Here is a 57,671-nt window from a genome sequence, read left to right on the forward strand (position 1 = left end):
AAGTGACAATGTAACACAGTTTGGGTATTAATTCTAAAATAAATTCTAAGGTTAGCTTTATTTTTTAAACCGGAATTACATTGTCTCTCCGTTTCTCGGATATAAAAGTTGTTTGAATTTTATCCAACCACAAAAGTCACAAAAGGTTTTATTTTAGAACACTTGAGCTCACTTAAGTAAGTTTAAAATGATACTGCAGAAAAGTTCACACGAGATGAAAATCAAAGATTTTCACAAAACTTAGGTGTACTTATTATGCACAAGACCTAGTTCTGAAAAAACTTAAGTGTTTAAAACTTTTGTGCCTTTTGTGGTTAAAGCAATGAATATAAAAGTTTAAATAGCCTCATACTGTAACATTTAATTTAATAAATAGCTACAGGATTCACATTCACCTGAGTAGAACCTACATATAAAGGCTGTCCCAGCACAAATAGAAATTCCCAGACTTTTTGTTTCACCAATGGACGGCTGTCTATCAGCTCCAGGTTATAAATTCCTTTTTTAGCCAGCATAAACTGGTTGATGGGAAATTCTTCCTTACTTTTCGGGTTAGGATATACTTCGGAAGCCCAGGTGTCGCCGCCAAAAGCTACGATTCCCTGATCGGCAAGCCATTTTGCAGCATCCATACCGATTCCGGGTTCTGTTTCCAGGAATTGCTGATTGTTTTTACCGATCAATTCAAGCCAACCGGTATTGAAAAGAACGATATCACCTTTTCTCAGGGTAAGGCCTTGTTTCTTTAAAACAGATCTGATGTCCTCTACAGTAAATTCTGTTCCTCCGGGTACAATAGATTTTCCGTAATGAGCCGTCATATCAAGCACGACACCGCGGGTAACGAAAGGAGGTACTTTTTCAACACCCAGTTTTTTTACGCCTTCTACGGTTACGAAATCTGTTGCCTTGTTTCCGTTATAGTAAGTGTTGTCAATACCAATGTGTCCGATACCGTTCAGTTGTGTTCCAACTCCGGTCCATCCGTTCACCAGTTCGTCATTAAAGGTAAATTTATTAGGACCAATGCTTTTTCCACCCTGTTCTCCGGGCTGGATATTGTATAAATTAAAACTTCTGTGTCTGAATGCCGGAAGATTTTTATCAATAGGAACGGCAAGCGCTAAGGTTTTACCTTGTTTTACAAGTCCCAGAGCCTGTTTGACAACTTCAGGAGTCAACAAATTGGCTGCTCCGATCTCATCTTTCGCACCGTAAGCCGAAGGATACCATGATTGATCTTCCGGATTGACAAGTGTCTGTGCCTTTAAACTAATGTTGTTGATAGTCAATAGAGTGGCTAACCCGAACATTTTGATCAGATTATTTTTCATTTTTATAAGGATTGAGGTTAAAAGAAAGGAGGCTGGAAGAGGGAAGTTATTGTCGTCGGATAATCAATGCAATTTAACTTCAATCGTCATTCCGACTTAGGAGGAATCTCTTTTGTTATATGCAGAATAGTGCAATAGAAACCTAATATAGCTTCCAACTTCCATCCTCCATCTTCCTGCCTTTACATTAAATTTCGCTTAAAGCAGAATTGATGAAGCTCAATTCTTCCTGTGAAAGGTCAATAGACATTGCCTTTGCGTTTTCGATGGCTTGGTGTGCATTTCTTGCTCCTGCCAATACTACTGTAATTGCAGGTTGCAGTGTCGTCCATCTTAATACCAGCTGAGAAAGGCTTGCACCTTTTTCCTGAGCAATAGGCTCAATTTTTTCTAAGAAAGTTTTTACCTTATTCAGATCAAACTGAGAGAAATATCCGTTTCTGTGGTCGTTATCTTTCAATTGGGTTTCCCTGAAATATTTACCGGTTAAAAGACCTCTTTCCATCGGACTGTACACGATAATTCCAGAATTGTTTTCCAAAGAATACGGAACAAGATCATTTTCGATTGCACGGTTCAGCATGCTGTAAGAAACCTGGTTGCTGGCAAGCTTTAAAGTTCTGTTAGCTTCTTCCATCTGAGCCACACTGTAGTTGCTTACTCCTGCGGCACGAATTTTCCCCTGCTGGATCAATAGTTCCATAGCTTCCATGGTTTCGCAGATAGGCGTAGTGCTGTCCGGCCAGTGAAGCTGTAAAAGGTCGATATAATCTGTACCTAATCTTTTTAAACTCTCTTCAACTTCTTTGATGATGTTTTCTTTTGAAGCCAGCTTATAAACCGGAAGAGTTTTTCCTTCGTCTTCTGCATCAAAGAAAAATTCTCCTTTTCCGTTATTGCTTCCGTCCCATACCAATCCGAATTTTGTCAAAAGCTGGATTTTTGAACGGTCTTTTCCTTTGATCGCTTCACCGATCATTTCTTCACTCAGTCCGAAACCATAGAATGGAGCTGTGTCGATAGAACTTACACCATGATCTAATGATGCGTGAATAGAATTGATAGAATCCTGTTTTTCATTACCACCCCACATATTTCCGCCGATAGCAAAAGCACCATGTGTGATGGTTGATAATTCCAAATCGGTGTTTCCTAATTTTCTATATTCCATTTTGTTTGTTTAAAAATTGTTGTTGTGTTAAACCACCCCGTCAAACCTTTTATTTGCTAAAATGTCATTCTGAATGAAATGAAATGTAATGAAGAATCTCAGATGATTGATTGTTAAAAAGATTCTTCCTTCGTCAGAAATCAAAGATTCGACGTAGTCAATGACAAAGTCCAAATAATTGGATTTTTGAGACAATCTCAATCAGTTTATCGATTATTTTGTTGTGGTTAAAAATTGTCTGTTATTTATTTAATTCTTTTACGATAGCTTCTCCAACGCTTTTTGCAGACTGTGGATTCTGTCCTGTGATCACTCTCTGATCGGTTACCACATGATTCTGCCAAAGTCCTGATTTTTCAAATTTTGCTCCTCTTTCTTTCAGTTTATCTTCCAGTAAGAAAGGAACAATGTTGGTTAATTTTACTTCAGATTCCTCTTCATTGGTAAAAGCATTGATTTTCTTACCGTCTACAAGATATTTCCCGTTATTCAATTTGATATTTACCAAACCTGCAGGGCCATGACATACAGCGGCTACAATTCCTCCGTTTTCATAAATCTTGGAAGCGATATCTGACAGTTCTTTATTGTCTGCAAAATCCCACATTGCTCCGTGTCCTCCTGCATAAAAGATGGTTGAGTATTCTTTTGGATTCACCTGCGATGGTGTCATGGAATGGTCAATCTTATTTTTATATTCCTTGTTCTCCCAGAATTCTTTGTTGACAGGATCTTTCAAATCGAAGCCGTCTACCGGAGGAGTTCCGCCTTTCGGACTTACAAAATCTATTTCATATCCTGCCTTGTGAAGAACTTCCCACGGATGAGAAACTTCACCCAGATAATATCCTGTATCTTCACCTGTACTGCCTTTTTTGTCATGACTGGTAACGACGAATAATATTTTCTTTTTCATATTCTTTGATTTTTTGGTTTGTGCCTGTACGAATCCTATCGTAAAGACCGCAAGCATTAAAAACGCTAATTTTTTCATTGTTAAATAAGATTGGTGGTATAAATCTGTGGTTTTTCCTGAAGTTTCTCCTCAACCAAAGCTCCGAAAGCCTGGATATAAGGCTGCTGATTGTGCTGATCCAGTCCTTCTTTACTTTTCCAGATTTCATAGAAAACAAATTCATTTTTGTCTTCAATTCCCTGGTGAAGGCTGTAAAGCTCGCAAGCTTCTTCCTTTCTTGTTTCTTTTACCATATTCTGAAGAACTTCCAGTACTTCTGCCTGATGTTCCTCCTTGGATTTTATAATGGCTGTAAGATGAATTTTCATAATTAAATAAAATTTTCAATAGAGTTATAGATAGGTTTCCAATCCAGTTCTGCTTTGGCTTTATCTGAACTGCATCTGCTGTTGGATGCAAAACCGAAATAACCTCCTGCAGGACCAAATCTGTCAACCGCATCCTGTATGCTTAATGATTTAGCTGATTGTAAGTTATATTTTTTACTGATATTTTCTGCAATGTTTTTCAGAGAGGATGAACCGTTTTCTGCATAATAGATAGAGCCTCCTTTTGCTTTTTCCAATGCGAGTACATACAGATCTGCGAGATCTTCAATATGTAAATTGGACCAGATATTTTCACCTTCACCAAAATAAACACCATGCCCTTTCTCCTTAGAAAAGTTGATAAGAGCCGGAACCTGAATGCTATCCTTTTTTATTCCAAGGCCTTCTCCGTAAACCATGGTAGGAACAATAACAATACTTCGTATGCCTTTGCTGGCAGATTGCAGGACGTAATTGTTGATCAATACCCTTGATGCCATTTCCAGTCTTGGCTGCAAAGGGAAATCTTCTCTGAAGATAAAGTCACTTTTTTGACCATTCTCCTTTCCTCCAAAAATGGCAGACCCTGAAGTGAATATAAACGTTTTCTGACTTCCTTCCAGTGCTTTGATAAAGTTATCCGCTGCATACGCATCATCTGCTGAATCTGCGTTATGGATCACAGCATCAATATCAGAAACCGCTGTTCTGATAAGATCTTCATCATGAATATTTCCCACAATGGTTTTGATTCCTAATGACTCCAGTTCCTGTACATGGGTTTCATTACGAACCAGTCCTGTCACTTCATAATTCCTGTCAAGGAGTTTTTTTGCGATAGTTCCGCCTATATAGCCGGTAATACCTGTGATCAGTATTTTTTTCATGATACCAGTTCAGATCTTAATTCTTTTTCAAAAACATTTCTCACATGTTCTCTGTAAAGCTTCATATCGCGTTCAATATTGGCGTTTTTCTCCACATCGTGGAAGTGGAAGCTTTCCATTTTTTCCATAGAAACAAAGGCATTCATTCTGTGGAACCCAAATAAAGGACCTTCGTCCACGCTTTTTTCATTAAAGAATTCTCCGGGAAGTGTGAAAGCAGTTGCAGGAGCATTCCAGCTTGTTGTTAACATATATTTTCTCCCGCCAAGCATTCCTCCTGTACCATAGTTGATTTCCGGATTCTCAGCTTTTCTTCCGTCACTCATATAAATTCCTTTTGCATGACCGGCAGTGAAGACTTCGTCAATATATTTTTTCAATCCGTTCGGAAGCTGGAACCACCAGATAGGAGTGTGGTAAATGATGTAATCTGCCCAGACAAACTTCTGCACTTCTTCATGTTTGTCATAATTTTCACTTACATTGGTTATCTTTACTTCTACATTTTCAAATTCTTTAAGAACGGCTAATGTATTGTCTGCGATAGTCTGATTATATTTTCCTCCGGAATGTCCGAAATTCTGTCCTCCGTTGATGATTAGTACTTTTTTCATTTTTTTATGATTATTTAAATTTTACTCTGCAAAGTTATAACGGATTCATGTATAATAAAAATAATATAAATTATAGAATGTTATTATTTTTGTGATAGTTTGTTTTTTTTCGGATTATGAGGTTCGGGTTGCGGGTTATGGGTTATGGGTTATGGGTTATGGGTTGTGGGTTTCGAGGTTATTTTAACCAGCAGCTAATCTTTCACTATTGACTTTGCGCAGCAAAAATTGACGATTGACAATTTCCCATTTCATGGTAAAATATCATATCATCTCTGAACCGGAATTATTTTCCGACAGGTAAATTTGTTAACAAATTGAAGGACAATGATACAGATAGCTGTTTTTAGTGATGTGCATGGAAATCTTCCTGCACTGGAAGTGGTGTTGAAGGATATTGAGCAGAGGGGAATAAGCCAGAAGTTCTGCCTGGGAGATCTGGTAGATTTTGCACCCTGGGGAAATGAAGTAATAGAAAAAATAAGAAGTCTGAACATTCCTTGTTTAATGGGAAATCATGATGAAAGAATTGCCTTTGATATTCCTGTTGTTCCTTTATCCAAACATTCAGAAGAAGAAACGAATGCCAGATTCATTGCGATAGATCATTCTAAAAAACATATTACAGAATCAAACAAAAAATTTCTTTCCGGGTTGCCTTTTCACTTAAAGTTAAATTACAAAACAGGTAAAAAGCACTGGAACATCCAGCTGGTTCATTCCAGTCTTCAAAGCAATGATATTTATTTGTATGAATCAGAAAATGATGAGGTTTTCACATCAATGCTGAAGAACGCGAATGCTCATCTCATAGTGATGGGGCACACTCATTTATCATTTAAAAAACAGTTCGGAGATAATACATGGGCCGTAAATTGCGGTTCTGTAGGCCGCTCCAAAGAAGAAAACAGACTGGCTTCTTATCTGTTATTGACTTTGGATGAAGAAAAAATCACCCCTGAAATTATACAGTTACCTTATCCGATTGATGAAACTGTCCGCCAGATACATGAAAGCGGGATTCCGGATTATTATGCTTCGTTTCTGAAGAATGAAAACGTATTAATATTATAATTATTTTGTAACTTTGCATTATAATATTAATAATTAAGTCATGGTTAATTTAGAATGGTATCGTACTTTTAAGGCGATCTATAAAACCGGGACATTGACGGGTGCAGCGGATGCCTTATTCATATCACAGCCGGGAGTAAGCCTTCACTTAAGTTCACTGGAAGCTTATGTAGGATACAAGCTGTTTGACAGGACCGGTAGAAAAATGATCCCGACAGAGCGTGGTAAAGTATTGTTTAATGCAGTTGCTGAACCGCTCACTAAGCTGGAAGATGTAGAAAAGAATTTTCAGAAATCCACAGAGAAACATACACCTACCATCAGTGTAGGGATGTGTTTTGAAACTTTTCAGACTACTCTGGAGCAATATGTTTCTTCATTACCTTTTAATCTGATCATCAGTTTTGGAGAGTATCCTGAAATGCTGGATCAGTTGGATAAAGGAATTCTCGATCTTATCATTACTCCTAAAAAAGGGTCTTCACCCAATATCGAGCATGAAGCCTTCTCTTCGGAACAAATTATTCTGGTTGGGGGGAAAGATGTTGATAAAGCAGCTTTCAATAAGGTGTTGAAAACAAAAGATGCAGAGCAGATTGAAGAGTGGCTGAAGAATGAAAAATGGTACGGAACCACCGGAGATATGGAACACCTTTTCCAGTTCTGGACCTTAAACTTTGGTCATAAACCGAATTTCCGTCCCAATTATATCGTTCCCAACCTGAATTCAATTATCCGCTGTCTGAAGGGAGGAACAGGACTCGCCGTTGTACCAGATTTTTTATGCAGAAATGATATTGAAAGCGGTGAAGTACAGCTGATCTGGGAAGGAAAAAAGAAACTGGAAAACACACTGTATTTCGGATGTCGTAAGAAAACCAATTACCAGACTGAAATAGAGCATATTAAAGGTTTATTCCGCCAGGTGATGGCTTAAGACAACCATATCGCGCATCTGTAAACCGTTTTCATAGATTGGATCAGGATAATTTTTAATAAAAAAGTCTTTCAGCATTCCACTTCTGATGAATCCGTTTTTCTCATAAAATCTGATTTGTTGGAATCCCGTATCCGAGGTTCCGACAGTCAGTATTTTATAGTGGTTTTCTTTGGCAATTTCTTTAGCCTTGTTCATCAGGATACTTCCGATTCCTTTGCTTCTGTAGCTTTCAATGACAGCAACATTTTTTATTTCCAGTTCGGTATCACTTTTTCTGTACAATGCCATCACCGCAATGCTTTCAGTGCCGTCATGCAGAAGATAGATGTCAGAATTGAAAATATATTGATTAATCGCTTCCTTGGTTTCATCCGCCAATAACAGGAGATGGTAGGGAATTTCCGAATCGGAATTTAATTGATGAAAAGTGAAATCTTCCATTACAGACTCATATGAATAAGTGGATAATCTTTTCCTGAACCATCTTTTTCAGACCTTCCGACTTTTTTGAAACCCATTTTTTCATAAAAACCGATGGCCTGAGGGTTTTGTTCATTGACATCTACTTTCGTCAGTCCGGTTTTTTCTTTCATAAACTGATAGAGTTTTTTTCCATAACCTTTTCCACGCGTGTCATTATGAATAAAAAGCATTTCCAGATTACCTTCTGCTACGGAAGCAAATCCTTTAGTTTCATGATCTTCAGTAATTAAATAGACTTCCAGATGAGGAAGATAGTCTCTTGGAATGACTTCTTTAAAATAATTGAAATCCTCTTCAGCAAGAAAATCGTGAGTTGCTTTTACTGCTGATTCCCATATTTCCATAATTCTCGGATAATCCTCTGCTGTAGCCAATCTGATATGTTGTGCCATGATTTTAAATTTTAAGCAAAAATAGGGAAAATAGAGGGGAGATGCCAGGAGAAGGGTGGATTTTGAGGCTAGAGGCTGGAAGATGGGTGATGGAAGTTAGAAGTGTGCACGATCGGTTTTATCGACCACTTATTCCCCTTCTCTGAAGGGGTGGATTTTTGCAAAGCAAAAAGACGGGGTAGTTAAAAATTCGGTATATAATGTTTTGGTTAACGCAAAGACGCAAGAAATCTTTCTAAAGACGTAATAGATAAGACGCAAAGATTTTATCTTCGATAAAATTGATTAATCAAAATAAACAACTTTACACCTTTACATTTTCTAACCTATTCTGGGGCTAATAAAATACCTTTCTTAGAAGAAAAACAGTAAAAATGGTAGGCAGAATTTTCAATTTTTTATTGCAAATTTGTTTATCACTTTATATTAATCATTAAAATAAAGATTTATGCAAAAGAAAACCTATACAGGACAACCTGTGGTAACATTAAATAACGGAGTGGATATTCCGGCCTTAGGATTTGGAGTATGGCAGATGGAAGATCTGAAAGAATGTGAAAATGCAGTAATCAAAGCTATTCAGACGGGATATAGAATGATCGATACCGCTGCTATTTATCAGAATGAAACTGCAGTAGGTACGGCCGTAAAAAATAGTGGCGTAAACAGAGACGAACTGTTTATCACCTCCAAAGTATGGGTTCAGGATCATGGATACGAAAAGGCGAAAAGCGCTTTTCAGAGAACATTGGACAGATTACAGATGGATTATCTTGATATGTATCTTATCCACTGGCCGTATGGAGATTTTCTGGGAACATGGAAAGCTTTGGAAGAGCTTTATCAGGAGGGGAAGATCAAAGCAATTGGAGTATGTAATTTTACCGTCGAAAAACTTGAAGAATTAAAAGCAAATTCAACTGTTTTACCGGTTATCAATCAGATTGAGCTGCATCCTGTATTTCAGCAGAAAGAACTGCAGGTGTATGACAGAGAAAATAATATCATAACACAGCCATGGAGCCCGCTGGGAAATGGTAACGCTAATCTTTTAAGCAATCCTGAACTGAAAGCTATTGCCGAAAAATATGGTAAAACAGTAGCTCAGGTAATCTTGAGATGGCACCTTCAGGAAGGTTTCGTTGTGATTCCAAAATCTGTGACACCGTCAAGAATTGAAGAAAACTTTAACGTATTTGATTTTGAGCTGACAGAAGATGAAATGAATGTTGTCCGTTCTTTAGATACTGGAAAAAGATTGTTCTTTGATCCTAAAGATCCTGAATGGGAACAAAAAATGCTAAATTCTGTAGCAGATATTTAATAAAAATAAAGAATCAAAATATTCCCGCAGTTTTCACTAGTTCAGATTACGATCTGTGGCATCCGTGTGATCTGTGGGAATTGTATTTTCATTCAGGGTGAGGAATATCATATCCTGTTGAAAATGAGGTGCTCTTATTTTTTGTACCTTTTAATTAAAATAATTTTTTATGTTCTGGCCCGATACAATCAGTAAAAAACTAGGAATACAATATCCTCTTATTCAGGCTCCGATGTTTGGGGTAAGTACTGTACAAATGGCTGTTGCCGCTGCAAAAGCAGGCTGTCTGGGATCACTGGCACTGGCTGATCTTTCGGCAGATCATTCTGTGGAATTGATCAGGGAAACAAAAAAACTGACTGATAAGCCGTTTGCTGCCAATATATTTGTCCATCACATTCCTGAAGTGACGGACGATTTAAAAGAAAAATATAGCAAAACCAAGCAGTTTATTGAAGAACTGGCCAAAAACAATAGTATTGAAGTACACCTTCCGGATCTTGAAGAAATCAGTGTCAACAGTTATCATGATCAAGTGGATGCTATTATTGAAGAAAACTGTAAAATATTAAGTTTTACTTTTGGAAATCTGGATGATCAGAGTATTCAGAAATTACATGAAAACGGAGTGACTCTTATTGGTACCTGTACTTCTGTGAATGAAGCTTTGCAGCTTGAAAAATCCGGTATTGATATTATTTGTGTGCAGGGAATAGAAGCTGGTGGCCACAGAGGTAGTTTTGAAGCTGAAAATATTCCTCAGATCGGAGGATTATCTTTATTGTCACAGATCTACGATCACGTAGATGTTCCTTTGATCTATGCGGGAGGAATTTATGGAGCAAAAACATTACAAGCCGTTAAAGACTTAGGTGCCCAGGGTTTTCAGGTGGGTAATCTTTTGCTGGCATCTCAGGAAAGCGCTTTATTGCCTTTTGAAAAAGAAAGATTGAAAAGGGTAAGAGAAGAAGAAATTGTTTTAACGAAGAGTTTCTCCGGGCGGTACGCAAGAGGAGTGAAAAACAAATTTATAGAAACGGTTGAAAATTCAGAATATATTTTACCATATCCTTATCAGAACAAACTGACCAATGCCTTACGAAAAGCAGCTAAAGCTCTGCAAAATCCAGAGTTTGCAGGAATCTGGGTGGGACAGTCCATTCACCGGTACAGCGAACAGTCTACAGAGGAAATTTTAAAGAAACTGATCAAAGAATGTGAAATGTAGATCCATATGTTTTCCATTTGCTGGTAATTTTCTATTTTCGTGAAATATAAAAACTAAAACCAGCCAATATATCCATGAAATATTCAGAAGGAATTCAGAGATCACTTCCATTCGGATATCTTTTTCTCGTCATAATGGGAATACTAAAAGAAAGTGTATTCTACTATCAGATCAATATCAATATTCTCAAGTATTCAACAATCATGGACATTCTGATAAGTCCGATTGCTACTTTAACAGCTCATCCTATTATATTGATTGCCCTGATTGGGGTTGTTGTATTTTCATTTGCTTTTCCCTCTTTTTTATCGAAACAAGCTAATAAAAATAAACGTTGGGCATTACAAATGGCATCTCTCAAAGAACATGAAAACATGAGTAAAGAAGCTATTGAGAATCATTTTACCAACATGTTTGTGAGATTTCTTGCCATGATGTTATTGTCTTTCTTTGTAGGAATAGGATGGGGGGAAGGTCTTGGGCTCACCAGGAAGAACAAGGAGAATAAGCTTAAATATGACTATAAATTAAACTATGATGGTGAAAGCTATGAACAGGTACATCTGATAGGATCCAACAGTATGTATTATATTTATCTGGCCAAAGGAAATAAAACGATAAAAATAGCACCGGTAGGGTCCATAAAAAGTATTGAACTTACCAATAATAAAAAGTTGATTGATTAAAACTAAACTACCATAAAAAAAGCTTCAGAAATATAATCTGAAGCTTTTGTATTTATTTTGTTAGATCGAGGCCTCCAAAATTTCCGGAACTCATCATGAGATAAACACCATCTGTTTTATCCAATGTATTCCAGTAGGCATGAAGATCTTCAGCATTGGTGAAAACCCTTAATTTTTCATTTCTGAATTTTTCTTTGATAAATTCAGGAGAGATAGGTTCCATTCTCTTGATCTTCAAGGCATCTTCTGAGTAGAAAACTACAGCCTCCTCCAGGCCGTCCATTGCATGATCATATTGCTCAAGGAAAGCCGGATTCAGACTGGAATACGTATGAAGTTCCAGGAATCCGTATTTCTTATTATTTTTAAATTGCTCTGCAAAAGCTTTTACTGCAGCCTTTACCTTACTTGGTGCATGGGCAAAATCTTTGTAAAGAATTCCCTTATCTTCTCTTTCCACTTTTTCAAGACGTTTGGATGCTCCTTTGAAACTCATGATCGCCTCATAGAAATCTTCATCCATAATTCCCAACTGCTGGCAGATATGTCTTGCTCCTTCAAGGTTCAGCAGGTTGTGTGCTCCAAAAACAGAAAGAGGAACATCTCCCATTTCAGTTTTTAAATATACTTTACCATTATTGATTTCGTATTCAGGAGTTTTGTAAGGGATTTTTCTGAAATAATTTTCAGCATTTTCCACTACTTTCACTACTTCCGGATCTTCTTCATTATACACAAGAACTCCGCCTGCCGTAATGCTTGCTACAAACTTTCTGAACTGCTCAATATAATCATCAAATGTTTTGAATACATTGATATGATCCCATGCAATACCGCTCATTAAAGCAATATTCGGCTGATACAGTAAAAATTTCGAACGAAGATCAATAGGAGAGGAAAGATATTCGTCACCTTCCAGTACCATGAAATCATTATCCTGAGTCAGTTTTACCATACAGTCGAAACCTTCAAGCTGTGCACCTACCATGAAGTCCACATCTTTCTGATGGAAATTCAAAACGTGAAGAATCATTGACGTAATGGTTGTTTTACCATGTGATCCTGCAATAACAACTCTTGTTTTGTTTTTAGACTGTTCGTACAGGAATTCAGGGTAAGAATATATTTTCAGGCCCAGTTCTTTTGCTCTTGCCAGCTCAGGATTATCCTGGTGGGCATGCATCCCGAGAATAACAGCATCAATATCCGGAGTAATCTTTTCCGGGAACCAGCCCATTTCCTGAGGCAGAATTCCTTTCTTTTCCAAACGGGTTTTTGAAGGCTCAAAAATAGCATCATCAGAACCTGTTACCTGATATCCTTTGTCTTTTAATGCGATGGCGAGATTATGCATGGCGCTTCCGCCAATGGCAATGAAGTGGGTTTTCAATTGTATTTACTGTTTTTTAACATTAATATTAATGATTTGCTGGAAAGCTTCAAGAATATTGTTCCAGTTGGTCTGATAATTCGGAATGATCATACTCGCATCCGATTTACTACCTTCATTGGGACCTTTCTTGACATTGATGGACGTTGAAATATTGTCGTACAATTTTTTACGGTCTTCCTGTATTCTTCTGAAATTATTCTGAGAAAGAACCTGATCCAGTTTCTTTAAATCTTCATCTGAAATTTTAAAATCCTGTTTATATTTTTTTCCCTGGCCTTCAAAAGAGTAGTGTACATTATTCCCTTTGATCAGAAGATTTTCATATACAGGAGCAAAGCCTCCGCTTTTCGAATAACTGATATCAAAATCCGAATATACTTTCTGGCTGTTGCATGAAACTAATACTATGATTGCGAATAATATTCCAAGTATTTTTTTCATAATTTTTCTATTTACTTTAATTATTTGAGTCCTTTTGTTCTAATTTTTTAGCTTTAAGTTCTTCATCATAACTGTGTAATAGATTGAAATCTTCTGTCTGCTCAATGGCAGTCATAATTTTCAATAAAATTTCCGGTGCTTTTTCATTATCATAATCAATATCCAAAGGAGCTTTGAATTCCATCGTAGGTTTTACACCGGTTACCTTTACGCGGAGTCCTTTTTTATCAAAAGCTCTTCTGAATCCGTTTATTTTGATTGGAATTACAATAGGACGCTGGTTTTTTACCAGTTTGGCAGTTCCTCTTCGTCCCTGTGCAAATGCCGATGTAGTTCCTTGAGGGAAAGTAGCTACCCAGCCATTGTCCAATGCTTTCATAATATTATCTACCTCGCTCATGTCTACCATTCTGTTGACATTTTTCCCTTCAGATCTCCATGTTCTTTTTACCGTTACAGCTCCTGCAATCTTGAAAATTTTGGGAAGAATACCTTTGTTCATGGTTTCCTCTGCTGCCACATAGTAAAAATCGATCTTCGGATTCAAAAGATAGATCGGGTTTTTTATTGTATTGAGATATCCGTTGTTCACAGCACAGAAGGCATGGTACATGGCCGCCACATCTGCAAAATAGGTCTGATGGTTGGATACAAACAGTACGTTAGAGTCCGGAAGATCCACAAGGTGTTCTGTACCGGTTATTTTTAACTTATTAAAGCCATTGAATCTTCTGTAAGATACAATTCCTAAAATAAAAATAATAAACCTTTTCAAAAAATAAGGAGTTCCGAATGCATCGGTGAAAATATTTTTCTTCGCCATCTCTCAATTAAACACGGTAGTGCAAAGTTACATTTTTTTCAGCAACTGACTGAATTCACTTAATATCATCGCTGTAGCTCCCCAGATAATGTATCCGTTGAAATTAATCACGGGCACTTCATGTCCGCCTGCACTCGGCAGAGCCATGATTTCCGGGGTGTCCGACAGGTTTAAAAAGGAAGTGATCGGAAATTCTATGGTTTCCACAGCTTCTGTCTGTTGAAGAACGAAAGCAGGATTCTTTATTGTATAAGAAATATAGGGATAAACATAAAAATTGCTTGGCGGAATATAAATCGGAGACATTTCTCTGATGATTCTTACATAATGTTTATCTATTCCGATTTCTTCGGAGGTTTCCCGAACTGCCGTTTCAGCAAAATCCCTGTCCATTTCCTCACGCTTTCCTCCTGGCAGAGATATCTGTCCGCTGTGTCTGTCGTGTTCATTAATCGTCCTTTGGATCAATGGAAAATACCACTCGTTGTCTTTCAGATATAAAACAATATTAACCGCCGCAAATTTGGGATTCTTTGACAATACTTCATCATACGTAAAAACGGGGCGGTAGGGAGGTGAAAATACTCCATGGGCGTGCTCACCGGGAAGTTCCACGCTTTTTATTTTTCTCAATAAATCTTTTCCAAAATTTTCCATAGCTCAAATTTAGCAATATATCTCGAAGAAATAAATGCCTTAACATTAATTAACCTGTGAAATATCAGGATTTAAAGCTTTAAACCCTTAATGTGACAGGGTAATTATTTAACTGAAATAACAGGGAGATGTTGTACCGGAAAATTGACGGAATTGGCAATGAAACAATATTCGCTGGCTTTATGATGAAGCTGTTCTGCTTTTTCTTTCATAGATTCTGTGGCAACAGTTACCTTTGGATGCAAAGTTACTTCTGTGAAATGGCCGCTGCCACCGGCTGTCTCTGCCATGATGCCCGTTGCGTCGTCAGTGTAATCTGTAACAATAATGCCCGCTTCAGAACAGAAATGAAGATACCAAAGCATGTGACAGGAGGAAAGTGAAGATAAAAACATTTCTTCAGGATTATATTTTGTCCGGTCGCCACGGAATGCCGGATCAGATGATCCTTCAATCACAATTTTATTCTCTGCTGAAATAGTATGGCTTCTCCCGTAATCTCTGTAACCGCTGGTTCCTGTTCCCTGGTTTCCCGTCCACTGGATGGTGATTTTGTAATGGTGGTTTTTCATATTTTAAAGATAAAAGATAAAAGATAAAAGATAAAAGATAAAAGATAAAAGATAAAAGATAAAAGATAAAAGATAAAAGATAAAAGATAAAAGATAAAAGATAAAAGATAAAAGATAAAAGATAAAAGATAAAAGATAAAAGATAAAAGATCTTGTTGTTAAAATTCAATAGGGGTGGGCTTTAGCCCAGCCTACATAAACAAAAAACATCTATTGGCTTTAGCCGAAACTTATAGCAAGAAAAATAATAAAAAAACCTCCAGAAAACTGAAGGTTTTAAATTTTTTAATTAGAGAATTCTATCAATTCTTCTTTTTTGGCATTGTAGATTTTGTATTCTAAATATTTAAAAGAATCCCTTGGAACAATGGTTACCCACTTTTTGTATTTGATAAACCATTTCATCTGGATACTTTTAATGCCTTTTGTAAGGTAGGCTTCCACAAATGGGTGTACGTGCAGGTAGATTTTTCCTTTTTCTTTCTGCAGGATATTTCTTAAGGTTTCACCCATTCTTTCAACGATAACAATAGGAGCTACAATTTCTCCGTCTTTGTTCGGGTTTTCTTCTTTGGTGTCGATCTGTTTTTCCGGACGGTTTCTCTGTCTGGTGATCTGGATCAAACCAAATTTACTTGGAGGAAGGATTTTGTGGCGTGCTTTGTCGCGCTTCATTTCCTCTTTAAGATGCTCGTAAAGATCTCTTCTGTGATCAGAATTCGGCATATCTATGAAATCGATAACGATGATACCTCCCATATCGCGGAGGCGAAGTTGTCTTGCGATTTCTGTAGCAGCCATTTTGTTCACTTTCAGTGCATGCTCTTTGTTGACAGCTGTTCCGGTTGTAATATTGTTTCCGGAGTTGACGTCCACTACGTGAAGTGCTTCTGTGTGCTCAATAACAAGATAGGCTCCTTTGGAACTCGGAATGTTGACGTGTTTTCCGAAGCTCTGTTTAAGCTGTTTTTCAACATTGTAATATTCCAGAAGTGGAATATGGGAATCATAAAACTGGACAATATTTTTCTTTTCAGGAGCAATTACTTCAATGTAATTTTTCATTTCGTTCACCATTTGCTCATCATCGCAAATGATATTGACGAAGTCCTGATTAAAATTGTCTCTTAAAATAGCTGAAGCTTTGTCTTCTTCGCTTAAAACTTTAGACGGAACTTTATTTCTCTGGATGTTTTTGAAAGTGCTTTCCCATTTCTGAACCAGCTGGTTCATGTCATTATGCAGGTCGGCTACTTTTTTTCCTTCTGCCACTGTTCTGATGATCACTCCGAATCCTTCAGGCTTGATGCTGTCGATAAGGGTTCTCAGTCTTTCTTTTTCCTCAGAACTTCTGATTTTTTTGGAAATAGAAACTTTATTGTCAAAAGGAATTAAAACCAGGAAACGTCCTGTTAATGAAATCTGGGTAGAAATTCTTGGACCTTTGGTAGAAATAGGTTCTTTGGTAATTTGTAACAGAACAAGATCGTCCTTGGCAATTACTTTGTCTACCGTTCCGTTTTTGTCTATTTCGGGTTGTATCTCGAAATTTTTTAAGCTCGAAGTGCTTTGTTTTTTAGAAATAGTATCTTTTAAAAACTTTCTGTATGTAAGATACTGAGGTCCCAGATCCTGATAATGCAGAAATGCATCTTTGTCATATCCGATATTGACGAATGCTGCATTCAGGTTTGGGGCAAGTTTTTTTACTTTTCCTATAAACAGATCTCCAACTATAAAATCGCTTTTGTCTTCTTGCTCATGAAGTTCACATAGTCTTCCGTCTTCCAGCAGCGCAATCTTTGTAAGATCATCTTCATGCGAAACTATTAGTTCTTTCTTCATTTTTTAATAAGATAAAATTGTTAAGATTATAGGAATTGGATGTTTTTTATTGATTAATTCATCTATTAAATATAAGGATTTTGAATGAAAACCATTATATTTTTATTAAAATAATATTTGAAACCCTCCGTTTTCCGCGGAATCTTATAGTTGCAAACAAAAATATAGTTAGTGAACTTTAAAAATTTAAATCCACCAACTATATTATTATATTGTAAATCTCGAGAAAAAGAGATTATTTTTTCTTATGTCTGTTTGCTCTTCTTCTTTTCTTTCTTTTGTGAGTCGCAACCTTGTGTCTTTTTCTTTTCTTTCCGCTTGGCATAATTTTAATTTTTTAGTAACTAGTTAATATTCAGTTAATGTTCTTATTTTACTGCAACTTTAGTTTTTACTTTCTCAACAAAAGATTTTGATGGTTTGAAAGCAGGAATGTTATGAGCAGGAATCTCAATTGCAGTGTTTTTAGAAATATTTCTTCCTGTTTTAGCAGCTCTTGTTTTAATGATAAAAGATCCAAAACCTCTTAGATAAACGTTATCCCCATTATACATAGAAGTTCTGATCTCCTGCATAAAAGCTTCTACAACTTTCTGTGTTTCATTCTTTTCTGTTCCCAACTTATTTGAGATGGTGTTTACCAATTCTGCCTTTGTCATTTCCTTATTTTAATTTTAAATTTTAGGTGTGCAAATTTAGTTAAAAAAATTGAATACTAGCAAATTAGTGGCAAAATATTTTTATTCAAAGAGTTGGACTTTTTATGTATACACTATATTAAGGCAGGATGGTGATAATTTAACAATAAAATAATGTAACCGGATAAAGGTACAAAAAATTGATGAACAAAATTTAATAAATGCTGGTTATAACTGGTCTGGCAGCACTTTATCGTCTTTATTATACTATTTTTGAGATCCTTTATCTGCCCTTATCCATCCACCCGGATTCGAATTTTTCAATTGAAATCAGATTTTTTTATAAACTGGAATTATAATATCCGTTTTCTACGCAGAAGCGGATAAGATGAAGTTTGGTTTTTAATCCCAGCTTTTCTGTAAGTCTGTTGATGTAGGTGTCAATTGTTCTGGTACTGAGATTGAGTTTTTCTGCAATTTCTTTATTGCTGAATCCTTCATAACAGAATCTCATGAGCTGTATTTCAGATGGGGAAAGCTCTTCCTGTCCTTTTTTCTGCCTGTCCATATATTCCTGTACGGCTAGCGGCTGCTGTTCCCATTCTTTGGAATAAGCCTGATAGTCGAAGTCGTCAGAGGCAATACTTCCTTTAATAATATCCTTTATAATGGTGCTTTTTTTCTGACAGTAATAGATATTGGGAATCTTTGAAAGGATTTCCGCCATATCTTCCTGATAAGTGCCGGAATACGTAATAATAGGGGTTTCAGTATTGTTTTTTCTGATGTACTTAATAGCTTCAATTCCACTTAATACCGGCATGAAGAGCTCAATAATGAACACATCTTCCTGTCTTCTGTAGATTCTGTTTACCAGCTCATGCCCATTGTTACAATCATTCAGAAGCATATAGAAAGGATTTTCCATAAGTGTTTTGATCATTATTTTTTTAAAATAAAAATCACTGTCAGCAATGGAAAAACGTACGGTATTAGATAATATTTTACTCATTCTTAATATCGATTTGGCGAATGATATTTAAAATTCAGAGGTCTAATTTATGAAAAACTTATCAAAGTGAAAATTAATATTAATTTAATCAGGGTTTTCACGAAACAGGGTTGGGGAAATTACGTATTGTGCATAAAAATTTTTTTTTATATTTTCACAGGCCAAACAAATCGCAAATTATGTCTTCTAACAGGGAAAAAAAATTAAACAAATCTGACGTCAGAACGGGCATTTGGAAGTTTATTCTGTCATTTGTCGTTTTGTCGGTTGTATCTTTTGCTTGCTTATTTCTCTTCTTTAAGAGTTATGATATACAGCGGGAAGGAATTAGCCGTGAAGCTGAAGCGTATAAAGAACTGATGCTTCGAAGCGACGTGCTTAAGGATCACATTGATGATATTTACGACAAAATGAACCAGCTTAGCATCAATAAGGTGGAGAATGAGGTATTTCTGAGAACCAGTATTATGGATAATGTGAGAGATGCCAAAAATATTATGGGTAAAGACAGTGTACAGAGCTTTAAACATTATGCCGTACTGATGAAGCAGATTGTACCGATGATGAATTTAAAAGCAAAGATCATCGAAGTAGAGTATCAGAAAAAAACCGTTTTACGGGATCTTGATGAATGCATGGGCAAGATTAAAGTAACCAATAATGAACTTCGGAAAGACCCTACGAGAAATTTCACAGGAAGTAGAAGAAGAAGATAAAAAGAAAAGATATGCAAGGACAAATCACATTATCGAAGAAAGAAAGGCATTATCAGTTTTTTTATTTAATACTGATGTTGGTGACTGCCATGTTATTTTTGGGAGTGATCTTTTTAAAAGGATTTGAATCCCCTTTTTCTGATGAAGATGTAAGAGGTATTCAGAATCTTGAGCAGAAAGCCGAATTTGAACAACACCAGAAAGTTGTTCTTCCCATCATGGACAGTACCTATACCATGATTACAAAACTTACTGATGACGGACCACAACCTTTTATCGAAAACAATATCCAGCTGGGCGTAAACGACCTTAACAGCTATTTCAACAGTACTGATGTTGTGGATATCCGTAAAGATGCCTATCCGCAGATCGCGAAATTCTATAAAATGTATTTTGATGACAAAAAAGTCATTTCAACAACCTCTGAAGACATTAAAATTTTCCAGAAACAGGTGGATGAATGCAGAATCGGATTTAAAGATAAGCAGAATAAGCTTTATCAGCGCGAGCAGGATCTGAAAGCAAGAATGCAGTAAGCAAATAAATACTAGGAACATACATAAAACACATCACAATTACTAACTATGAATTATTTTCAAAAGAACAAGAAAAACATTATTATCGGTGTTATTGCAACTTTGCTGATCGCAGCATTGGTTGCTCTGTGGCTGCAGAAAAAGGTAATACATTCAGCAGATGATATTGTTGGGGTGGTTTATCCGTCTTCACTGGCGGTAGGAGACACGCTTTTATTCGAAGATAAAACCCAGTTTGCCAAAACCAAGAGATGGAATTTCGGAGATGGGACAACTTCAGATAAAAACAGTGGTATTCACTTCTATAATAAACCGGGATATTATCAGGTGATTTTGATCGTCGACAACAAGTACACGAAATCTTTCCCTGTAATGGTAAGCGCAAGAAGCGTTCAGAAACCAAAAGATACTGCAACGGCAAAAACAACGATCGAAGCCGTAAGTCAGGCAATGCAAAATGAAAACGTGACCTTCCGTGCTATTTCCGATGCAAAACAGTTTGCATGGAAATTCGGTGAGTCCGGAAATACAGATGCTAAGGATAAATTTACCATCTATTCCTATAAAAAACCTGGGGAGTATCTGGTGACTCTTTACACAGAACAAAGCCAGGATCCTATCTATCACCGTATCAAAATTCTTCCGGCTTATGATGCTCTTGCTGAAGATGAAGTTTCAGTGGAAGACTCTTATGCCAAAGTAGACAATGATTTTAAATATCACCTGCAGCAGATTGCCAACGGAAACAGTTTCAATATGCACTACAATTACCTGCTGAAAACCTATCTGTGTAACAATGAAAATACAGTGGTAAAAGTAAATGACAGCAAAGTGAATAACTTCTACATGTATTGTGCAGGCCTTCAGTTTGACAAAAATACAGTGATTCAGACGGTAAAAGTAAACCTGGACGACACACAGAACTGTGTAACTAAAGTAGATATTAATCAAAGCAAATAATTTTGTCCGGTCTTACGGATGTACCAATCATAAAAAGATTAAATAGGATGAAAAATAAATTTCCTCTAGCAGCATATTATATAGGGTTAACAGTATTATTGACGAGTTGCCAGGTAAAACTGCCGTCAAAGAAAACCCCGGAGCCTTCACAGTATGGGCAGGTGGATGCATCCCCTGTCGTTAACGGCTATCCGAAAAAGTCAGTGCCATGGATCGTTATTTCAGACCGATCAAGAAATACGGCATATCTGGATAAAGATGATGAGAAGTCTTACAAAGAAGTAAAATTCCTTGAACCTTTAATGGTTTTAAAACATAGAGACGGAATGGTAAAAGTAGCGGAATATGTTCCGGATGCTTTAATGAAGAAAGTTTCGTCAAAATCGATCAAAACATATGGCTGGATTCAGGAGTCTGATCTCCTTCTCTGGAATAACGCTTTAAAAAGTGAAAAGACAGGTTATCCTGTAAGAGTGGCAGTAGTACCTAATAACAGCGAAGTCATCAGAAATGCTGAAAGATACTATAAAAACGACTCTATTATGGTGTTCAACTCACCAAGCCTTATTGAAACAGCCAATGTAAAAATTCCTAACGGACAAATTGTATATGTATACAAGATGGCCGAAAATAACAAACGTTTTCTGGTAGGTAAAAAACCGTCTGTTGATATGGACAGTATCAACAAAGGACTTTACGGCTGGGTAAGCTCCAATGTAATCTCCACCTGGGGAGAACGTTCCGCTATCAGACTTAAAAATACAACAGGAATTACCGATACAACGCTGGGAATTCATGAAGGACATCCGGGTGGATCAGCATCGGATGCGTCCAACAAAACAGCTATTCTTCTTACCGATGTGAATAAGAGAACACAGCTGGAAAATATCTTCCCGGTAAATCTTCCTTTAGAAGAGGCTCCAACACCTGATACCAAGACAAAATATTTCACCAATATTTTAGATTACAGTAAGAATTTCGTATCCAATGTACTGGGTGAACCGATTTATTTCGACCGTTACAGAGAGATCACGGAAAAAGATAAAAACATCAATATTGTTTTTGCATTAGATGTAAGTGCCGGTAATGCGCCTTATGCACCTATTGTAAAATCATTGTTACAGGATCTTCAGCTTAGGTTTGAAAAGCCTTCTTATTTTAGCAATGTTAAATATGGAGCGGTTTTATACAAGAACAATCCTTGCGGAGATAATGTTTCTGTCTCCAGCTTAAGCACAGATTACAGTAAGATTTCATCATTTATTGATCAGAAAACGAATGAAATGAACTGTGCCAGCAATAGCGGCTATCAGCCGGTAGGAGAGGCTCTTACGGCAGCAGGAAACCTTCTTTCCAATGTTCCTGATGAAACCAATATTGTTGTTACTGTAGGAACTTCTGCCAACCAAAGCGGAAATATGTACAGTGTAATCAGTTCTCTTACCCAGGCTCAGGCAAGACTGATCATGTTCCAGACCAGTGCAAGATCATCCGATACCTACAATGATTTTGTATTAATGGCGGAAAATGTGGTGACCAATACAGCCAAAAATATTGCCGAACTTAAAAAACAAAAGATCATCAACCAGAATGATGTGCTTACCAAGAATAATTTCAGCCTTGTGGAAGGAGATACAGGATTCTTCTCTTTAGCTTATCCTAAACAGAGTATGTCCCAGGGATTCGTTATTTTCCCCAAGAAAGGAGACATTACGACTCCGGGATTCCTGAAAAAATCTGTTGACAGCCTTATTGCGCAGGTTACTCTGGATAATCAGACTATTGATAAATCTCTTAATGAATACTTCCATTCATCCGTAGGAGCGGGTAGAACAGATGTGGATTTAAAATATAAATATCTGTATCCGGGACTTACCAATCCGGTTTCTGCAGGAATTGCCGCACAGCTGATCAACTATGGAAGCCCATTCCTTGTAAAAGGATATATTCCAAAAGATCTGAAAGAGTTTACTCCGGCAATAGAAAAGGGAATTCTTATTTCTGAATCGGAATATGATAACTTAAAAGCTTTCTACACGGAAGTATACAGAAATACTCAGGCAGACCGTGCAGATTTTAATCAGGGAAGAGCTATTAAAGAGTATGTTAAATTACTGAAGAAGTACAATCCTACAATAAAATTCTTAGATAAAGGAGCACTTTATGAGCTGCCAATGTCTTATGCGATCGGAATGAGTACCGGATTTGATCTTTCTGAAGAAGAACTGATGGCTAAATATAAGCTGAAAGGTTGGAAAAAATCAAAAGTAGTTCCTAGTGAAACAGTAAAAAATTATTTCCAGCACTATAAAAACTTAGCGGACAGAATGCTTGCCAACAGAAACAACCCGGCTGTAAAAATTCAGCAGAACGGGCAGACTTTCTACTGGCTTAATGAGTACTTTACTCCATCCAGAATTCCAACAGAACAACCGGAATATACAAAGCATTAAAAACATTTTTTTGTTATATCAAAAGCAGGAGTATATACTTCTGCTTTTTTTTGTAGTATAAAGAAAGATCAACCAACCTTAAATCTTAAATTTTTAAACTTTGAACCCTTGTTATTTCTCTTTGATGTGTAAAATTATTTTTTATCTAAAAAAAGAGAAATAATTTAAAACGCTGTATTTATGGTTATTATAATAAGGTTGATAAATCCATTGTCGTAGAATTACGACAAGAAATCGTAGAACTACTACAAATTCTCAGATTTATAGAGAAAAGTTTTTTTTAGCGGAAAAGAGCCTCTATATTTGCTAACACAATCACCGAATCACAAAATATTACTAACGATTAAATTTACTAATCATGGCCGAAAGAAATTCAAGAGGAATCTTAAAATTCAATAATGGAGAAGGGCAAAAGCTGTTAAAAATGAATTACAGCGTTTCCAGATCTACAGATGTTTCAGGACGTGTAGCATCAGATCCTTCCAACGCATTAATCAAGGTTACCGTAGAAGCTACTGAAAAATCAGATATCCTTGAAAGCTTGCTGAACGGTAAATATAAGCCAACTGTAGGAGAGATTACTTTTAACAAATCTCACGAAGAAGGAACATTGATTACACTGAAATGGCAGAACGGATATGTAATCCAGCATCAGGTAGATTTCGACGCCATCGACAGCAACAGTATGCTGATCAGCTTCGTAGTAAGTGCGGAGACAATCGACTATGGTACTTCTCAATACGCCGGGCTATGGCCATCCAGCTAAATACTGACACACATTATCAACATTCATAAGAAGAAAGACTGTCCCTATTTAAGACGGTCTTTTTTTGCCTGAATGAAAAATTATGACCTGAGAATTTTATTTTATAACGTGTTTATATAATGTTTGTTATATAAAATATTGTTATCTTTAATACTAAACACAAACACAAAGCATATGAAAACCGAATCAAAGACCAAAGGATCTTCTTTCCGTCCATCTCAGAATGCAGACGGGATATCCGAGAATCATCACGCAGGGATCAACCGGCTGGTCAAATTATCACTGGTTGTAGAAGGTAAAATTATTAAGTACTATAAGCATTTCACTCTTAAACAGAAGGCGGGTCACCACCACGAATTCAACCTTGTTCTTGCACACGATGCATTGGGAGACCGGCAGAGCCATACCCTTGAGGAAGCCAACAAATTTTTAGGAAAACGTCTTACAGCTGTTATTTCCTACAAAGATATTGAGAAAAGTCCGGAAAGGAATTTTGTTGGGGTTATTACCAAAGTAGGATTCAGTCAGGAAAAAATGAGTCTGGGAAATATTGTACTTTCCGGATACAGCCCGACGATCCTGCTGGACGGTGCTCCGCATATCCAGAGCTTTGGCGGCAGCCAGCCCGTTAATATGGGAATCATAGCCAAAGAAGTAATACAACAGGGAATAGATAAAGAACGGTTTGATATAAGAGTCGATACCAATGATTATTCCCAGATCATTTACAGCAGCCAGTATAACGAAACCCATTATAATTATCTGTCGAGAATGGCAGAAGCTTATGGAGAACAATTTTATTATGATGGTGAAGTTTTGCATTTTGGAAAGCTTCCTCCACAAAATAAGCCTATAAAATTATTATATGGGAGCAATGCTGATAATATCAGGGTAGAGCTCAAAGCAGCTCATACAAAACCTCAGTATTATGGCTATAACAGCAGTAAACATGAAAAACTGACTTCCGGGGAAACTCCAGTTGACCATTTAGGTGATCTGGCCCGTACCGCATATAGTCATAACAATAAAATATATAAAACTCCGGCACTGCAGGTTGCACCTATTAAAGCAACAACACACCTGGATGTGGAGCATTCTCAAAGAAGCGCGTCAGGAAGTGAAGCGGTTAATGTATTTTCGGTTTCAGGATCTACAACCGTTCCTTTTTTGCATCCCGGATGTATTGCTGATATTCATATGAGAAAACCGGACAGCAGTGAAACATCTTATTTTACGAAGGTTATGGTGACCGAAGCCGTTCATGAAATTGATACGATCGGACATTACACAGGAACTTTCGAATCCATTGCCGCAGACACGGGTTTTCTGCCCAAACCGGAATTTACGGTACCGGCTGCCCAGCCACAAATTGCAACGGTAATTTCCAATACCGATCCGGAAGGGCAGGGAAGAGTTCAGGTAAGATTCGACTGGCAGATGAATGATACCACTCACTTTGTAAGAGTAATGAGCCCCGATGCAGGAGGAACCGATCAGATCACTCAAAACCGTGGTTATGTAGCTATTCCCGAGGTAGGCGATCAGGTGATGGTTAATTTCGTGCATAGTCATCCGGACAGACCATTTGTAATGGGAGGAATGTTTCATGGCGGAATAGGCCTTGGTGGAGGTGCAGACAATCGTGTAAAATCTATACAAACGCGAAGCGGCCACAGAATCGTTTTTACAGAAGACGAAAGCATTATTATTACAGATAAAAGCGGAAATGAAATCCATCTGGATACAACCGGAAGTAATATCAACATTACAGCACCGGAAACCATGACCCTGAACTGTAAGAATATGAACATCAATGTAGGAGAGAATATGACGACGACAGTGGGAATGAATAAGTCTGATAGTATTTCAATGAATCATACGGAGAGTGTGGGAATGATGAAAAACCTTTCTGTAGGCGCCAATTTCATGACGAATGTTGTGGGTAGTTTAATGGAATTTGTTAAAGGAAATAGAGAATCCAAAGCAAAAGAAGTAAAAGAAAATTCTAAAAGAAGAGAAATTATTTCTCAGGAGAATAATGATATTCATGCACAGAATCAGTTTAATAATAATAGTGGTGAAAATTCAAAAATGCATTAAATCATGTCTATTATACGAATTACTGAAGGTGAAAATATTACAGCAATAGAACAAAATTGGACAGTTTTTACTGATCATTTTGAAGCGTATGCTGGAAATAACAGCCATTTTACAGCTAAGAATGGTACTTTTATCGGGGAGCCGAAAAAAGATAAGTCAGAAGAAAAAAAATATTTTGTAGAAGGAAAATGGTATTCAGATGCTGAAGGTAAAAATCTAATAACCGAGGCAGCTATAGGCCAGGTTGTATATTTTCATATAAAAACGCAAAATATTACAGATCCTGATGCAAAAGTAACCTTACAATTATATGATGACGATGGAGGGCTTGGGGGAGAACCTGATCCAATAAATGTAAGAGAAGTCAAAGAAGATGGAAGTCCTGGTGCTCTGGTTACTGAGAAACAGGTAATCAATAATAAAATTGTCTATAATCTCACTTTAAGTGATGGCTTGGCAAGTTTTATTGAAAATGATTTTGGAGATAATATTGAGCTTTATTTTGAATGCAACTATAAAGAAGATTTAAATATTAAGCTTCCATTAACATCTGATTTTTATCTTAATGTTGAAATCTGCGATAAAAATGTAGTGCAAAGCTTCAATAATAGACAATATGGAAGTTGTGATTTTTATCGTTTTAGGTATGATGATTTCATGCGTCGTCATAAACATTGTGGACACACTCCTCCTGTATATTATTTTGGAGAGATGAGAGAACTAAGTTTCTGGAGTGCAATAGATGATATCAAAGAATGGTGGACCCCAAGTCTCACTGAAGAAATGAAACAAGTAAGTATTTCAGTAAATGAGGTAGAAAAACAGGGGAATAAGTATAAACCTGTTCCTTCAAGCAGCTATGGATTTAAATATTGCACTCGTTTTTCTAGAATTCTTATGCCCAAGCTAACTTCACGCGGTAAAGCATGGCTTACAGAAGCCAGATATAAGCTGCAGGAATATATGGAAAAAGGTGTCATTGACAAAAATTATATCGCAACATATGATACAGTTTTGCCTGAAGGATTAGAAGATAATTTCAACGATCATTTTAAACCCACTTTATTTGAAAGAATTCAATACAGGAATGATCCCCGAAAGTTAGAAGAAATTAAAAAGAATAATATAGAAAAATATTATACTGATATAGAGATAGATAATGAACGTTTTCAGGAGTTTGCATTTGCTACCCATCCAGATGCTTATGACCCACTAAAAATGAGATATTTGCCAGCGGATGATTTATTAAAGGTAATGTCTACACCAGATATGAAAGAATGGTTGGGAGCTGCTACATGGAAACAAGCATTAATTATGGCAAGAAATTTAGATTATTGTGAAATAACTGAAGTGACTTTAGAACGATTTTTCAAAAAATACGTATTAGGAAATGATGAATTTAAATAATATAAAAAAGATAATTTGTATTATACTTTTAATCAGTATTAATTATGGATGTTCACAAACCACAAAGCTAGGGCAAATGAAATGGATCTCAAAATATGACTTTTTTGATTTATATAAGAAAAATATAAATAATGGAAATTTTGGTCCTGAGACTGGCCTGAAATTAACAACTTTAAAGTTTTTAAATGAAAACACTATTTTCTTAGCCGGAAGTAAAGATTTACATAGTTTTTACAATAAACCTGGATACTCAGCAGTATTGTTTGTTTCAACAGACAAAGGAAAGAGTTACCAGGAAATTACTTTTCCGGAAGAATATGTAACATTTATTTCTCCTTCAGATAAATATACTCTAATTGAGACAGGTAGCGGTGGTAATAGCCAATCTGGGAAAGTAGTGCTTTATCTCATGAATAATCATACGTTAGAATATAAAAAAATTGATGAATATTCTTCTAAATCTGAAATTATGTATTCGCAGTTTAATGGTGAAAATGTTGTTTATTCAGAAAATGATAATCAAAAAATATTAAATCTTCTGACAAAAGAAGAAGTCGAATTACCGGAGTATTTGAAAAAAACACCTTTTATTCTGAAAAAAGATAATACAGTCACTTCTTTATTGAAAGATGAAATACAAGAATATAATTTAAAAACCAAACAACAAAAAGTCATCAAAAAATTAAAAAGTAATTATGATGTTCTGTATTATGAAAATGAGGAATATTTATTAGGAAAGTCTGGAAGATTTAAAACTGAAATGACAATTTATAATCAGAATGAAGGCGAGCTATTTGTGGAGAATGAAAAAACAATAGAGTATTACCGCTACAGAAACTTCGCTTGCTATTTCAAAGAAACCCGTCCTTATGTTACATTCTATTATTCTTATGATTATGGTAGAACGTGGAATGAATATCATGCAAAAGATTTTTTTACTACTACTATTCCTAAAGGCTTCTATAAAGATCAGCTTATTGTTTTGGATGTAGCATTTTATGATAAAAATGATAATAGCCACATTATTGTAGGAGAGTTTCAGAAATAGAATATTTCATATGTAGTGTTAATAATTATGAAAGAATTAATTTATATCGTATCGATATGTAGTTAATTTTCATTGTTAGGATGCAAAAGTAAAGAGCAAAAATTTTTGGATAATCATAAAGTAATTCTTTATGAGACTAAGGAAGCAGAAGATTTTATTAATACTGCAAACATAAAACCTGACGAAGCAAAACAGATTCAAGCAGCTTTTGCTATAAAAAATAATAAGAAACCTGAATCTTATAGCTTCTTTATAATAGACAATAATTATGTTTTTACCTCTTATTTTCATCCGAAAGTTCCAGAAGCTTCAACAAGTGGAATATGGGTTGATAGTAAAACGGGGATTGCAAAATATATTGAAACTGGAATATGGTTAAGAGCTTACAAACCTTATCTTGAAAATGGTGAATCCTATCCTTTTCAATAAAAACTTAACCATACTATTCAAGTAGGGGGGGTAATTTGCCATAAAAATGGACCTTCAAAATCAGTCTTAAAACAAAAAACACCGTTGTTACTTCTCTAATTGAAGAATTAACTATCTTTATATCGTTTAGAATAAAATAATTAATTTTAGCATCACAAAAAGAACGATTTTTTATGTCTTGGTAAAAGGAATGAAAAATAAAGATCAAAATCATCAAATCTGCATAATAAACAGAACGCAAATATATTAATATAAGAAAATTATAAATGGGAGTACTAGTAACCAACGAAACAGTAAAGCAACTATTTCACATTGCTCAGTCGATAGCGAAGGAAAACTATAATGGAACTTATGGAGGCCCGCATATTCTGCAGGCTTTAATGCATAAAGATATCGGCCTTAATGAATTTCTGAAAAGTATAGATAAAGATCCGGGTTATTTCTATGAATGGGCAGATGTCCGTATCGAAGAATATCCGAAAACCAGCCATCTTCCGGATGAAGTAGGACAGGATGAAGCGGTAGATACCCTTATTGAAGAGGCTGATGATATCCGTTTAAAACTAGGACTGGATGAGATTACTCCTATCTGCATCCTGACAGCCATTGTAAAACCACAGGTTGTATTTTCTCTTCAGCAGTTAAAATCACTTCAGTTGAGAGAACATGAGATCTTCAATCTGTACAGAAAAGATACTCCGTTTACTGTTTCAGAAGATGGAGATTTTTCATCATTATTTTCAAATGGTTCAGCAGATTATTCAGACTCTTCCTTTCCTTCCATTAAAAGCTATTGTGTAGACAGAACGGCGCAGGCGAGAAAAGGAGAAATCGAAAATATCATCGGCAGGGACAAAGAACTCAGAATGCTGGTGGAAATCCTTTGCCGAAGAAGCAAACCGAATGTGATCATCATCGGAGAGCCGGGAGTAGGAAAAACAGCTTTGGTAGAAGGTTTTGCTACAGAAATTATTAAAGGAAATGTTCCTGAAATGCTTAAAAACGGTACCCTTTTAGAACTGGACACCGGAGCATTATTAGCAGGAACTTCTTATAAAGGTGAAATTGAAGACCGCCTGAAAAAAGTAATCAATGAATGTAAGAAAATTGAAAAAGCCATTCTCTTTATTGATGAAATCCACACCCTTTTAGATCCGAAAGGAAGCATCGGAAACGTTGCCAATCTCCTTAAGCCTGAACTTGCGAGAGGTGAAATTACCGTAATCGGAGCTACAACGCAGGAAGAATACAGAAAAATTATAGAGCCGGAACAGGCTTTCAACCGTCGTTTTGAAGTGTTAACCGTTCTTGAACCGGATGAGAAAACCTGTGTCAAAATGATTGATGTCCTATTGGAAGGCTACAAAAAACACCATGGTATTGAAGTGGAAAAAACAGCCCTTCCCGAATGTGTACGTCTGGCAAAAAGATATGCCAAAGGTAAAAAATTACCGGATGCCGCTATTGACTTATTAGACAGAACAATGGCAGCCATCAAAATGCTTGATGAACTTTCCGAAAAAGAACTTGAAAGCTGGAAAGAAAGTTATGATGCGATTTTAACAGAAGAATATGCCGACAGCAAAGATAAAGCGGATGAACTGATCTGGACTTACAACCTGCTGAGAGACAAAATAAGCCCGATTCTCTGGGGATCACTGAGTGAGCAGCCGTCCATCGACAACTCTATGCCGGTAGATCAGATCCAGAAGATTATTGAAGATACTTACGCAGAACTTTTACAGCATGCCGCCAAAAAAAGAGAAAAAGTTGACAGATTGGAGCTTGCTGCTGTAATGGCTGCCAAAACCAATATCCCAATCGGGAAAATCCAGGCTCAGGAAAAAGAAAAACTCCTGAATATGGAATCTCTTCTGTTGAACAGAGTCGTAGGACAGGACCATGCATTGAAAATCCTTTCCGATGCTATTGTTGAAAACCGAAGCGGATTGAACAAACCGGGACAGCCTATCGGATCCTTCTTCCTTCTTGGACCTACCGGAACCGGTAAAACAGAGCTGGCAAAATCAATGGCAGAATTACTGTTCAATGATGAGAAAGCCATGGTACGCTTTGATATGTCAGAATTTAAAGAAGAGCATTCCGCAGCTTTGCTATACGGAGCGCCTCCGGGATATGTAGGATACGAAGAGGGTGGTATGCTGGTAAATAAAATCAGACAACAGCCTTATACCGTTGTGTTATTTGACGAGATTGAAAAAGCTCACCATTCCGTTTTTGATGTATTCCTTCAGATTATGGATGAAGGAAAAGTTCATGATAAATTAGGTAAAGAAGGAGATTTCAGCAATGCGCTGATCCTGTTTACCTCCAATATCGGAAGTGAAGAGATTGTAAAACAGTTTGAAGAAGGAAAAATTCCGGAATCATCTTCACTGATGCAGATTATGTCAAACTCCGGACGATTCAGACCTGAGTTTCTGGCAAGAATTACAGAGATCATTCCTTTTGCACCGATCACGGAATCTATTGCAGAAAGAATTTTTAACATTCAGCTGAAGTCACTTCATACTTCATTAACAAGATTGGGAATTGCTTTAAAAATTACTGATGAAGCGGTTAAAAACCTTGCATTAGGAGGATTCAGCAGCAAATATGGAGCAAGACAGATCTCTGGAGTCATCCGTGCACAGCTTGCAAGACCGATCTCTAAAATGATTGTGAGAGAAGAAGTAAAATCCGGCCAGACGATTCATGTAGACTGGAATAAAGACGAGGAAAAACTAAGCTGGAAAGTAGATTAAGTATAAAGCAAAGGGGTATTTGCAGCCAGCTTTTACCCTTTTGCCTATAAATAAAATTAAAATGAAAACAATTGTCAGAAATATCTTTACAGGTTTTCTATTATTAGGATCCGTGATTATGATCAACGGACAGTTTCTTGCTGCTTCCGACACCTCGGAAAGCAGTGTGAAAAAATATAAGGGTATCATTAATGCCAATAAAGATCTTGTAGAATTTATTGAACAGTTACTCCTTCAGAAAGGCCTTCCCAAACATTTGCGAAACCTGGCCCTGATTGAGTCCCATTTTGACAGAAATATTACCTCAGGAGCCGGAGCAGTAGGGATCTGGCAGTTTATGACAGCCCATGCCAACCAATACGGACTTACTGAGCAGGGACGTACCGATATTTATAAAAGTACCAAAACAGCTGCTATTTCACTGAGTAATCTTTATAAAAAGTACAATAACTGGGTGACAGTAGTCGCTGCTTACAACTGCGGAGAAGGAAATATTGCCAAAGCGATGGAAGCTGCAGGTTCTACCCAATACCATGAATTTTATAAATACCTTCCGGGAGAAACCATTAATCATGTAAAGAAATATCTTAATGCATGCTATGCAACAGGAGAACTTCAGAGTGTACTGAATAATTATAACTCTGCAAGAATCAATAAGATTTTCTTCCAGGGAGACCGGAAAGAGACTGCTGCAGCGCTTTCAGAAACGGAGATCAATGCAGGATTCAACCTGAACGTAGTTGCCGCTGAACTGAATGTAGAAGTGGATAAAATTCTTGCCTGGAATCCCGGAATTATGGAAGAGCTTCAGAAAAAAGGAGAAAGCCCCTTCTATCTTCCGATGGATCTGATGCCGGACTTTCTGCTAAGAAAAAATAAAATATTGGTTCGCTCCCTAAAAGAAGGAGGAAAAATTCAGCAGTAAAATATACCAATGAAATAAAAAGCAATCATCAAAACTGATTGCTTTTTTTATGGTATAATCTGTTAAAAATACGCCAATGTTTTATTAATATAATCTTAATATTTCTCAATGATGTGGAAAATTGTTGATTTTCCATGCTTGTTTTTAATGAGTTAAAATCCTTTGTTAATAAGGTTTGTGGTAGGTTTTTTAAATCCAATGTCGTAGAATTACGACAAGAAATCGTAGAATTACTACAAATTTTCAGATTTCCATTCAAAAGCTTTGTTTAGCGGAAAAGAGCCTCTATATTTGCTAACACAATCACCGAATCACAAAATATTAACGATTAAAATTTACAATCATGGCCGAAAGAAATTCAAGAGGAATCTTAAAATTCAACAACGGAGAAGGACAAAAGCTGTTAAAAATGAACTACAGCGTATCAAGATCTACAGACGTTTCAGGACGTGTAGCATCAGATCCTTCCAACGCATTGATCAAAGTTACAGTAGAAGCTACTGAAAAATCAGACATCCTTGAAAGCTTACTGAACGGTAAATACAAACCGACCGTAGGAGAGATTACTTTCAACAAATCTCACGAAGAAGGAACACTGATCACTTTGAAATGGGAAAACGGATACGTAATCCAGCACGAAGTAGACTTCGACGCTATCGACAGCAACAGCATGCTGATCAGCTTCGTAATCAGCGCTGAAACCATCGACTACGGTACTTCCCAGTACGCAGGACTATGGCCTTCAGCAGGTAAATAAGCCTATTCATCATCTTAGTAAAAATAAAATTGGTACAGAACAGCCCTTGTAAAAGTTTGCTGTTCTGTTTTCTGCTTTACAATAAGTTTCAGATAAGTATCACTTACGGAAATCAATATCTGGAATTTGCAAAGCCTGTAATGATACCTACAGCATCAATTCAACATTTATTAACTTAAAAACACGTAACACTATGTTTCAAGATGATAAAATTACAGTAAAGAATTCTCAGCAATCTATCAGCCAGGATACAGAGACGATAAAAAAAACTGCGCAGGAAAATGCGGTTACGAAAGCAGAGGAAAAGGTAAACCAGGCAGGGAATAAAATAAAAAAGACAGCAGAAGCGGCACAGCATTTAAACTCAGCACAGGAAACAGGAAAGTTTCTGAATCAAACGCTGGTTTCTAACGACCCTTCCGTTGTTGAGACAAAAGTATGGGCCAAACAGCCTACTTCAAAAATACATAATGCAGAAGCGATTTCTCAGAGCTATATAGCAGGAATCAACCGGGTTATCAAGCTTGATGTAATCATAGAAGGTGAGATTATTAATCATTTCAAGCATTTTAAGCTGGTACAGAGTGCTACCAGGCACCATGAGTTCAGTCTGATGCTGGCCCATGACACTTTGGGTAAACCGGAAAATCACAATCTGGAAGAAGCTCAGAAGTTTTTAGGAAAAAGAATCACAGTTGTTTTCAAATATAAAGATATTGAGAAAGGAGCCGAACGTAATTTTGTAGGAGTGGTTACAGAAGTAGGCTTCAGCCAGGAGAAAGGAAGCCTTGGAAATATTATCATCAAAGGCTACAGTCCAACTGTACTTCTGGATGCAGCCCCTCATATTCAAAGCTTTGGAGGAAGCCAGCCTGTAAGTTTGAACAGTATTGCTGATCAGGTAATTAAAGAAGGGCTGGGACAGCATAAATTTGATTTCAGAGTAGATGCTCAGCATGGAAATATATCGTATAGCTCACAGTATGAAGAAACCCATTATAATTATCTCGCAAGAATGGCAGAAGCGTATGGAGAGCAGTTTTATTATGATGGAGAAGTTCTGCACTTCGGAAAGCTGCCGCCACAGGAGAAACCTGTCAGGCTTACTTACGGAAGCAGTGTAAGTGATATAGCCATCAAAATGAAAGCCCAGCATGTAAGTCCTACTTTTTATGGTTATAACAGCAGTAAAAATGAGAAGCTGACAGCTGGCAGTTCAAAAATTAATCATACTTCAGATATTGCAAGACGTGCTTACGAAATATCAGAAAAAACTTTTACCACTCCTTCTTTGAGAGTGGCGCCTATTAAAGCATCTTCCTTTATGGATATTAATGCTTCCCAGAAGGGAACCGCAGGAAGCAAGGCTGCAGAAGTTTTCGTTACTTCGGGAACTACAACAGTTCCTTTCTTATATCCGGGATGTATCGCAGATATCGAAATGCGTAAAACAGAGAGTAATGAAACCTCTTATTTTACAAAACTGATGATTATTGAAGTTTCTCACGAAGTGGATGCCAGAGGCTATTATGATGGCAAATTTGAAGCAATTGCAGCAGATACAGGATTTATTCCTCGTCCCGAATTTCAGATGCCCAAAGCAGAAGCCCAGTTTGGAAAAGTAATTTCAAATACAGATCCTTTAAATCAGGGAAGAGTACGTGTGCAGTTCGATTGGCAAAGCGGACCTGATACTACTGAATTTGTCCGCGTAATGACCCCGGATGCAGGAAGTAGTGATAAAGTAAGTAAGAACAGAGGATTTATGGCTGTTCCGGAAGTGGGAGACCAGGTTATTGTCAATTTTGTACATCAGCACCCGGACCGTCCGTTTGTGATGGGAGGAATGTTCCATGGGGGAATAGGTGGCGGTGGCGGAGCCGGTAACAATATCAAAAGTCTGAGCAGCAGAAGTGGAAATAAATTAGAATTAAATGATGGTGAAGGCTCTGTATTTCTGACGGATCAGGGCGGGGCTAATATGAAGTTTGACGGGGCAGGAAATGCCCAGACTAATGCCAATAACAATAAAACGGTTAACGTAGGAAATAATAATACGGTAAATGCCGGCAGTACAAATTCTATTAATGTCGGAGGAAAAGAAGGCGAGGCAGCCAATTCAGTCCTGACAATGGACGCAGCCGGAAATATTGCTCTGGAAGGAAAAACAAAAATTGAATTAAGAGTTGGTGAAAACAGTATCACAATCACTAAAGAAGGGATTACTATCTCTGCAAAAGAAGGAATGCTGGATTTGAATTCATTAAAAAATGCATTACTGGTAACACAGGATAACCTGAGTATTCACAGTAAAGCAGTCACTTCAATGAATGCTACAGGAGATATATTTATTACCGGAAGTAATGTTGATATCAACTGATGTCGCGAATATATTCTAAAACGTATTAAAACATGACTTTGGAACCGAATAAAGTTGAAAAAAATGACCAGCTGGCAGGATTCAAATATGCCTGGTATAAAAAAAGAGAATATAATATCAATATAAAATCCTATCTTACTTTAGGAACAGGAAAAGCCAACCAGACGGAAATAGAAGAAGACTGGGTAGTAATACCGGGAGAATATAATCATATTACCATACAGTCTTCTACCCAGCGATATATTCAGGCAGACGGGCAGATGCAGCCATTTTATGAAATTCTTGAAAAAATAAATAAAGCGACTGAGGTTGTTGAATTATCTTTAAATACAGATAAAAGTATCCACGAAGTAACCAATAAAAATGAAATTGTAAGCAGGTGGGAAGAGATAAAGAAGGATCTGCATTTTTTTGAGCTGGTAAAAGAAAGTTATAAGGTATTTATTCAGATCTATGATAAAGAATTTAACAATATAGATCGTAATATCAGACAAAACTTTTTGTATCAGATCATGTTTTATCCTTTACCGGCATTCAGCGGGGGAAGTTTTACAGATGAAATTCCTGTAAGAACAGCTTTGTCAACCCTTTTCCCGGGAGAAGAACTTGAATATAGTTCCTCGTATAAAATTTTAAAAAATAAAGAAGGAGGCTTCACTGTGAAACTGGATGGAAAAAGTAAAGGAAATCAGTCTCGCTTTGAAAGTATTTATAAAGATAAATATCAGAGAACGCTCGGAAATGCTTTGGAATATAAGTATGCCATCGAGGGAGAGTATATTTATAATAAAGATTCTGTACTATCAGAGGTCATATTTCATGTGAAAGAAGAACTGAATGAAAAGATGATCTATGTATGCAGGTACCATATAAGGTTAAGTGAAAAATAACAATTAATACGATCACTATGAGTCAATTATATATCGCACAGGATACTCCGCTTACTTGTAGTAAAGGCCGAAGACTTATAGGAATTGGAGTCAGTTCTCAGTCTTCCGTAAAATTGAAAAAAGGAGCTAAGCTGATGGCCACGGAAAAGGACCGTTTTAAAGACAATTTTATCTGTCCTGAAATGATGATGGCAGGAGCATTAGCAGGGGTAGCAGTAGCGGCAGCTTTCTCCGGTGGACTTTTTGTTTTAGCGGCAGCAGCCTGGGCAGGAAGTGCCCTCATAGATGACTGCCTCAATATCTGTTCATTTTTATGCAAGGGAAGCGACTGGCAAAATACCCATCCAAAAGTGAAAATTGAAAATAAAAAACCTCTGTTGCAAAATTCCAGTCTACACTGTTTCATAGGAGGTAAAATCACCTTTCATTTACCTGTTGCCCAGCTGCAGGAAGCCTCTATTGCCAGTAGAATGGCCCAGGATTCTTACGAAGATAATAACGGGAATAATACAAGTATTGATGGGTACACGCGAATCAATACAGATGATCAGGCTGAGCTGGACAAGCTGTTTGGTCCGGGCGTGTTAACCAGCAAAGATTTCAATACCAATAAAGATAACGGTTTCTTTTCCTCTTTATATTATAATAAAGAAACAGGAGATTATTTTGTGGCATTCAGGGGATCAGAACCTAAAGGAATGCAGTTTTATCATGACTGGTTCATCGAAGATGGAGGACAGGCGCTTGGTTTCGCAACGCCTCAGATAGAAAAAACGAGAATGCTTGCTGAAAAAATGGATAATGCGACCGGAGGAAAAGTGAAATTTACCGGACATTCATTAGGAGGAGGAAACAGTGCCATGGCTTCCTATTACACAGGACTTCCGGGATATACCTTCAATGCAAGAGGAGTACATGGCAATACACTTGATTATCTTGATAAAAAAGGAGCCGTAAAATCAACTTCCGGAATTATCAATTACAGTACAAGTAATGATATTCTTAACGGGCTGCAAAATAACAGGGAAGGTCTGCTCTCTACATTAGCTTTATCCAGAATTCCGGGGCTCAATAAAATTGCAATTTTCGGAGGTCTTACAGGAGGTGTTCCGAGAGCGCTTGGAGAACAGAATGAAATCTTCGGGTACATTGAGGATAATGAAGGGCTTGGCCTAAAAACCATTGGAAGCGGACATAGCGCATATAATGATGCGTTTCAGGCGATGCTGGCCACTATAAATACTGATGTTGTAGCTAATAATATATAATATGAAACCATTTATTTTAATAATACTTTCTATCATGACACTTTTTTCCTGTTCAGATTTTAATCTTAGGTCGCGTAAAAACGAAAATAGAAATCAATATCCTCCTTCAAGAATGTTTACAGGAGACGGTTTATCAGCTGCCCAGAAAATGTTTGATGGAGATCTGAAAGGCATGGAAGAAATTATTAAGGAAAAAAATATTGATATCAATAAATTACAGGAGAACACAGGGTATACCTTACTGATGTATGCTTCTATTATTGAAGATTTGAAAGCCATGGAAAAGCTTTTAGAGCTGGGAGCTGATCCCAATATTATAGTACCTCATGAAGGTTTTGAGTCTCCTTTGAATCATGCTGTAGCACTTAATAATTACGAAATGCTGCAATTACTTTTCAAATATAAAGCCAGTCCTAACCCGGCTGTAGGGAATTCCCCGTTATCTGATGCAATGACCCTTGGAGGTGAGGAAAGTACCGAAAAGAAAATGATTGATTACTTACTTCAGAACGGCGCTGACATCAATAATGTTTCTTATAACGGAAACAACATTATGGAAAGTGCCGCCAGGGATGATCTGGATATGGCAGAATACTTTCTGTCCAAAGGAGGGTTGCCTAAAATAAAAGGAACAGACCTTTGCCCAATGGCAGAGTATATTCAGTATAAGGAAAAGCAGAAAAGTGACCGTAATCTGCCAGACTCTCCTTATTATCAAAAATTATTCGGAATTAAAAAACAACTGGTTGATCAATATAATGTAGCGTTCCCGTATAAGAAAGACACAATAGAAGAAGCAAAACTTAGAATAAGACAGTATGAATCTTTAAGTTCTAAAGACAAGCTATCCGTGAATTTCAAAAAAAATTACGGTGAAAATCTTTATCAGGAAGATTTAAACAGAGTTAAAGGAAAATGACAGTGTTCATAACATGATTATTCCGGACGATTTTTTGTCTTTGATGGGGGAAATATTTTAATTTCAAAGTTTTCCTTATTTTTATGTAACGTATTTATAACCAGTGTTTTGATTTAATATATAAATCCATTGTCGTAGAATTACGACAAGAAATCGTAGAATTACTACACTTTTTCAGATTTGTATTTAAATTTTTTTTTAAGCCGTATAGAGCTTCTATATTTGCTAACACAATCACTGAATAACAATATTAACGATTAAAATTTACAATCATGGCCGAAAGAAATTCAAGAGGAATCTTAAAATTCAACAACGGAGAAGGACAAAAGCTGTTAAAAATGAACTACAGCGTATCAAGATCTACAGACGTTTCAGGACGTGTAGCATCAGATCCTTCCAACGCATTAATCAAGGTTACAGTAGAAGCTACTGAAAAATCAGACATCCTTGAAAGCTTACTGAACGGTAAATACAAACCGACAGTAGGAGAGATTACTTTCAACAAATCTCACGAAGAAGGAACACTGATCACTTTGAAATGGGAAAACGGATACGTTATCCAGCACGAAGTAGACTTCGATGCTATTGACAGCAACAGCATGCTGATCAGCTTCGTGGTAAGTGCTGAAACCATCGACTACGGTACTTCCCAGTACGCAGGACTATGGCCTTCAGCAGGCAAATAAGCCTATTCATCATCTTAGTAAAAATAAAATTGGTACAGAACAGCGGACAAGAGACGCTGTTCTGTTTTTTATTTAGCAGGATCAGAATTTTTAAAATCATATCAAAATAATAAATCTCTTGAAGGTGTAATAATGAATTTTCTGTTTCTCTCCTTACTATATTTGTTATAAGGTGTTTATCTTTCGTTTTTAAATCTAATGTCGTAGAATTACGACAATAAATCGTAGAACTACGACATCAAATCGTACAATTACTACACTTTTTCAGATTTCCTTTCAATTGCTTTTTTTTCAAAATCAGGGGCTTTATCTTTGTTATATAATTATTGAATTACAATTTATTACTAACGATTAAAATTTACAATCATGGCAGAAAGAAACTCAAGAGGAATCTTAAAATTCAACAACGGAGAAGGACAGAAACTGTTAAAAATGAACTACAGCGTATCAAGATCTACAGACGTTTCAGGACGTGTAGCATCAGATCCTTCCAATGCATTAATCAAGGTGACAGTAGAAGCTACTGAAAAATCAGACATCCTTGAAAGCTTACTGAACGGTAAATACAAGCCGACAGTAGGAGAGATCACTTTCAACAAATCTCACGAAGAAGGAACACTGATCACTTTGAAATGGGAGAACGGATACGTAATCCAGCACGAAGTAGATTTCGATGCAGTAGACAGCAACAGTATGCTGATCAGCTTCGTGGTAAGTGCTGAAACCATTGACTACGGTACTTCTCAGTACGCAGGACTATGGCCTTCTTCAGGTAAATAATCCCATAAACTTAAATAAAAAAAGAAACAGTATGCCTTAGGGTATGCTGTTTTGTTTTGCATAAAGAGAACCAAAAGCAATAAATAAGGAGAACTTAGAAATAAGATGAAATAAAACAATTTCTCAAACTCTTATTGCTAATAAGTATTCTCCCTATCCCGAGACCCCACAACCCCGAACTTCGCATCCCGATACCCGAAACCCTTCCTCAAACTATCAACTTTTACTCCTATTTTCTTATATTTGTTCATTATTCAAAATATGGACGCAACACAAGATAAAAGGCTGTTTCTCATCGATGCTTATGCGATGATTTTCAGAGGATATTACGCATTAATCAGGAATCCGAGACTCACCAGCAAAGGTCTGGATACTTCTGCCATCTTCGGTTTTACCAATTCTCTCATCGAATTGATCAGAAGAGAAAAACCAACACACCTGGCAGTAGTTTTTGATGTTGGACAGGCCAGTGTAAGAACTGATGATTTCTCAGAATATAAAGCCAACAGAAGCGAAACTCCCGAAGCAATCAAAATTGCGATTCCATATATCCACAAAATTCTGGAAGCAATGCACATCCCGATTCTTGGGGTGGAAGGATATGAAGCCGATGATGTCATTGGAACTATTGCATGCAAAGCCGAAAAAGAAGGATACACCACCTTCATGGTGACACCTGATAAAGATTTTGCACAGCTGGTTACGGATAAAATTAAAATTTATAAGCCAGGTTTAAAAGGCGGCGACATTGAAATTTTAGGAGTAGAAGAAGTAAAGGCAAAATATGAGATTGATGATCCTAAGCAGGTGATTGATTTCCTTGCCATGATGGGAGATGCCGTAGATAATATTCCTGGATTGGAAGGAGTAGGAGAGAAAACTGCCATGAAATTCCTGAAAGAATTCGGCAGCATTGAAAATTTATTAGCCAATACGGATAAACTGAAAGGAAAACTGAAAGAAAAAGTAGAAGCTTCCGCAGAACGTGGTATTATGTCTAAAAAACTGGCAACCATCATCTGTGATGCTCCTGTAGAATTCCATCAGGAACAATATGACCTGGAAACTCCGGATTTTGAAAAAGTAAAAGAGGTCTTTGACGAAATAGAATTCAGAAGACTATACGAAAACCTTTACAGGGCTTTCGCTCCTGCAGCTGTAGAAACAGTGGTTGTAAGTGAAGTAGAGGTAAAGCAGACTCCGGCCGGAACTGAAGTAAAAGGGCAGGTGATGCAGCTTGACCTTTTTGCCAATTTTGAGGAACTGGAACAGGCTACTTCTACAAAGTCAACGATTGAGAATAATGATCATCTGTATCAGTTTATTAATAATCCAAAAGCTCAGAAAAAGCTGGTTGACAACCTGCTGCAGCAGAAAGTGGTGTGTTTCGATACGGAAACGACATCATTAAACGAACTGGAAGCAGAACTGGTAGGAATGAGCTTCTCTTATAAAAAAGGACTTGCCTACTACATTCCTCTCTCTGAAAACAGAGAAGAAGTGTTGCAGACCCTGGAGATTTTCAGACCGTTTTTCGAAAAAGAAGACCTGCTGAAAGTAGCGCACAACCTTAAATTTGATTACAAAGTTTTAAAACAATACGACATCACCGTGAAAGGCGCCATGTTTGATACCATGATTGCCCATTACCTCCTGAACCCGGACGGAAGACACGGGATGGATTATCTCTCAGAAGTATACCTGAACTATAAACCGGTATCCATTGAAACCATTATCGGAAAAAAAGGAAAAAAACAGGGGAATTTCAGAGATGCTGATCTGAGAACACAAACAGATTATGCAGCAGAAGATGCAGATGTAACTTTCCAGTTGTATGAGCTATTCGCACCACAGCTGAAAAAGGAGAACCTGGAAGAGCTTTTCTTTACCATTGAAATGCCTCTGATGGAAGTACTGGCAAAAATGGAACTTGCAGGAATTTCTCTGGATGAAAAATGGCTGGCGCAGGAAAGTGTTGACCTTGAGAATGATCTGAAACAGCTTGAAACAAAGATTTTTGAACTTTCAGGAGAAGAATTCAATATGAATTCACCGAAGCAGCTGGGAGAGATTCTGTTTGAAAAATTACAGCTCGATCCAAAAGCGAAGAAAACAAAAACAGGGCAATATGCAACATCAGAAGATGTGCTTCAGAAGCTGAATTCAAAACATGAAATCATCAAACACATCCTGGAATACAGAACATATCAGAAATTAAAATCAACCTATGTAGACGCTCTGCCTTCACAGATCGAGAAAAAAGATAACCGAGTACACACCAACTTCTCACAGACTACAGCAGCTACAGGCCGTTTGGCGAGTGTAAACCCCAACCTTCAGAATATTCCGATCCGAACGGTGAGAGGACAGCAGATCCGTGGAGCTTTTGTTTCCGGAGAAGGAAAGAAGATTATTTCTGCCGATTATTCACAGATTGAACTTCGTTTAATTGCTGAAATTTCAGGAGAAGATAATATGATCAAAGCCTTCCAGGATGGAGAAGATATCCACGCTTCCACAGCGGCAAAACTCTTTAAAATTCCTTTGGCTGAGGTATCCAAAACCCAGAGAAGCCAGGCTAAAACTGTAAACTTTGGAATTATCTACGGACAAGGAGCTTTTGCTTTGGCAGAACAAACCGGATTGTCCCGTACAGAAGCCAAACAAATGATCGAGGCATATTTCGAAACATATCCGAAACTGAAGGAGTACATGGCTGAGCAGGTGAGCAAAGCACGCCAGGTGGGATATGTGGAAACCATATTGGGAAGAAAGCGCCATCTGAAAGATATCAATTCCAACAATTTCGTGGTAAGAGGTCATGCAGAAAGAAATGCGGTAAACGCACCGGTTCAGGGAAGTGCTGCCGATATTGTTAAAATTGCCATGATCAAAATTGCCAGAGAGCTTGAAGAGCAGCAGCTTACAACAAAAATGCTTCTACAGGTACATGATGAACTTGTGTTTGAATCTCCGATAGACGAGATTGATGCCGCTTCAAAACTGATCAAAACTGAAATGGAAAGTGCCCTGAAAACACAGGTTCCTTTATTGGTAGAGATTGGAGTAGGAGATAACTGGCTGGAAGCACATTAATCAATACTGTAAATCGTACCTTAAATAAAAAACTTCCGTCTTTTAGGCGGAAGTTTTATTTTGTTAGAACTGGACAGCTTACTCTTGTTCTACAGAATTGTAAACATTGGTGACAACATCATCAGGAGAAACATTTTCAAATAAAAATCTTTCTTTTTTTACTTGTACTTTTTTAGTTTCTGATGGCATTTCTTCTACCATGGTATTTACCGTTTCCAGTGTTACTTTACCTTTCATAGGCTCATAATAGAGGGCAGAGTGGGAACCCGCACCCATATTATACGTTTCGACATAGGTAAGAATCAGGTTGTCATTCACATATTTGAATTTACTGAACTGATTACCATAAGGTCCGATATCATAAAGATTGATATTCAATATTCCTTTTTCAATGCTGATGTCTTCAGGATCATGTATTTTATAGCCAGATTCATTGTATTCATCGGGAAGAACGGTTTCAGAACTTTTAAATAACCGGTATGTTTTGTCAGTATTCTTTAGAAGGACTATCATAGTTCTCTGTGCTAAAGTGTCGTCTTTTTTTCTAAGAACCAAAGCTTTATCAGGAAGTCCGTCCTGGTTGAGATCACCTTCGGTTTCGTATTGAATTTCATATTGACTGGATACAAAATCTGAGACTTGTTTTCCTGCTGTCGACTGCTCCTTCTGAACTGGTGCCGTATCCTTTTTTATAATGGCCGAAGAGTTTTTCGGAGCCTGTGTTTTGGTTTTGTTACATGAATAAGCAATTAAAGAAGCAAAAAGTAAAGTAGAAATGATTTTTTTCAATGGTTTGTTTTTTTAAGATACAAATCTAGCTTTTATTTCCTGATAATGTAAAATTACGACACACAAACATCCCAGTACGGTAACAGGAAGAAAGGAAAGTGAAACTGTATATTGGATTTCCGAATTGAAGTCGTAAGTACTCCAGGAAGATTCCCTGTCTACAAATAGGGTGTAGTTCCAAAATAACCAGACAAAGATCAGGAATAGGAATTCGACTGAAGCCTTGAAGACAATCTTTTTAACAAAGAAAAGCAGAGAAAAGACAATTGATAAGAACCCACCGGCTATAAGGGATATATACACCGCATCTTCAAAAAATGAACAGTCTATACAGCCGCTTGAAACACGTTCTGAAAGGGTTCCCATTGACCAGTAAAATTGTAAGAATGTAACCACTGAAATAAAGATGGTAATAATAAGCCATCTCTTCAGAAAAGAGTAGAACTGATTAAGTTTGAATTCTTTCATGATGTTCAAATATCTGAATTATTTTATCATTCTTACAATAGCTAAATCATCTGTGGGTTTTACTCCGTATTGATGCTCCAACTGCTTTAGTTTCCTGTTAAGCATTTCTTCAGTGTCGATATTCTGACGGTCTATCATTAAATATTCAGCAAAATTGATCATTTCTTCAGAATTCGTTTTTTTAATTTTTGAAAAGCTCAAAATACCATCAGTAGCAATGGAAACATCATTCAGATCATCAAAAAATAATTTCTGAGACTGACGGGGATACCATTCTTCAAAGTCTTCATGGAGATGATAAGCTAAATAGTCCGGTTTATTATTACGGTCAAATTCTGTGATATTTCCATTGACACAGACAACTCCATCACCAATAGCTAGGATGAATCCTTTGTCCTTTGTGATGTCATAAATCAGGATTATAAGAGTAGATAACAACTCTTTTTCGTCCAGCATCAGATGATTTTTTACAAATTTGAGTTCATTGAATAAACCTTTTATGATTTCTTTAAGCTCTTTTTCCAGACTGTGCTCACTGCCTTTTTCATATAATGCCTTGTAACCGTTTTCAATAATTATTTTACGTAAAATCTTTCCAGTAAGTGTTGATGCAAAATGACTGTCCATAGCTGTGGAACACCCATCCATCACAGCACAAACAATCTTATCAGAACTGATTTTTTTGATGAGGAGATCGTCTTCACAATGGTTAATATGATAATCTCCGATTTGTAGAGTAGAATATAAATTCATTACATGCTAAAATAGATTTATTTTTTTAAATGTAACCTTATTTCATCCTCATTATAGATATAAAAATAGCAACAAGTGATCACACGTATCATGAAATCACTTGTTGCCGGTGCTGAGAAAGCAGTTTTGCTTTGGTTATTAAATATCGTATTCTATTTCTCCCACATAATGCAGTGAAAAATCATCATTTTCTACAGAAACAGGATTAGGAATAACAAATCTTGTGGCGAAAATAATAGCATTCACAGGCGTATCCAGACTGAGTTCGTTTAATTTATTTTCCAGAACCGGAAGCCATTGGTCAGCATAAGAATACTCTGCAAACTTATCATAAAGACTAAGGCTTTCATCCTCAAAACCATATTCTATAAAATCATCATCAAACCATTTGATGCTCTGTGATTCTGCAAACCTGGAAACATACTGATCATCAGTTTCTTCCTCTATATAGTAATTTTCATCCTCTTCTACAAAGTTGTAAAAGTCTTCTTCACTCTTGAAATATCCTAACCAGAAGTGTGAAATTTCTTTATCCATAATAGTATATAAGTATTATTTTTTTTAAGTGACATTTTCCGCGTTGATGAATATCCCTTTTATACAAGGAAATTTCCGCAATTAAAATGTAACATTACAAAAGTTTTTCGTGAAACAAATTTTTGGGCTGCAACGCAAAATCTCCTCAGCAAAGATAGTTCCTTAATAGTATTTATTGTAAATTTATTCTCAGTTTAAATTATAAAAGATGGATTTTCTTCAGGACCATTATATTATTAAAAATGAATTGCTGCTGATCCTTATTTCAGTTATTCTAGGACTGTTTATTGGTGCTGAACGTGAATACCGTAATAAGTCGGCCGGTCTCAGGACCTTTATTCTCGTATGTTTTGGTGCCTGCCTGTTTACCATACTTTCTATAAAAATAGGCGTGGACAATCCGGATCGTCTTGCCGCCAATATTATTACAGGAATCGGATTTCTGGGGGCAGGAGTTATTTTCAAAGGTGATAATAAAATTGAAGGAATTACCACAGCAACCACTATCTGGGCAACTGCTTCTATTGGAATGGCTGTAGGTTCCGGCTATGTTTATATTGCATTGTTGGGAACAACGTTGGTATTACTTATTTTAAGTGCCCTGACTTATCTCCAGAATTTTATTGATAATTATAATAAAGTAAGGGAATACAAAATTGCCGTAACAGACTCTCAGGATATTAAATATTGTGAAAATATATTCAAAGAAAATCACTTAAGATATCAGATGCTTAAACAGCAGTATTCTCAGGAAAGCTTTACCATCATATGGAGGCTTACCGGAAAAAATAGCCATCATGAGGAAGTTATCGGACGTCTGGTGAATGATCCGAAAATTAAAGCGTATCAGTTTTAGAGGGTAAAAGAGCAAAAAAATAAAGGCCGAAGCCTTTACTTTTATTTTTTCTTAAATACATAAAGATCTTTGTTGGGGCCATCGATCTCTTTTCCTTCCATATCCAGTTGGATCAACATATTCTCACCCACTTTATATTTATATTGGGCTGTTTTCCCTTTTAAAGTAATCATGCTTCCTGTAGCATCCCATTCAAAAGTGCCTTTATCCTGATTTTTTGAATTTCTCTCAAGATATTCTTCCGTGATACTGAATGTTTTATCATCATTCAATGTCAAAGAAGTCTTTATTCCCGGGCAGTCTGCACAAGGAACTGTTGCTTCATAAGTTCCGGCCCAGTCAAGAGCATTTTCAGACGTATCACCAGCAGCTGAAGGAGTAGCTTTAGTGATACTGTCTGCAGCAACAGGTTGTACAGCCGTAGCAGAATCTGTAGTCGCTGTTGTTTCAGTGGTTTCTTTTTTAGAACATGAAGCAAGGAACAGAGCTGATGCCATTCCCAACATGAGCATTTTACTTTTCATCATAATAATTAATTTAAGGATGTTTTTAACAATAAAGTTACTTCCAATCAACAAAAATTGAGCCAGAAGAACATTGGACAGCGGATTGAGCAATAGTGAATAGTCAATTCGCTTCGCCTGTCAATTTTTAATGAATTTAATTATTTTTTGATGATAAAAATTCACCATTCACTTGCGAAGCAAATTCACCATTGACGATCTCTATTTTCAAAAACGAACTCTTAGTAACTTTTCCGCCCGTTTTATAAAGCCTGTTCATATTTTTCTTTGTAAATTGGGGCAAAATTTTGATTATGACAAAAAAGATACTTTTATCTGTATTTCTTTTGCCAGCTGCAATGGCATTTGCGCAACAATATGGAGGAATGTGGATTCCTACAGAGCTGAATGAAAAGGAAATGAAGGATTTAGGAATGAAGATTTCTGCAAAAGATATTTTCAACCCTCAGAAACCAAGCATTAAAGATGCGGTTGTACAGTTTAACGGCGGATGTACTGCAGAAATTATTTCGCCTAAAGGATTGCTTTTAACGAACCATCACTGTGGTTTTGGGCAGATTCAGGCACACTCTACCGTTCAGAATGATCTTCTTTCAAACGGATTCTGGGCAAAAAATACAGAAGGTGAACTTCCTAACCCGGGAGTAAAAGTAGATTTTATTGTAGATATAAAAGAAGTTACTGATCCGATATTAGAAGGTACGGACAATCTTACAGAACCTGAACTTACTAAAAGGATCAATAACAATATTGAGGTGTATAAAAACTCTCAGAAAATTGAATCTTACCAGTCGATCATGGTAAAGCCGATGTATTATGGAAACAAATACTATGCTTACACCATCGAAACGTATAAAGATATCCGTCTTGTAGGAGCTCCTCCTCAAAGCATCGGTAAATTCGGAAGCGATACAGACAACTGGGTTTGGCCGCGACACACCGGAGATTTCTCGATGTTCAGAATTTATGCAGACAAGAACAACAAACCTGCAGAATATTCAAAAGACAATGTGCCTTACGTTCCAAAGCACTATTTACCGGTTTCTATCAAAGATAAAAACGAGAACGATTTTACTTTTGTTTTCGGATTCCCGGGAAGAACTACAGAATACCTTCCTGCAATCGCTGTAGAGAAGATTATGAAAGATATTGACCCTGCAAGAATTGCGGTACGTGATGTGGCTCTGAAAACGTTGGACGAAAAAATGCGTGTTGACAATGAAACCCGTATCAAATATGCTTCAAAATATGCTTCAGTAGCCAACTACTGGAAAAAATGGATCGGTGAAGTAGAAGGATTGAAAAAATCCAATGCTGTAGAAAAGAAAGTAATGTATGAAGGTTCTTTGGTCGCTAAAAATCCTGAGATCAAAAATACTTTGGATCAGCTGAATAAACTGTACAACGATCAGGCTCCTTATGCGTTAAACAACGCTTACTATACAGAAGTAATCAAAAATGCGGAGACTTTGAAATTAGCTGGTGATTATTATGATTTCGTTGCGTCTGTAGAAGCAGGAAGAATGGATGAAAAAGAACTTTCAAAGCTGAAAACGAAATTAACTTCTTTCTATAAAGATTACAGTGCTGAGCTTGATGCAAAAGTAACTGCAAAACTATTGGCTTTGTACGTTAATAAAACGGCACCTCAGTTTTTACCGGCAGGATTCAGCAAATATAAAGATGAGAATGCTAATATTCCTGTTGTAGAAGATATGTCTAAAAACTCTGTCATTACAGGAAGAACTGCTGTAAACGGAGGAACTTTAACTGCTGATATTGATAAAGCATTTTCTAATCAGGATAAACTGATCAGGACTTTAAAGAAAGACCCTATTTATCAATTATATGTTTCTATGAAGGAAACCTATATGAAAACTGCAGATCCGCAATACACCTCAATGCAGGCTAAAATTGATGCTCTGCAGAAAAAGTTCATGGCGCAGCAGATGCAGACGGATAAAGACAGAAAATTCTTCCCGGATGCGAACTCAACACTTCGTGTAACTTACGGTAAAGTAAAAGGTTCTACTCCTAGAGATGCCGTTTCTTACGGGTACCAGACTCACCTTGCAGGAGTAATGGAAAAATACGTTCCGGGAGATTATGAATTTGATGTTCCAAAGAAACTGATTGATCTTTACAACAAAAAAGATTTCGGAATCTATAAAGATAAAACAGGTGATGTTCCAGTAGGATTCACTGCTACCAACCATACAACCGGAGGAAACTCGGGAAGCCCGGCTCTTGATGCTAACGGAAACCTTGTCGGATTGAATTTCGACAGACAGTGGGAAGGAACAATGAGTGATATCAATTATGACCCGCGTTTCAGCAGAAACATCATGGTAGATACAAAATATATTCTTTTCATCATTGATAAGTTCGCAGACTCAAAGTGGATTGTTGATGAAATGAAGATCATAAAATAATTTTAAAAGTTATACCTTTAAGAATCTATTTGAATTTAATTTTGAATAGATTCTTTTTTATTTACAATAGGATGAAAGAAAGGATCATCAATGTTTTGGCAGCTTTTGAAACTGGGAATATCGGAAAATCATTTCCGCTGGACTATTGTCTGCCGCTTTATCACAGTGTTTCCGACAAAGAACTTCCTCATTTAAAACATGTGATCCGTTATAAAACGACTCAACAGTTTGAAGACGATCTGGATCACATGGCCAGAAATTTTCAGTTTGTGAACTGGCAGGAGTTTAAGGATTATAGGGCCGGAAGTTTTAAACCTTCAAAAAAAATTGCCCTTTTAACTTTTGATGATGGTTTCAGAGAGTTTTACGATATTGCGGCCCCCATTCTGGAACGAAAAGGAATATATGCCTGTAATTTTATCAATCCGGCTTTCATAGATAATAAAGAGATGATGTTCAGGTGCAAGGCAAGCCTTCTTGCGGATGCTGCTGAAAAAATAAAAACCATAGATCCCGAAATTTATTTTATCCTGTCGTTGAAAAATATGGATAGAAGGGTTTTACAAAAGAAAATTTTATCCATAAATTATCAGGAAAAAGATATTCTGGATCAGCTTGGTGAAAAACTTGAGGTAGATTTTAAAGCCTATTCAAAACAATATCAACCTTACTTAAATACAGAAGAATTACAGGAACTGACCCGTAAAGGTTTTGGAATTTCTTCGCACAGCTGGGATCATCCCAAATATGGTGATCTGTCTTTGAAAGAACAAATGGCAACAACCAACAGAACTTTTGCCTATTTAAAAGAAAATGGCTTTTTGTACGAAAGTTTTGCATTCCCTTTTACCGATTTTGAAGTAAAGAAAGATTTTTTTGATGAACTTTATAAAAATGAAGAGATCTACTGCAGCTTTGGGTGTGCCGGTATAAAACTGGACAGTGTGAAGAGAAACTTTCAAAGAATTCCAATGGAAGTGGGAGAGAGCGGAGCACAGATATTGAAAAAAGAAACAGCTTACTTCAGATTGAAAAGCCTGATGAATAAAAATACGATTGTGAGAAAATGATAGCGCTGAAAACATTCAATAGAAAAGAACTGGAAGATTTTATATCCTCCGGAGCTTTCCGGCAGTATGATTTCCTTCCGGTTACCAGACACCGTGCGCTGTCTCATATTCAGAATCCAAAAGCAGCAGACGAAGATACACTTCTTATTCTTGCTTTTTATGAAGAAAAACTAATCGGTTATGTGGGATGTTTTCCGGATTGTTTTATCATTGATGGAAAAGAAATCCGCTATGCCTGGCTCAGTACCCTGTATGTAAACCCGGAATACAGAAAAAAAAGACCGGCGAAAGCATTGCTGAAAAAAGTTTTTGAAGAATACGAAGGCCGGATTGCCATTACAGAATTTACCAAAGAAGCAGAAGCACTCTACAATATTATGGGTGTTTTTGAATATGGCTTTCCCAAAGAAGGCAAACGCTACTACTTCAGAACCGATGCCGCTAAAATGATTCCTGAAAAGAAACCGGGAACACAACCGTTGAAACCTCTTTTTCAAATTCTGGATGCTGCCGCCAATGGAGTGATCTCAATAAAGAACCTGGCCGCACCAAAACCAGATTTTAAATATGAAGTTCTGGATCACATCGACAAAGAAAGTACAGATTTTATGAACAGGTTTCCCGGGATGCGTAATGCAGATGAAATCAATACTTTTATCAATTATCCCTGGGTTTTGGAAGGCAAAAAAGATGAAAGGTATTTTTTTTCAAGTTTTGCAGATACTTTTACCTATTTCTGGATCAAGATTTTTGATCAGAATAGTAAGCTTAAAGCTTGTCTGCTGTTACAGCTTCGTGACGGGTATCTTAAAATTCCTTACCTCTTTTCGAATACTGATTTAGATGAGGTAATTCAGTTTTTAAATTATTTCATTGTTTCGAATAAAATAAAAGCATTTACTAGTTATCAAACCCAATTAAACGAGGCCATACAACAGTCAAAGGTATTTTCTCTTATCTACCAGCGGGATTTTCACAGAGAATATCTCTTCCATAAAGACCTATTGGAACTTCTTCCGAAAAATTTTAATCCCCATTACCAGGATGGAGACGGAGACTGTATGATGACGTAAAGCAATGATGAATTATAAATTATAAATTGTGAGTCATGAGTTATGAAATGATCATTCATCAATTATCAATTATCATCTATCATTTATCATTTAAAAAAACAAACCGCCTGATATTTCTATCGGGCGGTTTGTTTTTAATGTCCAAAAATATCTTTCAGACTTACTTCTTTAAATATTCCCATTTTATTAACAGCTTCCATATCAAGATTCTCTTTTTTGCCGATAATAGCGGTGTTAAAATGTATTGATTTGACTTCTGTCTGATAAAAATGCTTGATATCCTCAAATGCAAGCTGCTGGATCTGTTCATAAATATCTTTTCTGAAATCATGATAGATATTTAATTTCTGCAGTCTTAAGGTATTGAAAAATATATTGTTTCGGGTAACCCTTGTTGAAGCAATCTGTTTCAGTGCTGCATTTCTGGCATTCTCAAACTGAATAGGGACTTCCGGAAGCTCGTTCATCAGTTCATTCAGGGTATCCACCGCGATCATCAGCTTGTCAGGCTGGGTTCCGATATAGGTGGTCACATAATCAGGATGGTTCAGTTCAGAGTTCGCGGCATAAGAAACATAAGCAGAGTAGGCAAGACTTTTACTTTCCCGCATCTCCTGGAAAACAATGGAAGATAATCCTCTTCCGAAATATTCATTGAAAACATTGATCTTTCCAAAATGAAGCGGGTTCACCTCGTTTCCTTTACCAATCTTGCTCATTTCCATCTGAACCATATCATAGTTGATGAAATAGACGTTTCCTCCCGTTGCCGGTTCCGGATACAGTTTGGCTTCCGGTATCTGAAGGCTTTCAGGTTCTATGTACCCACCGATGTATTTTGTAAAGGTTTCAAAATTTTTACCATAGAAAAATACCTGATAAGGATATTGGAAAAGCTTTTTCATTCTGTCTGTAAAAACTTCCGCACTGCTGTTTTCAAGCTCTTCCTTAGAAATAACATCCGTAAAACGTGAGTTGCTGCCCAGCTTTGTATAATTGTTCAGGGCTGTTATAATCCGGTTTTTATCCTTCTTCATGGCCTGACGGTTTTCCAGTACTGTTCCCACAAACTGATTATAGATTTCCTGATCAGGCTGCACATCTCGCATCCAATGCTGCAGAAGGGCAATTCCTTTTTCTATATTCTCTTCCAGTCCGCTCAGCGAAATGGTCAGCTGATTGTTCGTTGTTTTAAAATCATTGCTGATTCCGATTTTGAAAAACTCCTTTTTTAAATCCTCCGGCGAAAGGGTATCAGTTCCCAAATACTGAAGAAGCTGAGTTGAAACCCCTAAATCTCTGTCATGATCACTTCCAAAAGAGAAAATGAAATGTACCTGAGCAATATCGTTGTATTTATTCTTTACGAAACTTAATTTCTTTCCGTTAAGCTGATCTGTAACGATTTCTTTTTGATAATCAATGAATTCAGGCTTAATATCCTCAGTTTTATCCGCTAAAATCTCTTTCAAAAACTCTGACTGCGTATCACGGTTGATCTTAACAGGAGTGATTCCTGGATTCTCAACCCTGATCAGTTTGTCGTTTACCCCTTTTTCTTTATTCACAACCACATAGTTTTCCTTGAAAAACTCATTGGCAAAATTCACTACGTCATCTTTGGTGAAAGAAGCATACTCATCCATTTCATTCAGTTCCTCTTCCCAGGTTCTTCCTTTGATATAAGAATCGTAAAGATTGGTGGCGAGACCTTCGGCAGTTTCAAGACCTTTCATTCTCTGCAGTTTGAAATCATTGATGATGGCTGGCAGCATCCAGTCCGGAAAATCTCCTTTCTTGATCAGCTCAATTTCATCCAGTACCATATTCCTGGCTTCCTCCAGAGTTTGTGTTTCCTTAGGAACAGCAACAATAGAAAAATATCCATACTGTCTTAATCCTACAGAAAAAGCCTGAGCCCAAAGCATCTTCTGAGTCTGGTTAATGTGTAGATCCAATAATCCGGCTTCCCCTCTGTTGCTGAGAATATTCGCAACCACATCAGCCAGCATTGCTTCTCTTGTTCCATAGCTATCCGTTCTCCATGCAAGCTGAGTACGTGGAGTAGTAGGGCTTTTTACCGTTCTGACTACAACTTCTGTAATAGGCTGTTCAGTAATGGCTGTCTTTTTAGGAAGCTCCTTATAAGGTAGAGTCCCGAAATACTGATCAATTAATTGGATTGTCTCATCGAAGTCAAGATCCCCAACCAGTACCATAGCATAATTATTAGGAACATAATATTCATCAAAATATTTATGAATAGCCTTCATCGATGGATTCTTCAGGTGTTCCGGTTTTCCCAGTGTTGTTTGCTGCCCGTTGGGATGAGTCGGGAAAAGAGCATCCATCAGTTCGTAGTTCACAAGTCTTGTGTCATTGTCCTGCGCTCTGTTGAACTCCTCATATACCGATTCCAGCTCAGTATGGAAAAGACGAAGTACAATTTCAGAGAACCTTTCCTTCTCTATTTTCAGCCATTTTTCAAGTTCGTTATTCGGAATATTGTTTTTGTAAACCGTTTCATCAAACCAGGTATGCGCATTGGTACCACTGGCTCCCAGAGAAGAAATCGCTTTATCATATTCATTGGCAATGGCATATTGGCTGGCTTCCTGGGAAACTTCATCGATCTTCTTGTAGATTTCCCTTTTCTTTTCAGGATTCTGTTCCGCTTTATGTTCTTCATATAAAGCCGAGATCTGATCAAGAAGTTCTTTTTCCTTTTCCCAGTTCTGAGTTCCGATTTTTGAAGTCCCTTTAAACATCATATGCTCAAGATAATGAGCCAGCCCCGTATTATCAGCCGGGTCATTATTACTTCCTGTTCTTACCGGAATGAAGGTCTGTATTCTCGGAGCATCAAAATTCTGAGCAAGAAAAACCTTTAATCCATTGTTCAAAGTATAGATTCTGACGTTATTTTCGTCATGGGCTACCGTAATATATTCGTATTGGTTTTTATCTGTATGTACCGTTTCCTTATATTTTCTGTCTGTCATATAAAACTCATTTCATTCCTTAGAAACCGGAATGGACTACAAATGTAAGGATTCAAAAAAAATGTTGATCCTTTTTTATCATTATTACATCTATTGCTGCGGTTGAAAAAGTGAATTATAAGCAAGAATCAGCTATGCAGAAAGGAATAAGCTTTTTAATTCTTCATCCAATACCCTTAAACTTTTTCACTCTCCAACCCTCCAACTCTCGAACTTTATAAGGAGCTATTTCCTGCTATCCATTCATACTCCTCGCGCCCACGCACTCCAACGCTCTCACCCTGAGCGAAGCCGAAGGGCCCCACACCTAAAACCCGCCATCCTCCGACGCAAGCTGCGGAGTAACCATTTCTATCAGGGCTAGGATAGGAGTCGTGAATGATGAGTGATGAGGTTCGGGTTATTGTGTTTCGGGTTTCGGGTTATTGAGTTGCGAGTTTCGGGTGTTTAGGTAGAAAAGGAACATTGGTATTGAATTTTCAGATTGTAGATTTCTATGGAAACTGGTTATTGAGTATCAATCCCTATTCCCTTGTATCATTCCGCAGGAATCCCAACTTCTTTACAAGAGCCTTAAAAGAAGTAAAATGACAGTATAATGTCTGAGATTTTTTTTAACAGTTAGTATTAGCAATGTCATGCTGAGCAGAGCCGAAGCATTTTAATTACAGGTATAGGAGCTAAACCTTATTACTCTATATAATATATAAATATATTCTTTAGCATTTCTATATATAATATAAATGTATATAATAAAGCAGGACCCTCTTATCTGTGTAAATCTGCGAGATCCGTGGGCAATGATCATCCCCATACATAAAAAACAACAATCTCCCTTCATTATATATAATCTTCCATCAATAGAAGCAGATTATAATCCCGAGCTCAATCGAAGGAGCTCGTTCTTTATATAATCTAGTCTCTATTATATAATATACACCCTTTTGATCATAGTACCCCAAACCCCGCATCCCGCACCCCGAATCTCAAATTCCCTCTTCACACACACAGATCTCCCCTCAAACACTCAGACATTCAAACACTCAAACACTCTCTCCCCGATTCTCCAAACAAATGTTTAAAATTTTTCCCCCTGCTACCCAGTCCTTTAGGAACAAATATCACCGTAATGTAAAATTTATGTTAAATAAACTTGTTTTGCGTTGTAGGAAGTTGCTATCTTTGCCCCACTGAAAACGAGAGTAGAACAGTAGCGCAGAAGCGCCTTTAGATAGGCATAAACGATATTACTTCAAAAAAGAAACAAGCGAAAAAAACTTCAAAACTTTTTGTAAAAAAAGTTGCCAGTTAAAAAAGAGTTTGTATCTTTGCAGTCCCAATTAGAGGGAGCGCAGGAGTATAGAGATTGAGGTTTTGAGAAGAATTAAGGTTACTTAAAAAACTTTAAAATTTTCTTCAAAAACATTTGGTCATTAAAAAATAAAGTTTTACTTTTGCACTCGCAAATACGGAGCAACACTGACAGAGAGATTGCTTCGTTACAAAGCGAAAGATATAAAGATCATTGACATACAATATAACAACCAAGTAAGGAAAAACTAAAGCGTTAAAAACTTTGAGTGAGTCAGACAAACATACAATGGAGAGTTTGATCCTGGCTCAGGATGAACGCTAGCGGGAGGCCTAACACATGCAAGCCGAGCGGTAGAGATCTTTCGGGATCTTGAGAGCGGCGTACGGGTGCGGAACACGTGTGCAACCTGCCTTTATCTGGGGGATAGCCTTTCGAAAGGAAGATTAATACCCCATAATATACTGAATGGCATCATTCGGTATTGAAAACTCCGGTGGATAGAGATGGGCACGCGCAAGATTAGATAGTTGGTGAGGTAACGGCTCACCAAGTCTACGATCTTTAGGGGGCCTGAGAGGGTGATCCCCCACACTGGTACTGAGACACGGACCAGACTCCTACGGGAGGCAGCAGTGAGGAATATTGGACAATGGGTGAGAGCCTGATCCAGCCATCCCGCGTGAAGGACGACGGCCCTATGGGTTGTAAACTTCTTTTGTATAGGGATAAACCTACCCTCGTGAGGGTAGCTGAAGGTACTATACGAATAAGCACCGGCTAACTCCGTGCCAGCAGCCGCGGTAATACGGAGGGTGCAAGCGTTATCCGGATTTATTGGGTTTAAAGGGTCCGTAGGCGGATCTGTAAGTCAGTGGTGAAATCTCACAGCTTAACTGTGAAACTGCCATTGATACTGCAGGTCTTGAGTGTTGTTGAAGTAGCTGGAATAAGTAGTGTAGCGGTGAAATGCATAGATATTACTTAGAACACCAATTGCGAAGGCAGGTTACTAAGCAACAACTGACGCTGATGGACGAAAGCGTGGGGAGCGAACAGGATTAGATACCCTGGTAGTCCACGCCGTAAACGATGCTAACTCGTTTTTGGAGCGCAAGCTTCAGAGACTAAGCGAAAGTGATAAGTTAGCCACCTGGGGAGTACGAACGCAAGTTT

The 57,671-nt window shown here is 37.1% G+C and carries 50 protein-coding genes and 1 rRNA gene (1 of these 51 cut by a window edge); 29 read left to right on the forward strand and 22 right to left on the reverse strand.

Translation table 11 applies throughout. The annotated features are described in order from the left end of the window. Positions 1 to 365: 365 nt before the first annotated feature. The 6 genes from V0410_RS20490 to V0410_RS20515 form a co-directional block, all read right to left on the reverse strand. Complete coding sequence (locus V0410_RS20490) at positions 366 to 1,334, reverse strand: cyclase family protein (protein ID WP_330745434.1); 969 nt, start codon at positions 1,332 to 1,334, stop codon at positions 366 to 368. Positions 1,335 to 1,521: 187 nt separating this feature from the next. After that, complete coding sequence (locus tag V0410_RS20495) at positions 1,522 to 2,505, reverse strand: aldo/keto reductase (protein ID WP_330745435.1); 984 nt, start codon at positions 2,503 to 2,505, stop codon at positions 1,522 to 1,524. A gap of 241 nt (positions 2,506 to 2,746) precedes the next feature. After that, on the reverse strand, positions 2,747 to 3,499 hold the full coding sequence (locus V0410_RS20500) for a type 1 glutamine amidotransferase domain-containing protein (RefSeq protein WP_330745436.1): 753 nt from the start codon (positions 3,497 to 3,499) through the stop codon (positions 2,747 to 2,749). 2 nt (positions 3,500 to 3,501) lie between these two features. Continuing rightward, on the reverse strand, positions 3,502 to 3,789 hold the full coding sequence (locus V0410_RS20505) for a putative quinol monooxygenase (RefSeq protein WP_110010915.1): 288 nt from the start codon (positions 3,787 to 3,789) through the stop codon (positions 3,502 to 3,504). A gap of 2 nt (positions 3,790 to 3,791) precedes the next feature. After that, positions 3,792 to 4,676: an NAD-dependent epimerase/dehydratase family protein gene (locus V0410_RS20510; protein WP_330745437.1), complete on the reverse strand. Its 885-nt coding sequence runs from the start codon at positions 4,674 to 4,676 to the stop codon at positions 3,792 to 3,794. Further along, complete coding sequence (locus V0410_RS20515; protein WP_227943626.1) at positions 4,673 to 5,290, reverse strand: NAD(P)H-dependent oxidoreductase; 618 nt, start codon at positions 5,288 to 5,290, stop codon at positions 4,673 to 4,675. The genes V0410_RS20510 and V0410_RS20515 overlap by 4 nt, the downstream gene beginning before the upstream one ends. Before the next feature lie 327 nt (positions 5,291 to 5,617). On the opposite strand from V0410_RS20515, the gene V0410_RS20520 reads away from it, so the two are divergent. Both V0410_RS20520 and V0410_RS20525 read left to right on the forward strand, forming a co-directional pair. Next, positions 5,618 to 6,364, forward strand: a complete 747-nt coding sequence (locus tag V0410_RS20520; RefSeq protein WP_330745438.1) for a metallophosphoesterase family protein — start codon at positions 5,618 to 5,620, stop codon at positions 6,362 to 6,364. A 40-nt stretch (positions 6,365 to 6,404) separates the two neighbouring features. Then, the gene (locus V0410_RS20525; RefSeq protein WP_110010919.1) at positions 6,405 to 7,301 is read left to right on the forward strand and encodes a LysR family transcriptional regulator; all 897 of its coding nucleotides are present in this window, start codon (positions 6,405 to 6,407) and stop codon (positions 7,299 to 7,301) included. Here the strand turns inward: V0410_RS20525 and V0410_RS20530 are convergent. Both V0410_RS20530 and V0410_RS20535 read right to left on the reverse strand, forming a co-directional pair. Next, on the reverse strand, positions 7,278 to 7,745 hold the full coding sequence (locus V0410_RS20530; protein WP_330745439.1) for a GNAT family N-acetyltransferase: 468 nt from the start codon (positions 7,743 to 7,745) through the stop codon (positions 7,278 to 7,280). The two genes, V0410_RS20525 and V0410_RS20530, sit on opposite strands and share 24 nt — an antisense overlap. Continuing rightward, complete coding sequence (locus tag V0410_RS20535) at positions 7,745 to 8,179, reverse strand: GNAT family N-acetyltransferase (RefSeq protein ID WP_330745440.1); 435 nt, start codon at positions 8,177 to 8,179, stop codon at positions 7,745 to 7,747. Before V0410_RS20535 ends, V0410_RS20530 begins: the two co-directional genes overlap by 1 nt. Before the next feature lie 448 nt (positions 8,180 to 8,627). On the opposite strand from V0410_RS20535, the gene V0410_RS20540 reads away from it, so the two are divergent. The 3 genes from V0410_RS20540 (at position 8,628) to V0410_RS20550 (ending at position 11,417) form a co-directional block, all read left to right on the forward strand. Continuing rightward, entirely contained in the window at positions 8,628 to 9,503 is an 876-nt protein-coding gene (locus tag V0410_RS20540) for an aldo/keto reductase (protein WP_202843234.1), read from the forward strand. A gap of 169 nt (positions 9,504 to 9,672) precedes the next feature. After that, positions 9,673 to 10,731, forward strand: a complete 1,059-nt coding sequence (locus V0410_RS20545; protein ID WP_330745441.1) for an NAD(P)H-dependent flavin oxidoreductase — start codon at positions 9,673 to 9,675, stop codon at positions 10,729 to 10,731. A 74-nt stretch (positions 10,732 to 10,805) separates the two neighbouring features. Further along, on the forward strand, positions 10,806 to 11,417 hold the full coding sequence (locus V0410_RS20550; RefSeq protein WP_330745442.1) for a hypothetical protein: 612 nt from the start codon (positions 10,806 to 10,808) through the stop codon (positions 11,415 to 11,417). Positions 11,418 to 11,469: 52 nt separating this feature from the next. On the opposite strand, the gene V0410_RS20555 is transcribed toward V0410_RS20550, so the two are convergent. The 8 genes from V0410_RS20555 to V0410_RS20590 all read right to left on the reverse strand — a co-directional run bounded on the left by V0410_RS20555 (position 11,470) and on the right by V0410_RS20590 (position 18,798). After that, positions 11,470 to 12,807 (reverse strand): UDP-N-acetylmuramate--L-alanine ligase, encoded by a 1,338-nt coding sequence (locus V0410_RS20555; RefSeq protein WP_330745443.1) that lies wholly within the window; start codon positions 12,805 to 12,807, stop codon positions 11,470 to 11,472. A 6-nt stretch (positions 12,808 to 12,813) separates the two neighbouring features. Further along, positions 12,814 to 13,251 (reverse strand): hypothetical protein, encoded by a 438-nt coding sequence (locus tag V0410_RS20560; RefSeq protein WP_227943618.1) that lies wholly within the window; start codon positions 13,249 to 13,251, stop codon positions 12,814 to 12,816. A 16-nt stretch (positions 13,252 to 13,267) separates the two neighbouring features. Further along, entirely contained in the window at positions 13,268 to 14,074 is an 807-nt protein-coding gene (locus V0410_RS20565) for a lysophospholipid acyltransferase family protein (protein ID WP_062675350.1), read from the reverse strand. Between the two features lie 27 nt (positions 14,075 to 14,101). Then, positions 14,102 to 14,731 carry an NUDIX hydrolase gene (locus tag V0410_RS20570; RefSeq protein WP_110011656.1) on the reverse strand — a complete coding sequence of 210 codons (630 nt, stop codon included), beginning with the start codon at positions 14,729 to 14,731 and terminating at the stop codon, positions 14,102 to 14,104. 104 nt (positions 14,732 to 14,835) lie between these two features. Beyond that, complete coding sequence (locus V0410_RS20575; protein ID WP_330745444.1) at positions 14,836 to 15,303, reverse strand: OsmC family protein; 468 nt, start codon at positions 15,301 to 15,303, stop codon at positions 14,836 to 14,838. Positions 15,304 to 15,588: 285 nt separating this feature from the next. Next, on the reverse strand, positions 15,589 to 17,148 hold the full coding sequence (locus V0410_RS20580) for an Rne/Rng family ribonuclease (RefSeq protein ID WP_062675344.1): 1,560 nt from the start codon (positions 17,146 to 17,148) through the stop codon (positions 15,589 to 15,591). Positions 17,149 to 17,516: 368 nt separating this feature from the next. Next, a complete protein-coding gene (locus V0410_RS20585) occupies positions 17,517 to 17,807 on the reverse strand; it encodes an HU family DNA-binding protein (RefSeq protein WP_002984212.1) in 291 nt (96 codons plus the stop codon). Between the two features lie 319 nt (positions 17,808 to 18,126). Further along, a complete protein-coding gene (locus tag V0410_RS20590; protein ID WP_047429454.1) occupies positions 18,127 to 18,798 on the reverse strand; it encodes a response regulator transcription factor in 672 nt (223 codons plus the stop codon). Positions 18,799 to 18,977: 179 nt separating this feature from the next. On the opposite strand from V0410_RS20590, the gene tssO reads away from it, so the two are divergent. From tssO to polA, 19 genes are all read left to right on the forward strand, one after another. After that, the gene (tssO, locus tag V0410_RS20595; protein WP_110011659.1) at positions 18,978 to 19,514 is read left to right on the forward strand and encodes a type VI secretion system TssO; all 537 of its coding nucleotides are present in this window, start codon (positions 18,978 to 18,980) and stop codon (positions 19,512 to 19,514) included. An 11-nt stretch (positions 19,515 to 19,525) separates the two neighbouring features. Continuing rightward, a complete protein-coding gene (locus V0410_RS20600) occupies positions 19,526 to 20,050 on the forward strand; it encodes a type VI secretion system transmembrane protein TssO (protein ID WP_110011660.1) in 525 nt (174 codons plus the stop codon). Between the two features lie 48 nt (positions 20,051 to 20,098). Further along, positions 20,099 to 21,010: a PKD domain-containing protein gene (locus V0410_RS20605; protein ID WP_110011661.1), complete on the forward strand. Its 912-nt coding sequence runs from the start codon at positions 20,099 to 20,101 to the stop codon at positions 21,008 to 21,010. A gap of 47 nt (positions 21,011 to 21,057) precedes the next feature. Continuing rightward, on the forward strand, positions 21,058 to 23,463 hold the full coding sequence (tssR, locus tag V0410_RS20610; RefSeq protein WP_330745445.1) for a type VI secretion system protein TssR domain-containing protein: 2,406 nt from the start codon (positions 21,058 to 21,060) through the stop codon (positions 23,461 to 23,463). Positions 23,464 to 23,821: 358 nt separating this feature from the next. Next, positions 23,822 to 24,229: a type VI secretion system tube protein TssD gene (gene tssD / locus V0410_RS20615; RefSeq protein ID WP_110011663.1), complete on the forward strand. Its 408-nt coding sequence runs from the start codon at positions 23,822 to 23,824 to the stop codon at positions 24,227 to 24,229. A gap of 174 nt (positions 24,230 to 24,403) precedes the next feature. Next, positions 24,404 to 26,329, forward strand: coding sequence for a type VI secretion system Vgr family protein (locus tag V0410_RS20620; protein ID WP_330745446.1), 1,926 nt, complete (start codon positions 24,404 to 24,406; stop codon positions 26,327 to 26,329). Positions 26,330 to 26,332: 3 nt separating this feature from the next. Beyond that, positions 26,333 to 27,736, forward strand: coding sequence for a hypothetical protein (locus V0410_RS20625; protein WP_330745447.1), 1,404 nt, complete (start codon positions 26,333 to 26,335; stop codon positions 27,734 to 27,736). Further along, a complete protein-coding gene (locus V0410_RS20630) occupies positions 27,720 to 28,784 on the forward strand; it encodes a hypothetical protein (RefSeq protein ID WP_330745448.1) in 1,065 nt (354 codons plus the stop codon). Before V0410_RS20625 ends, V0410_RS20630 begins: the two co-directional genes overlap by 17 nt. A 105-nt stretch (positions 28,785 to 28,889) precedes the next feature. Further along, positions 28,890 to 29,213 (forward strand): hypothetical protein, encoded by a 324-nt coding sequence (locus V0410_RS20635; RefSeq protein ID WP_330745449.1) that lies wholly within the window; start codon positions 28,890 to 28,892, stop codon positions 29,211 to 29,213. A 266-nt stretch (positions 29,214 to 29,479) separates the two neighbouring features. Next, positions 29,480 to 31,978 (forward strand): ATP-dependent Clp protease ATP-binding subunit, encoded by a 2,499-nt coding sequence (locus V0410_RS20640; protein ID WP_330745450.1) that lies wholly within the window; start codon positions 29,480 to 29,482, stop codon positions 31,976 to 31,978. Between the two features lie 61 nt (positions 31,979 to 32,039). Continuing rightward, positions 32,040 to 32,903 (forward strand): lytic transglycosylase domain-containing protein, encoded by an 864-nt coding sequence (locus tag V0410_RS20645; protein WP_330745451.1) that lies wholly within the window; start codon positions 32,040 to 32,042, stop codon positions 32,901 to 32,903. A gap of 343 nt (positions 32,904 to 33,246) precedes the next feature. Next, positions 33,247 to 33,660 carry a type VI secretion system tube protein TssD gene (gene tssD, locus V0410_RS20650; RefSeq protein WP_062675331.1) on the forward strand — a complete coding sequence of 138 codons (414 nt, stop codon included), beginning with the start codon at positions 33,247 to 33,249 and terminating at the stop codon, positions 33,658 to 33,660. Between the two features lie 193 nt (positions 33,661 to 33,853). Further along, a complete protein-coding gene (locus V0410_RS20655) occupies positions 33,854 to 36,040 on the forward strand; it encodes a type VI secretion system Vgr family protein (RefSeq protein ID WP_330745452.1) in 2,187 nt (728 codons plus the stop codon). Between the two features lie 32 nt (positions 36,041 to 36,072). Further along, entirely contained in the window at positions 36,073 to 36,930 is an 858-nt protein-coding gene (locus tag V0410_RS20660) for a hypothetical protein (RefSeq protein WP_330745453.1), read from the forward strand. 17 nt (positions 36,931 to 36,947) lie between these two features. Then, complete coding sequence (locus V0410_RS20665) at positions 36,948 to 38,198, forward strand: PAAR-like protein (protein ID WP_330745454.1); 1,251 nt, start codon at positions 36,948 to 36,950, stop codon at positions 38,196 to 38,198. Between the two features lies 1 nt (position 38,199). Then, on the forward strand, positions 38,200 to 39,117 hold the full coding sequence (locus V0410_RS20670) for an ankyrin repeat domain-containing protein (RefSeq protein WP_330745455.1): 918 nt from the start codon (positions 38,200 to 38,202) through the stop codon (positions 39,115 to 39,117). Positions 39,118 to 39,389: 272 nt separating this feature from the next. Further along, a complete protein-coding gene (gene tssD / locus V0410_RS20675; protein WP_053328223.1) occupies positions 39,390 to 39,803 on the forward strand; it encodes a type VI secretion system tube protein TssD in 414 nt (137 codons plus the stop codon). 366 nt (positions 39,804 to 40,169) lie between these two features. After that, positions 40,170 to 40,583, forward strand: a complete 414-nt coding sequence (tssD, locus tag V0410_RS20680) for a type VI secretion system tube protein TssD (RefSeq protein WP_062675327.1) — start codon at positions 40,170 to 40,172, stop codon at positions 40,581 to 40,583. 261 nt (positions 40,584 to 40,844) lie between these two features. Then, the gene (gene polA, locus V0410_RS20685) at positions 40,845 to 43,679 is read left to right on the forward strand and encodes a DNA polymerase I (RefSeq protein ID WP_330745456.1); all 2,835 of its coding nucleotides are present in this window, start codon (positions 40,845 to 40,847) and stop codon (positions 43,677 to 43,679) included. Between the two features lie 78 nt (positions 43,680 to 43,757). On the opposite strand, the gene V0410_RS20690 is transcribed toward polA, so the two are convergent. The 4 genes from V0410_RS20690 to V0410_RS20705 all read right to left on the reverse strand — a co-directional run bounded on the left by V0410_RS20690 (position 43,758) and on the right by V0410_RS20705 (position 46,226). Then, on the reverse strand, positions 43,758 to 44,468 hold the full coding sequence (locus tag V0410_RS20690) for a hypothetical protein (protein ID WP_330745457.1): 711 nt from the start codon (positions 44,466 to 44,468) through the stop codon (positions 43,758 to 43,760). A 12-nt stretch (positions 44,469 to 44,480) separates the two neighbouring features. After that, on the reverse strand, positions 44,481 to 44,936 hold the full coding sequence (locus V0410_RS20695) for a hypothetical protein (RefSeq protein WP_330745458.1): 456 nt from the start codon (positions 44,934 to 44,936) through the stop codon (positions 44,481 to 44,483). A gap of 18 nt (positions 44,937 to 44,954) precedes the next feature. Further along, complete coding sequence (locus V0410_RS20700; RefSeq protein WP_330745459.1) at positions 44,955 to 45,689, reverse strand: protein phosphatase 2C domain-containing protein; 735 nt, start codon at positions 45,687 to 45,689, stop codon at positions 44,955 to 44,957. 138 nt (positions 45,690 to 45,827) lie between these two features. Beyond that, positions 45,828 to 46,226 carry an immunity 22 family protein gene (locus V0410_RS20705; RefSeq protein ID WP_330745460.1) on the reverse strand — a complete coding sequence of 133 codons (399 nt, stop codon included), beginning with the start codon at positions 46,224 to 46,226 and terminating at the stop codon, positions 45,828 to 45,830. A 208-nt stretch (positions 46,227 to 46,434) separates the two neighbouring features. Between V0410_RS20705 and V0410_RS20710 the strand changes: the two genes are divergently transcribed. Further along, a complete protein-coding gene (locus V0410_RS20710) occupies positions 46,435 to 47,082 on the forward strand; it encodes an MgtC/SapB family protein (protein ID WP_330745461.1) in 648 nt (215 codons plus the stop codon). A 41-nt stretch (positions 47,083 to 47,123) separates the two neighbouring features. On the opposite strand, the gene V0410_RS20715 is transcribed toward V0410_RS20710, so the two are convergent. After that, on the reverse strand, positions 47,124 to 47,609 hold the full coding sequence (locus tag V0410_RS20715; protein ID WP_330745462.1) for a copper resistance protein NlpE: 486 nt from the start codon (positions 47,607 to 47,609) through the stop codon (positions 47,124 to 47,126). A gap of 290 nt (positions 47,610 to 47,899) precedes the next feature. On the opposite strand from V0410_RS20715, the gene V0410_RS20720 reads away from it, so the two are divergent. The 3 genes from V0410_RS20720 (at position 47,900) to V0410_RS20730 (ending at position 52,181) form a co-directional block, all read left to right on the forward strand. Continuing rightward, the gene (locus V0410_RS20720) at positions 47,900 to 50,038 is read left to right on the forward strand and encodes a S46 family peptidase (RefSeq protein ID WP_330745463.1); all 2,139 of its coding nucleotides are present in this window, start codon (positions 47,900 to 47,902) and stop codon (positions 50,036 to 50,038) included. A 71-nt stretch (positions 50,039 to 50,109) separates the two neighbouring features. After that, positions 50,110 to 51,108 (forward strand): polysaccharide deacetylase family protein, encoded by a 999-nt coding sequence (locus tag V0410_RS20725; protein WP_330745464.1) that lies wholly within the window; start codon positions 50,110 to 50,112, stop codon positions 51,106 to 51,108. Then, positions 51,105 to 52,181, forward strand: a complete 1,077-nt coding sequence (locus V0410_RS20730; RefSeq protein ID WP_330745465.1) for a GNAT family N-acetyltransferase — start codon at positions 51,105 to 51,107, stop codon at positions 52,179 to 52,181. Before V0410_RS20725 ends, V0410_RS20730 begins: the two co-directional genes overlap by 4 nt. Before the next feature lie 134 nt (positions 52,182 to 52,315). Here the strand turns inward: V0410_RS20730 and V0410_RS20735 are convergent, their stop codons facing one another. Continuing rightward, positions 52,316 to 55,183 (reverse strand): M16 family metallopeptidase, encoded by a 2,868-nt coding sequence (locus V0410_RS20735; RefSeq protein ID WP_330745466.1) that lies wholly within the window; start codon positions 55,181 to 55,183, stop codon positions 52,316 to 52,318. A 1,597-nt stretch (positions 55,184 to 56,780) separates the two neighbouring features. Here V0410_RS20735 and V0410_RS20740 point away from each other — a divergent pair. Beyond that, positions 56,781 to 57,671 (forward strand): 16S ribosomal RNA (locus tag V0410_RS20740); it runs 626 nt beyond the window's last position.

Source organism: Chryseobacterium sp. CP-77, from assembly GCF_036362765.1.
Classification (GTDB): domain Bacteria; phylum Bacteroidota; class Bacteroidia; order Flavobacteriales; family Weeksellaceae; genus Chryseobacterium; species Chryseobacterium cupriresistens.

Bases quoted from the DNA above. Each gene is read 5' to 3' on its own strand.
- V0410_RS20590 (WP_047429454.1), bottom strand. From the start codon at position 18,798: ATGAGTAAAATATTATCTAATACCGTACGTTTTTCCATTGCTGACAGT.
- V0410_RS20570 (WP_110011656.1), bottom strand. From the start codon at position 14,731: ATGGAAAATTTTGGAAAAGATTTATTGAGAAAAATAAAAAGCGTGGAA.
- V0410_RS20520 (WP_330745438.1), top strand. From the start codon at position 5,618: ATGATACAGATAGCTGTTTTTAGTGATGTGCATGGAAATCTTCCTGCA.
- V0410_RS20530 (WP_330745439.1), bottom strand. From the start codon at position 7,745: ATGGAAGATTTCACTTTTCATCAATTAAATTCCGATTCGGAAATTCCC.
- tssD (WP_110011663.1), top strand. From the start codon at position 23,822: ATGGCCGAAAGAAATTCAAGAGGAATCTTAAAATTCAATAATGGAGAA.
- V0410_RS20705 (WP_330745460.1), bottom strand. From the start codon at position 46,226: ATGGATAAAGAAATTTCACACTTCTGGTTAGGATATTTCAAGAGTGAA.
- V0410_RS20735 (WP_330745466.1), bottom strand. From the start codon at position 55,183: ATGACAGACAGAAAATATAAGGAAACGGTACATACAGATAAAAACCAA.
- V0410_RS20730 (WP_330745465.1), top strand. From the start codon at position 51,105: ATGATAGCGCTGAAAACATTCAATAGAAAAGAACTGGAAGATTTTATA.
- V0410_RS20545 (WP_330745441.1), top strand. From the start codon at position 9,673: ATGTTCTGGCCCGATACAATCAGTAAAAAACTAGGAATACAATATCCT.
- tssD (WP_062675327.1), top strand. From the start codon at position 40,170: ATGGCAGAAAGAAACTCAAGAGGAATCTTAAAATTCAACAACGGAGAA.
- V0410_RS20710 (WP_330745461.1), top strand. From the start codon at position 46,435: ATGGATTTTCTTCAGGACCATTATATTATTAAAAATGAATTGCTGCTG.
- V0410_RS20725 (WP_330745464.1), top strand. From the start codon at position 50,110: ATGAAAGAAAGGATCATCAATGTTTTGGCAGCTTTTGAAACTGGGAAT.
- V0410_RS20575 (WP_330745444.1), bottom strand. From the start codon at position 15,303: ATGAAAAACCACCATTACAAAATCACCATCCAGTGGACGGGAAACCAG.
- V0410_RS20525 (WP_110010919.1), top strand. From the start codon at position 6,405: ATGGTTAATTTAGAATGGTATCGTACTTTTAAGGCGATCTATAAAACC.
- V0410_RS20560 (WP_227943618.1), bottom strand. From the start codon at position 13,251: ATGAAAAAAATACTTGGAATATTATTCGCAATCATAGTATTAGTTTCA.
- V0410_RS20490 (WP_330745434.1), bottom strand. From the start codon at position 1,334: ATGAAAAATAATCTGATCAAAATGTTCGGGTTAGCCACTCTATTGACT.
- V0410_RS20585 (WP_002984212.1), bottom strand. From the start codon at position 17,807: ATGACAAAGGCAGAATTGGTAAACACCATCTCAAATAAGTTGGGAACA.
- V0410_RS20655 (WP_330745452.1), top strand. From the start codon at position 33,854: ATGTTTCAAGATGATAAAATTACAGTAAAGAATTCTCAGCAATCTATC.
- V0410_RS20565 (WP_062675350.1), bottom strand. From the start codon at position 14,074: ATGGCGAAGAAAAATATTTTCACCGATGCATTCGGAACTCCTTATTTT.
- tssR (WP_330745445.1), top strand. From the start codon at position 21,058: ATGAAAAATAAATTTCCTCTAGCAGCATATTATATAGGGTTAACAGTA.
- V0410_RS20540 (WP_202843234.1), top strand. From the start codon at position 8,628: ATGCAAAAGAAAACCTATACAGGACAACCTGTGGTAACATTAAATAAC.
- V0410_RS20515 (WP_227943626.1), bottom strand. From the start codon at position 5,290: ATGAAAAAAGTACTAATCATCAACGGAGGACAGAATTTCGGACATTCC.
- V0410_RS20670 (WP_330745455.1), top strand. From the start codon at position 38,200: ATGAAACCATTTATTTTAATAATACTTTCTATCATGACACTTTTTTCC.
- V0410_RS20580 (WP_062675344.1), bottom strand. From the start codon at position 17,148: ATGAAGAAAGAACTAATAGTTTCGCATGAAGATGATCTTACAAAGATT.
- V0410_RS20645 (WP_330745451.1), top strand. From the start codon at position 32,040: ATGAAAACAATTGTCAGAAATATCTTTACAGGTTTTCTATTATTAGGA.
- tssO (WP_110011659.1), top strand. From the start codon at position 18,978: ATGTCTTCTAACAGGGAAAAAAAATTAAACAAATCTGACGTCAGAACG.
- V0410_RS20720 (WP_330745463.1), top strand. From the start codon at position 47,900: ATGACAAAAAAGATACTTTTATCTGTATTTCTTTTGCCAGCTGCAATG.
- V0410_RS20620 (WP_330745446.1), top strand. From the start codon at position 24,404: ATGAAAACCGAATCAAAGACCAAAGGATCTTCTTTCCGTCCATCTCAG.
- V0410_RS20510 (WP_330745437.1), bottom strand. From the start codon at position 4,676: ATGAAAAAAATACTGATCACAGGTATTACCGGCTATATAGGCGGAACT.
- tssD (WP_053328223.1), top strand. From the start codon at position 39,390: ATGGCCGAAAGAAATTCAAGAGGAATCTTAAAATTCAACAACGGAGAA.
- polA (WP_330745456.1), top strand. From the start codon at position 40,845: ATGGACGCAACACAAGATAAAAGGCTGTTTCTCATCGATGCTTATGCG.
- V0410_RS20505 (WP_110010915.1), bottom strand. From the start codon at position 3,789: ATGAAAATTCATCTTACAGCCATTATAAAATCCAAGGAGGAACATCAG.
- V0410_RS20660 (WP_330745453.1), top strand. From the start codon at position 36,073: ATGACTTTGGAACCGAATAAAGTTGAAAAAAATGACCAGCTGGCAGGA.
- V0410_RS20665 (WP_330745454.1), top strand. From the start codon at position 36,948: ATGAGTCAATTATATATCGCACAGGATACTCCGCTTACTTGTAGTAAA.
- V0410_RS20600 (WP_110011660.1), top strand. From the start codon at position 19,526: ATGCAAGGACAAATCACATTATCGAAGAAAGAAAGGCATTATCAGTTT.
- V0410_RS20625 (WP_330745447.1), top strand. From the start codon at position 26,333: ATGTCTATTATACGAATTACTGAAGGTGAAAATATTACAGCAATAGAA.
- V0410_RS20535 (WP_330745440.1), bottom strand. From the start codon at position 8,179: ATGGCACAACATATCAGATTGGCTACAGCAGAGGATTATCCGAGAATT.
- tssD (WP_062675331.1), top strand. From the start codon at position 33,247: ATGGCCGAAAGAAATTCAAGAGGAATCTTAAAATTCAACAACGGAGAA.
- V0410_RS20715 (WP_330745462.1), bottom strand. From the start codon at position 47,609: ATGATGAAAAGTAAAATGCTCATGTTGGGAATGGCATCAGCTCTGTTC.
- V0410_RS20550 (WP_330745442.1), top strand. From the start codon at position 10,806: ATGAAATATTCAGAAGGAATTCAGAGATCACTTCCATTCGGATATCTT.
- V0410_RS20495 (WP_330745435.1), bottom strand. From the start codon at position 2,505: ATGGAATATAGAAAATTAGGAAACACCGATTTGGAATTATCAACCATC.
- V0410_RS20640 (WP_330745450.1), top strand. From the start codon at position 29,480: ATGGGAGTACTAGTAACCAACGAAACAGTAAAGCAACTATTTCACATT.
- V0410_RS20500 (WP_330745436.1), bottom strand. From the start codon at position 3,499: ATGAAAAAATTAGCGTTTTTAATGCTTGCGGTCTTTACGATAGGATTC.
- V0410_RS20630 (WP_330745448.1), top strand. From the start codon at position 27,720: ATGATGAATTTAAATAATATAAAAAAGATAATTTGTATTATACTTTTA.
- V0410_RS20700 (WP_330745459.1), bottom strand. From the start codon at position 45,689: ATGAATTTATATTCTACTCTACAAATCGGAGATTATCATATTAACCAT.
- V0410_RS20605 (WP_110011661.1), top strand. From the start codon at position 20,099: ATGAATTATTTTCAAAAGAACAAGAAAAACATTATTATCGGTGTTATT.
- V0410_RS20695 (WP_330745458.1), bottom strand. From the start codon at position 44,936: ATGAAAGAATTCAAACTTAATCAGTTCTACTCTTTTCTGAAGAGATGG.